General features: G+C 65.9%; 50 protein-coding genes and 1 tRNA gene (2 of these 51 cut by a window edge). 17 read left to right on the top strand and 34 right to left on the bottom strand.

Features of this window, described 5'->3' with window-relative positions; genetic code table 11:
• Positions 1-213, top strand: partial view of a bifunctional 4-hydroxy-2-oxoglutarate aldolase/2-dehydro-3-deoxy-phosphogluconate aldolase gene (eda, locus tag NUW51_RS00165; RefSeq protein WP_265561670.1) — the end only. It extends 402 nt beyond the left edge of the window; only the last 213 of its 615 coding nucleotides appear in the window; the start codon falls outside the window, past its left edge; its stop codon occupies positions 211-213.
• An 11-nt stretch (positions 214-224) separates the two neighbouring features.
• Positions 225-1,649 carry an alpha-amylase family glycosyl hydrolase gene (locus NUW51_RS00170; protein WP_265561671.1) on the top strand — a complete coding sequence of 475 codons (1,425 nt, stop codon included), beginning with the start codon at positions 225-227 and terminating at the stop codon, positions 1,647-1,649.
• Positions 1,650-1,707: 58 nt separating this feature from the next.
• Here NUW51_RS00170 and NUW51_RS00175 read toward each other — a convergent pair whose 3' ends face one another.
• From NUW51_RS00175 to NUW51_RS00215, 9 genes are all read right to left on the bottom strand, one after another.
• Positions 1,708-3,297 (bottom strand): MFS transporter, encoded by a 1,590-nt coding sequence (locus NUW51_RS00175; protein WP_265561672.1) that lies wholly within the window; start codon positions 3,295-3,297, stop codon positions 1,708-1,710.
• 34 nt (positions 3,298-3,331) lie between these two features.
• Positions 3,332-3,853: a DUF3833 family protein gene (locus NUW51_RS00180; protein ID WP_265561673.1), complete on the bottom strand. Its 522-nt coding sequence runs from the start codon at positions 3,851-3,853 to the stop codon at positions 3,332-3,334.
• On the bottom strand, positions 3,850-4,692 hold the full coding sequence (locus NUW51_RS00185) for an HpcH/HpaI aldolase/citrate lyase family protein (RefSeq protein WP_265561674.1): 843 nt from the start codon (positions 4,690-4,692) through the stop codon (positions 3,850-3,852). Before NUW51_RS00185 ends, NUW51_RS00180 begins: the two co-directional genes overlap by 4 nt.
• Complete coding sequence (locus NUW51_RS00190) at positions 4,693-5,142, bottom strand: MaoC family dehydratase (RefSeq protein WP_265561675.1); 450 nt, start codon at positions 5,140-5,142, stop codon at positions 4,693-4,695.
• Positions 5,143-5,160: 18 nt separating this feature from the next.
• Positions 5,161-5,466: a hypothetical protein gene (locus NUW51_RS00195; RefSeq protein ID WP_265561676.1), complete on the bottom strand. Its 306-nt coding sequence runs from the start codon at positions 5,464-5,466 to the stop codon at positions 5,161-5,163.
• A 31-nt stretch (positions 5,467-5,497) separates the two neighbouring features.
• A complete protein-coding gene (locus tag NUW51_RS00200; protein ID WP_265561677.1) occupies positions 5,498-7,807 on the bottom strand; it encodes a transketolase in 2,310 nt (769 codons plus the stop codon).
• A gap of 10 nt (positions 7,808-7,817) precedes the next feature.
• Positions 7,818-8,783: a calcium/sodium antiporter gene (locus NUW51_RS00205; RefSeq protein ID WP_265561678.1), complete on the bottom strand. Its 966-nt coding sequence runs from the start codon at positions 8,781-8,783 to the stop codon at positions 7,818-7,820.
• 74 nt (positions 8,784-8,857) lie between these two features.
• On the bottom strand, positions 8,858-10,006 hold the full coding sequence (locus NUW51_RS00210; RefSeq protein ID WP_265561679.1) for a GGDEF domain-containing protein: 1,149 nt from the start codon (positions 10,004-10,006) through the stop codon (positions 8,858-8,860).
• A 76-nt stretch (positions 10,007-10,082) separates the two neighbouring features.
• Positions 10,083-10,487 (bottom strand): winged helix-turn-helix transcriptional regulator, encoded by a 405-nt coding sequence (locus NUW51_RS00215; protein ID WP_265561680.1) that lies wholly within the window; start codon positions 10,485-10,487, stop codon positions 10,083-10,085.
• Positions 10,488-10,583: 96 nt separating this feature from the next.
• Between NUW51_RS00215 and NUW51_RS00220 the strand changes: the two genes are divergently transcribed.
• Together NUW51_RS00220 and NUW51_RS00225 are read left to right on the top strand one after the other, a co-directional pair.
• On the top strand, positions 10,584-11,126 hold the full coding sequence (locus tag NUW51_RS00220) for an FMN-dependent NADH-azoreductase (protein WP_265561681.1): 543 nt from the start codon (positions 10,584-10,586) through the stop codon (positions 11,124-11,126).
• 56 nt (positions 11,127-11,182) lie between these two features.
• Entirely contained in the window at positions 11,183-11,866 is a 684-nt protein-coding gene (locus NUW51_RS00225) for a hypothetical protein (RefSeq protein ID WP_265561682.1), read from the top strand.
• On the opposite strand, the gene NUW51_RS00230 is transcribed toward NUW51_RS00225, so the two are convergent.
• From NUW51_RS00230 to NUW51_RS00250, 5 genes are all read right to left on the bottom strand, one after another.
• The gene (locus NUW51_RS00230) at positions 11,863-12,636 is read right to left on the bottom strand and encodes a hypothetical protein (protein WP_265561683.1); all 774 of its coding nucleotides are present in this window, start codon (positions 12,634-12,636) and stop codon (positions 11,863-11,865) included. The genes NUW51_RS00225 and NUW51_RS00230 overlap by 4 nt on opposite strands.
• On the bottom strand, positions 12,636-13,907 hold the full coding sequence (locus NUW51_RS00235; protein ID WP_265561684.1) for a dihydrolipoamide acetyltransferase family protein: 1,272 nt from the start codon (positions 13,905-13,907) through the stop codon (positions 12,636-12,638). Before NUW51_RS00235 ends, NUW51_RS00230 begins: the two co-directional genes overlap by 1 nt.
• Positions 13,907-14,911: an alpha-ketoacid dehydrogenase subunit beta gene (locus NUW51_RS00240; protein ID WP_265587887.1), complete on the bottom strand. Its 1,005-nt coding sequence runs from the start codon at positions 14,909-14,911 to the stop codon at positions 13,907-13,909. Before NUW51_RS00240 ends, NUW51_RS00235 begins: the two co-directional genes overlap by 1 nt.
• 8 nt (positions 14,912-14,919) lie before the next feature.
• Complete coding sequence (locus NUW51_RS00245) at positions 14,920-16,179, bottom strand: 3-methyl-2-oxobutanoate dehydrogenase (2-methylpropanoyl-transferring) subunit alpha (RefSeq protein WP_265561685.1); 1,260 nt, start codon at positions 16,177-16,179, stop codon at positions 14,920-14,922.
• A 106-nt stretch (positions 16,180-16,285) separates the two neighbouring features.
• A complete protein-coding gene (locus NUW51_RS00250) occupies positions 16,286-19,594 on the bottom strand; it encodes an amidohydrolase family protein (protein WP_265561686.1) in 3,309 nt (1,102 codons plus the stop codon).
• A gap of 137 nt (positions 19,595-19,731) precedes the next feature.
• On the opposite strand from NUW51_RS00250, the gene NUW51_RS00255 reads away from it, so the two are divergent.
• A complete protein-coding gene (locus tag NUW51_RS00255; protein ID WP_265561687.1) occupies positions 19,732-20,004 on the top strand; it encodes a DUF3297 family protein in 273 nt (90 codons plus the stop codon).
• A 36-nt stretch (positions 20,005-20,040) separates the two neighbouring features.
• Here NUW51_RS00255 and NUW51_RS00260 read toward each other — a convergent pair whose 3' ends face one another.
• Positions 20,041-21,639, bottom strand: coding sequence for a methyl-accepting chemotaxis protein (locus NUW51_RS00260; protein WP_265561688.1), 1,599 nt, complete (start codon positions 21,637-21,639; stop codon positions 20,041-20,043).
• A gap of 83 nt (positions 21,640-21,722) precedes the next feature.
• Complete coding sequence (locus NUW51_RS00265) at positions 21,723-21,971, bottom strand: hypothetical protein (RefSeq protein WP_265561689.1); 249 nt, start codon at positions 21,969-21,971, stop codon at positions 21,723-21,725.
• 261 nt (positions 21,972-22,232) lie between these two features.
• On the opposite strand from NUW51_RS00265, the gene NUW51_RS00270 reads away from it, so the two are divergent.
• The 5 genes from NUW51_RS00270 to NUW51_RS00290 all read left to right on the top strand — a co-directional run bounded on the left by NUW51_RS00270 (position 22,233) and on the right by NUW51_RS00290 (position 26,097).
• A complete protein-coding gene (locus tag NUW51_RS00270; RefSeq protein WP_265561690.1) occupies positions 22,233-22,373 on the top strand; it encodes a hypothetical protein in 141 nt (46 codons plus the stop codon).
• A complete protein-coding gene (locus tag NUW51_RS00275; protein ID WP_265561691.1) occupies positions 22,366-23,184 on the top strand; it encodes a PspA/IM30 family protein in 819 nt (272 codons plus the stop codon). The genes NUW51_RS00270 and NUW51_RS00275 overlap by 8 nt, the downstream gene beginning before the upstream one ends.
• Positions 23,181-23,624: a PspC domain-containing protein gene (locus tag NUW51_RS00280; RefSeq protein ID WP_265561692.1), complete on the top strand. Its 444-nt coding sequence runs from the start codon at positions 23,181-23,183 to the stop codon at positions 23,622-23,624. The genes NUW51_RS00275 and NUW51_RS00280 overlap by 4 nt, the downstream gene beginning before the upstream one ends.
• Positions 23,624-23,854 (top strand): hypothetical protein, encoded by a 231-nt coding sequence (locus NUW51_RS00285; protein ID WP_265561693.1) that lies wholly within the window; start codon positions 23,624-23,626, stop codon positions 23,852-23,854. The genes NUW51_RS00280 and NUW51_RS00285 overlap by 1 nt, the downstream gene beginning before the upstream one ends.
• Before the next feature lie 158 nt (positions 23,855-24,012).
• Positions 24,013-26,097, top strand: coding sequence for a TonB-dependent receptor (locus tag NUW51_RS00290; protein WP_265561694.1), 2,085 nt, complete (start codon positions 24,013-24,015; stop codon positions 26,095-26,097).
• 181 nt (positions 26,098-26,278) lie between these two features.
• Here NUW51_RS00290 and NUW51_RS00295 read toward each other — a convergent pair whose 3' ends face one another.
• The 4 genes from NUW51_RS00295 to NUW51_RS00310 all read right to left on the bottom strand — a co-directional run bounded on the left by NUW51_RS00295 (position 26,279) and on the right by NUW51_RS00310 (position 33,269).
• The gene (locus tag NUW51_RS00295; protein WP_265561695.1) at positions 26,279-30,529 is read right to left on the bottom strand and encodes a beta strand repeat-containing protein; all 4,251 of its coding nucleotides are present in this window, start codon (positions 30,527-30,529) and stop codon (positions 26,279-26,281) included.
• A 478-nt stretch (positions 30,530-31,007) separates the two neighbouring features.
• A tRNA-Thr gene (locus tag NUW51_RS00300) sits at positions 31,008-31,080 on the bottom strand.
• Positions 31,081-31,104: 24 nt separating this feature from the next.
• Complete coding sequence (locus tag NUW51_RS00305; protein ID WP_407696347.1) at positions 31,105-31,953, bottom strand: hypothetical protein; 849 nt, start codon at positions 31,951-31,953, stop codon at positions 31,105-31,107.
• Between the two features lie 5 nt (positions 31,954-31,958).
• Positions 31,959-33,269: a mechanosensitive ion channel gene (locus NUW51_RS00310; protein WP_265561697.1), complete on the bottom strand. Its 1,311-nt coding sequence runs from the start codon at positions 33,267-33,269 to the stop codon at positions 31,959-31,961.
• Between the two features lie 138 nt (positions 33,270-33,407).
• Between NUW51_RS00310 and NUW51_RS00315 the strand changes: the two genes are divergently transcribed.
• The gene (locus NUW51_RS00315; protein ID WP_265561698.1) at positions 33,408-35,684 is read left to right on the top strand and encodes a DUF5060 domain-containing protein; all 2,277 of its coding nucleotides are present in this window, start codon (positions 33,408-33,410) and stop codon (positions 35,682-35,684) included.
• On the opposite strand, the gene NUW51_RS00320 is transcribed toward NUW51_RS00315, so the two are convergent.
• Both NUW51_RS00320 and NUW51_RS00325 read right to left on the bottom strand, forming a co-directional pair.
• A complete protein-coding gene (locus NUW51_RS00320) occupies positions 35,681-37,003 on the bottom strand; it encodes a replication-associated recombination protein A (protein ID WP_265561699.1) in 1,323 nt (440 codons plus the stop codon). The genes NUW51_RS00315 and NUW51_RS00320 overlap by 4 nt on opposite strands.
• A complete protein-coding gene (locus NUW51_RS00325; protein WP_265561700.1) occupies positions 36,996-38,147 on the bottom strand; it encodes a glycosyltransferase family 4 protein in 1,152 nt (383 codons plus the stop codon). Before NUW51_RS00325 ends, NUW51_RS00320 begins: the two co-directional genes overlap by 8 nt.
• Before the next feature lie 80 nt (positions 38,148-38,227).
• Between NUW51_RS00325 and NUW51_RS00330 the strand changes: the two genes are divergently transcribed.
• A complete protein-coding gene (locus NUW51_RS00330; RefSeq protein WP_265561701.1) occupies positions 38,228-38,572 on the top strand; it encodes a hypothetical protein in 345 nt (114 codons plus the stop codon).
• Here the strand turns inward: NUW51_RS00330 and NUW51_RS00335 are convergent.
• The 4 genes from NUW51_RS00335 to NUW51_RS00350 form a co-directional block, all read right to left on the bottom strand.
• Positions 38,569-39,498 (bottom strand): phytoene/squalene synthase family protein, encoded by a 930-nt coding sequence (locus tag NUW51_RS00335; RefSeq protein WP_265561702.1) that lies wholly within the window; start codon positions 39,496-39,498, stop codon positions 38,569-38,571. The genes NUW51_RS00330 and NUW51_RS00335 overlap by 4 nt on opposite strands.
• Positions 39,495-40,958 carry a phytoene desaturase gene (locus tag NUW51_RS00340; protein ID WP_265561703.1) on the bottom strand — a complete coding sequence of 488 codons (1,464 nt, stop codon included), beginning with the start codon at positions 40,956-40,958 and terminating at the stop codon, positions 39,495-39,497. The genes NUW51_RS00335 and NUW51_RS00340 overlap by 4 nt, the downstream gene beginning before the upstream one ends.
• Complete coding sequence (gene crtY, locus NUW51_RS00345) at positions 40,955-42,106, bottom strand: lycopene beta-cyclase CrtY (RefSeq protein WP_265561704.1); 1,152 nt, start codon at positions 42,104-42,106, stop codon at positions 40,955-40,957. Before crtY ends, NUW51_RS00340 begins: the two co-directional genes overlap by 4 nt.
• Positions 42,107-42,170: 64 nt before the next feature.
• Positions 42,171-43,226, bottom strand: a complete 1,056-nt coding sequence (locus NUW51_RS00350; RefSeq protein WP_265561705.1) for a S1C family serine protease — start codon at positions 43,224-43,226, stop codon at positions 42,171-42,173.
• Positions 43,227-43,407: 181 nt separating this feature from the next.
• On the opposite strand from NUW51_RS00350, the gene NUW51_RS00355 reads away from it, so the two are divergent.
• Together NUW51_RS00355 and NUW51_RS00360 are read left to right on the top strand one after the other, a co-directional pair.
• The gene (locus NUW51_RS00355) at positions 43,408-44,214 is read left to right on the top strand and encodes a sterol desaturase family protein (RefSeq protein WP_265587888.1); all 807 of its coding nucleotides are present in this window, start codon (positions 43,408-43,410) and stop codon (positions 44,212-44,214) included.
• A gap of 1 nt (position 44,215) precedes the next feature.
• Positions 44,216-44,581, top strand: coding sequence for a DUF2141 domain-containing protein (locus NUW51_RS00360; RefSeq protein ID WP_265587889.1), 366 nt, complete (start codon positions 44,216-44,218; stop codon positions 44,579-44,581).
• Here NUW51_RS00360 and NUW51_RS00365 read toward each other — a convergent pair.
• Positions 44,578-45,072: an MgtC/SapB family protein gene (locus tag NUW51_RS00365; protein ID WP_265587890.1), complete on the bottom strand. Its 495-nt coding sequence runs from the start codon at positions 45,070-45,072 to the stop codon at positions 44,578-44,580. The two genes, NUW51_RS00360 and NUW51_RS00365, sit on opposite strands and share 4 nt — an antisense overlap.
• 67 nt (positions 45,073-45,139) lie before the next feature.
• On the opposite strand from NUW51_RS00365, the gene NUW51_RS00370 reads away from it, so the two are divergent.
• Positions 45,140-46,063, top strand: coding sequence for a mechanosensitive ion channel family protein (locus NUW51_RS00370; RefSeq protein WP_322597067.1), 924 nt, complete (start codon positions 45,140-45,142; stop codon positions 46,061-46,063).
• Here NUW51_RS00370 and wecB read toward each other — a convergent pair.
• The 3 genes from wecB to hrpB all read right to left on the bottom strand — a co-directional run bounded on the left by wecB (position 46,011) and on the right by hrpB (position 49,990).
• Positions 46,011-47,147 carry a non-hydrolyzing UDP-N-acetylglucosamine 2-epimerase gene (gene wecB, locus NUW51_RS00375; RefSeq protein WP_322597097.1) on the bottom strand — a complete coding sequence of 379 codons (1,137 nt, stop codon included), beginning with the start codon at positions 47,145-47,147 and terminating at the stop codon, positions 46,011-46,013. The two genes, NUW51_RS00370 and wecB, sit on opposite strands and share 53 nt — an antisense overlap.
• 81 nt (positions 47,148-47,228) lie before the next feature.
• On the bottom strand, positions 47,229-47,510 hold the full coding sequence (locus NUW51_RS00380) for an NADH dehydrogenase ubiquinone Fe-S protein 4 (RefSeq protein WP_265561706.1): 282 nt from the start codon (positions 47,508-47,510) through the stop codon (positions 47,229-47,231).
• Positions 47,511-47,542: 32 nt separating this feature from the next.
• Positions 47,543-49,990, bottom strand: a complete 2,448-nt coding sequence (hrpB, locus tag NUW51_RS00385; RefSeq protein ID WP_265561707.1) for an ATP-dependent helicase HrpB — start codon at positions 49,988-49,990, stop codon at positions 47,543-47,545.
• A 185-nt stretch (positions 49,991-50,175) separates the two neighbouring features.
• Between hrpB and NUW51_RS00390 the strand changes: the two genes are divergently transcribed.
• The gene (locus NUW51_RS00390) at positions 50,176-50,997 is read left to right on the top strand and encodes a hypothetical protein (protein WP_265561708.1); all 822 of its coding nucleotides are present in this window, start codon (positions 50,176-50,178) and stop codon (positions 50,995-50,997) included.
• Between the two features lie 91 nt (positions 50,998-51,088).
• Here the strand turns inward: NUW51_RS00390 and NUW51_RS00395 are convergent, their stop codons facing one another.
• The 4 genes from NUW51_RS00395 to NUW51_RS00410 all read right to left on the bottom strand — a co-directional run bounded on the left by NUW51_RS00395 (position 51,089) and on the right by NUW51_RS00410 (position 54,616).
• A complete protein-coding gene (locus tag NUW51_RS00395) occupies positions 51,089-52,102 on the bottom strand; it encodes a polyprenyl synthetase family protein (protein WP_265561709.1) in 1,014 nt (337 codons plus the stop codon).
• Positions 52,103-52,112: 10 nt separating this feature from the next.
• A complete protein-coding gene (locus NUW51_RS00400) occupies positions 52,113-53,432 on the bottom strand; it encodes a sensor histidine kinase (RefSeq protein ID WP_265587892.1) in 1,320 nt (439 codons plus the stop codon).
• A gap of 64 nt (positions 53,433-53,496) precedes the next feature.
• Positions 53,497-54,174 carry a response regulator transcription factor gene (locus NUW51_RS00405; RefSeq protein ID WP_265561710.1) on the bottom strand — a complete coding sequence of 226 codons (678 nt, stop codon included), beginning with the start codon at positions 54,172-54,174 and terminating at the stop codon, positions 53,497-53,499.
• Positions 54,175-54,292: 118 nt separating this feature from the next.
• On the bottom strand, positions 54,293-54,616 hold the full coding sequence (locus NUW51_RS00410) for a PepSY domain-containing protein (protein ID WP_265561711.1): 324 nt from the start codon (positions 54,614-54,616) through the stop codon (positions 54,293-54,295).
• A 124-nt stretch (positions 54,617-54,740) separates the two neighbouring features.
• On the opposite strand from NUW51_RS00410, the gene NUW51_RS00415 reads away from it, so the two are divergent.
• A protein-coding gene (locus NUW51_RS00415) for an ABC-F family ATP-binding cassette domain-containing protein (RefSeq protein ID WP_265561712.1) crosses the window boundary here: on the top strand, positions 54,741-56,222 show its 5' portion. It continues 303 nt past the right edge of the window; 1,482 of the gene's 1,785 nt are visible here — the first part of the coding sequence; its start codon is at positions 54,741-54,743; the stop codon falls past the right edge of the window.

Consider the following 56,222-nt stretch of genomic DNA (forward strand, 5'->3'; position numbering starts at 1 on the left):
AATGGCGGGCTGCCAGCGCTGAAGGCGATCTCGGCGCCGCTGCAAATGGCCAAATTCTGCCCCACCGGCGGCATTCGCGAGAACACGGCGGCCGCTTGGCTGGCACATGACGCGGTGATGTGCGTGGGGGGTAGCTGGATCCTGCCTAAGGGCGAGACCGACCTCGCGAAGGTCGCCGAGAAAGCCAAGGCCGCGGCCGCCCTCAGAGCATAGGAGCGTTCATCATGCGTCACCGTCTTTCCTCTCTGGTCGCGGCGGCGCTGATGATGCCCGCCGCCGCGCTCGCGCATCCTGCCGACACCGGCACCGCGCCCGCTTATATGGGGCGCGAGCATGTCGACTGGTCGCGCGATGCGGTCATCTACCAGATCAACACGCGCCAGTTCACGCCCAAGGGGACGCTGCGTGCGGCGATGGGCGAGCTCGACCGGCTCGATGCGCTGGGGGTCGATATCCTGTGGTTGATGCCCGTGCAGCCCATCGGCGAGGTCAATCGCAAGGGCACGCTCGGCAGTCCCTATTCGATCACCGATTATACCGCGGTGCGCGAGGAGTTGGGGTCGATGGAGGACTTCAAGGCCTTCGTCGATGCCGCCCATGCGCGGGGGATGAAGGTCATCCTCGACTGGGTCGGCAATCATACGGCGTGGGACCATCCGTGGGCCAGCGAGCATCCCGACTGGTACGAGACGAATTGGAAGGGCGAGTTCGTGTCGACGCCCTATTGGGATTGGACCGACATCATCGACCTCGATTATTCGAACATGGCGATGCGCCGCGCGATGACCGATGCGATGAAATATTGGGTGCGCGAGACCGACATCGATGGTTTCCGCGCTGATGTGGCGGGCTATATGCCGCCCGATTTCTGGGAAGCAACCCGAACCGAGCTGGAGGCGATCAAGCCGATGTGGATGCTCGGCGAATTCGGCCAGCGCGACCTGCACGATTATAGCTTCGATGCGAGCTATGCCTGGGATTGGGCCAAGGCGCTCGAGAAGATCGGGCATGGCGAGGCCGATGCGACGGGGCTCTATGGCTTCTATTCGGAGCATGCCTCGCTTTGGCCCAAGGGCGCGCAGCGGATGATCTTCACTTCCAACCATGACGAAAATGCATGGGCGGGGACGGCCTATGAGCGCATGGGCCCGGCGCTCCCCAATGCCTTCGTGCTGATGTTCACCTCGGAAGGCATCCCCCTTATCTACAACGGGCAGGAAGCGGGGCTGAACAAGCGGCTCGAGTTTTTCGAGAAGGATCCGATCGACTGGCGCGCGCACCCCAATGCCGATCTGTTTGCCAGCTGGATCGCCTTTCGCGACGAGAACCCCGCGCTGCACAATGCGCCGTGGGGCGGCGAGATGGTGCATGTGAAGAATTCGGACGAGGCGAAGGTCTTCAGCTTCGTGCGCGAGCAGGACGGAAACGCCGTGTTCGTGGCGCAGAATTACAGTGCCGAGCCGGTCGAGATCACGCTTGGCGACGTGCCGGGCGAAGGCGTCTGGTTCCAGCGACCGATGGAAGATCCGGCACTGTTGGCCTATGGGCCCGCCGCATCGCCCGTGATCGTGCGCGGTCCGCTTGCCAAGGGCACGGTACTATCCATCCCGGCATGGTCGAGCAGCATCTGGGTGCGCAACGAGCGCTGAGCGCGCTGCGCACCCGATACGGCCTTAGTGGAGCAAGGCACGGCGCTCTTGGCCTCTCCTAGTGGAGAGGCTGGCCGTGCCTTTCCTTCCAGAACAATAGCGCGCAGATGACGCTGAGCCCAATGAAGAAGAGCGGGTACCAGAGGCCAGCGTAGATGTTGCCCGTGGCCGCGACGATGGCGAAGGCGGTGACGGGCAGGAAGCCGCCGACCCAGCCGGTGCCGATATGATAGGGCAGGCTCATCGCGGTGTAGCGCGTGCGCGTCGGGAACATCTCGACCAGCGCGGCGGCCTGCGGGCCGTAGAGCGCGGTGGCGGCGACGGTGAAGACGATCAGCCAGAAGTAGAGCGTCGGCTGGTCGATCTCGTCGGGGTCGGCGCTCAAGGGATAGCCGGCGGCCTCGAGCGCGGGGGCGATAGCATCGCCAGTGTCGGTGACCGCGACGCGATTGTCGCCGAGGCGAACGGCAGTACTGCCGTCCTCGCTCGCAACCTTGCTATAGCCGATGCCCTTGGCCGACAGCGTCTTGGCGGCGATGTCGCAGGGGCTGGTGAATTCGGCCTTGCCGATGAGATCGAACTGGACCGAGCAGGTGGCAAGGTCGGTCTCGATCACGGCAGGGGTCGCTTCCTGCGCGGCGGCGAGGCGGGGATTCACCGCCTCGGTAATGGCGTGGAAGCCGGGCCAGAAGGCGATCAGGCCGAGCAGCATGCCGCCGACCATGACGGGCTTGCGCCCCACCTTGTCCGACAACCAGCCGAAGAAGACATAGAGCGGCGCGGAGACGAGCGTGACGATGAGGATGATCCAGTTCACTTCCGCGCCCGGCAGGCCGAGATTTCGTTCGAGGAAGACCTGGACGTAGAAGAAGGCGCAATACCAAAGCGCGCCCTGTGCGGCCATGAAGGCGAAGAAGGCCGTGAGTACCTGCTTGAGCGACTCCTTCTCGGCGAAGGCTTCGCGCAGCGGGGTCTTGGTGACTTCGCCCGCTTCCTGGAGCTTCTTAAAGGCGGGGCTTTCGGAGAGCTTGAGACGCATCCACACGCTGATGAGCAGCAGGAGGACCGACACGAGGAAGGGCACGCGCCAGCCCCATTCGAGGAAGGCTTCTTCGCCCACCGTGGTGCGGGTGAAATAGATGACGAGCAGCGCGGCGACGAGGCCGAAGGCGGCGGACGACTGAATCCAGCCTGTCGCGGCGCCGCGCTTGTTGTCATCGGCATGTTCGGCGACATAGATGGCCGCGCCGCCATATTCGCCGCCCAAGGCGGTGCCCTGGCAGATGCGCAGGATGATGAGGAGGATGGGGGCGATGATGCCCGCGGTCGCATAGGTCGGCAGGAGGCCGATGGCGAAGGTCGCGCCGCCCATCAGGCTGACGGTAGTGAGGAAGGTCGCCTTGCGCCCCACGCGGTCGCCCATCGCGCCGAAGATGATCGCGCCCAGCGGACGGAAGGCGAAGCCGGCGGCGAACAGGCCGAGCGCAGCGATGACGCCTGCCGTTTCCCCAAGACCGGCGAAGAAGACCTGCCCGATGGTGCTGGCGAGCGCGCCGAAGATGAAGAAATCGTACCATTCGAAGGCGGTGCCCGCCGACGATGCGGTGACGACCTTGGCCATCGACCAAGGCTTGGTCTCGCTGCTCATGTGAAAATCCTCCCCCGGGCCCGGAAAGCAGGCCTCAATCGGGGTGTATTCTTTCGTCCAAGCGCGCGACATTCAAGCCCCATTTATAGACGTCGAGGCGATTGCGGACGGTGCCGTCGGGGGCCAGCGCCAGCTCCTGTTCGATACGCACGTCGCCGCGCGCGTCATAGGCGATGGTCATGCGATTGCCCGCGACCCGTGCGGTCACGGGGCCGGTAGCATCGGTCAGCGAGCCGCCAAAACGACCATCGCCCAGCGGACGCAGGATCCACAGCCGCTTGCGTGGGGCTTTGCCTTCCTCGAAGATGCGCTGCTCGAGCCAGAGCGCGCCGTCGTCCTGAGGCAGCCCCATGCTTTCGACGCGAAGCGCGCGGGTCTGGCCCGTGACGAGAGAGATCGTGCCTGTCCCCCGACTGCCGCCCTCGAAAAAGGCGATCGGGTCGAACGCGCTCTTGGTTTCGGGCAGCGGAACGGCGGGCAGTCGTGCGATCTGGACCGCGAGGACCGCAGCGAGGATCAGCGCAAGGCCGACGACGATCGACGCGGCGCGCTTCACCGCTTGGCGCGGGCGATAAGCGACTTGGCTTGGAGTAGGTGTGGGCGGTCTACCATGCGCCCGCCGACATCGAGCACCCCGGCATCCGGGTTGGCCGCAAAGGCGTCGATGATGGCCTTGGCGCGCGCGACCTCGGTATCGGACGGCGTGAAGGCGGCATTGATGATCGGCACCTGTGCGGGGTGGATGGCGAGCTTGCCGGTGAAGCCCTCGGACGCGGCGGCGCGCGCTTCTTCCTTGAGGCCGTCATCGTTGCGGAAATCGGTATAGACGCCGTCGACCGGCTGCGCACCGGCGGCGACCGCGCCTGCAAGGCAGAGCGAGCGGGCGAGCTGGTAGGTGAAGGCGAGCTTGCCGTCGCGGTCATATTTGGAGCGCGCGCCGAGCGCGGCGGACAAGTCCTCGGCGCCCCAGCTCATCGCGGCGAGCGGGGCTTGCGTGCCCTTGTAGCTGCCCAGCGCGAACAGGCTGGCGGGCGTCTCGGTGACGATGGCGTGGATGGGAATCGAGCCGGTCGAATGGGCGAGATGCGTAAGGTCATCCTCGCTCTCGGCCTTGGGCAGGACGATGCCTTCGAACGCGGCCTTGGAGAAGAGCTTGAGGTCTTCGCGATGTTCGGGCGCGAACATCGGGTTGATGCGGACCCACCAGCGCGGGCCGCCATCGCGGGGGCCGAGTTCCTTCAACAGGTCGCGGGCGTAGCTCTTGGCGGCAGGGGCGACGCTGTCCTCAAGATCGAAGATGATCGCGTCGGCTTCGCTGTCGAGCGCCTTGGCGACCTTCTTTTCGCTGTCGGCAGGAACGAACAGCCAGCTGCGCGGCGGGGGGAGATCGGTCATTTACGCGAACTTCTTGAGGAGCGCGGAACGCTTGAAGGACAAGACGAGCTCATCGCGCTGGTTGAAGGCGCGATGTTCCCAGGTGACGATGCCCGCACCGGGGCGCGACTTTGATTCGCGCAGGGCAAGGCATTCGCTTTCGATGCGCAGCGTGTCGCCGACGAAGACGGGTTTGGGGAATTTCAGTTCGTCATAGCCGAGATTGGCGACGAGCGTGCTTAAGGTGGTCTCTCCCACCGAAATGCCGACCGCGAGGCTGAAGGTGAAGCAGCTGTTGACGAGCGGTTTGCCGAATTCGGTGTCGGCGGCGGCCTCGTGATCGAGGTGCAGCGGCTGCGGATTGTGGGTGAGGGTGGTGATGAGGAGATTGTCGGTCTCGGTCACCGTGCGCGTGATGGGATGCGCGACGACGTCGCCCACCGACCATTGATCGAAAAATCGTCCTGCCATGGAAGAAGGGCCTAGGGGCTAGGCAGCCTTCTCGCAAGCGGCTGCGGCGCGGCGCTCGGAATCGAGGGCGGCGGGCAGGAGCTTCATCTTGAGATCGTGCATACCGATGCCATCGACGGTGCCCTTGCGGTCGGTCGAGCGCACGACATTGGCGATATGGCCGAGAATCTGCATCACGATGTCGATCGTCTGCAGGCTCGTGCAATGCTTTGTAATGACGTCGAGATCGGCGGCGAGGTCATCGCCCATGATCTCGAGAAGCTTGCGCGCTTCCTCGATTTCGTGGGCAAGGCTCTGGTCGAGCATGTCGGGCGTACGGTTCATGAGAATCGCGATTAAGCCGAGAGGGTTAAGATCAAGTGAGGAGAATCTCGGCCATCGCCTCGGTGATCGCTTTTCCGTCGAGCCGGTAGGTAGCGTAGAGATCGGCGAGGTTGCCGGTCTGGCCAAAACGCTCGACGCCCAGCGGGGCGACACGCTGGCCGAGGACGCCGCCGAGCCAGGACAGCGAAGCGGGCGCGGCATCGCACAGGGTGACAAGGCCGGCACGCTGGTCGAGGCGCGACAGAAGCGTCTCGATGTGGCTCGGGGTGCGGGAGCCCTGCCAGCGGGCGGCCTGCGCCGCTGTCCAGCCGCGGTGGAGGAGGTCGGGCGAGGTGACGGCGAGGAGGCCGAGGCCGGGGATGTCGGCGGACAGTTCCTCATGAGCGGCGAGCGCTTCGGGCATCAGCGCGCCCATGGCGATGATGGCGGCCTCGGCGCCGTCCGCGGGCTCGCGCAGCCAATAGGCGCCTTGGAGCGCACCGTCTTTCCAGTCGTCATCGGCGCGCGCGACCTGTTCGACCGGGCGGGTGGAGAGGCGGAGATAGGTGCTTTCGCCATCGGGGTCGTCGATGAGGCGGAAGGCGTGCTCCATCATCGCGGCAAGTTCGTCGGCGAAGGCGGGTTCGTAATGACGGAGGCCGGGCTGGCCCATGGCGATCAGCGGCGGGTTGATCGACTGGTGCGCGCCGCCCTCGGGGCCCAGCGTCAGGCCCGACGGCGTGGCGACGAGCAGGAAGCGGGCGTCCTGATAGCAGCCGTAGTTGAGGCTATCGAGGCCGCGCGCGATGAAAGGGTCGTAGAGCGTGCCGATGGGGAACAGGCGCTCGTGCCAATGATCGCCGGTGAGACCGGCGGCGGCGAGCATGAGGAAGAGGTTGGATTCGGCGATGCCGAGCTCGATATGCTGCCCCTGGTCGGTGGCACCCCATTTCTGCGCGCTGGGGATCTTGGCCTTGGCGAAAACGTCTTCCATCTCGCGGCGCTTGAACAGGCCGCGGCTGTTCACCCAGGCCCCGAGGTTGGTCGAGACGGTGACGTCGGGCGAGGTGGTGACGATCCGGTCGGCGAGCTCCCCGCCTGCCTTAGACAGGTCCATGAGGATGCGGCCAAAGGCGGCCTGCGTCGATTGCTCCTCGCCCTCGGGGGCGGGAAGGGTGGGGATGGGGACCGAGCCGAAACTACGCGGGCGCTTGTCGCGCTTGATGCGGGCGGCCTCGAGCAGTGCTTCGACCTTGGGGGCCATATTGTCGGACAGGCCTGCAAGCGGGGCCCATTCCTCACCTTCGGCGATGCCGAGATCATCGCGCCACGCCTGGATCTGCGTCGGGTTCATCAGCCCAGCGTGATTGTCCTTGTGCCCTGCGAAAGGCAGGCCGAAGCCTTTCACGGTCCAGGCGATGAAGAAGGTCGGCACGTCGTCCTTCTTAGCCTCGGCAAAGGCATGAGTGAGCGTTTCCATGCAATGGCCGCCGAGGTCGGTCATCAATTCGCCGAGCTGCTCGTCGTCCTCGTGCGCGGCGAGGAAGGCCGTGGCTTTCTTGCCAAGATCATCGGACAGGCGCTGGCGCCACGCCGCGCCGCCCTGATAATGGAGCGCGGCGAAGTCGGCGTTGGGGAGCGCTTCGAGCCAGTCGCGCACCGCCTTGCCGCCCTTGGCACCGAGCGCCTCGGTCAGCTTCTTGCCGAAACGCAATTCGACGGTGCGCCAGCCGCAGGCGGAAAAAATGTCGTCGAACCGCTCGAACATCCTGTCTGCGCTGGTCGCATCGAGGCTCTGGCGGTTGTAATCGACGATCCACCACAGGTTGCGGACGTCATGCTTGGCGCCCTCGATGATGGCCTCGTAGATATTGCCCTCGTCGAGTTCGGCATCGCCGATCAGCGCGATGAAGCGGCCCTTGTCGGCCTCGGCAAGGCGGCCATGGGCGACGAGATAATCCTGCATCAGGCTGGAGAAGAGGGTGATCGCGACGCCGAGGCCCACGCTGCCCGTCGAAAAGTCGACGGGGATGACGTCTTTGGTGCGGCTGGGATAGCTTTGCGCGCCGCCGAGGCCACGGAAATTCTCGAGTTTCTCGCGGCTCTGCGAGCCCAAGAGATAGTGGATGGCGTGGAGGATGGGGCCGGCGTGCGGCTTGACCGCGATCCGGTCGTTCTCGTCCATGGCGTCGAAATAGAGCGCGGCCATGATGGCGCTGATCGAGGCCGAGCTGGCCTGGTGCCCGCCGACCTTCACCCCGTCCGCCTTGGGGCGGATGTGATTGGCGTGGTGAATGGTCCAGCTGGCAAGCCAGCGCAGGCGCTCGTCGAGCGCGGCCAAGGCGGCGGTGTCGATGCTCATGGTAAGCGGCTTAGCCGCCAGCAGCGCCCATGGCCAGCCAGCCGACATAGGCGGCATAAGCGGCGAGGAAGGCGGCGCCTTCCCAGCGTTTGATGGTCCAGCCGGTGCGCAGGAAGAGCATGAGCAAGCCGGTGGTGCCGAGCAACATCCAGATGTCGAAGGCGGCGATCTGCGGCGGCACGGCGAGGGGCTGGATGACGGCGGTGATGCCGAGAATGCCGAAGACGTTGTAAATGCAGCTGCCGACGATATTGCCGAGCGCGACGTCGGGCTCCTTCTTCATGGCGGCGGCAGCGCAGGCGACCAGTTCGGGCAGGCTCGTGCCGGCGGCGACGATGGTGAGGCCGATGACGGCCTCCGATACGCCCCAGCCGCGGGCGATGGCGGTAGCTCCGTCGATCAGGAATTGGGCGCCGAACACGACGCCGGCGATGCCGCCTGCCGCCATGACAAGAAGGAGGAACGTGCCCGAGCGGGCCTGGGGTTTCTGGCCCTCGGCCTTTTCATGGCGCGCGCTTTCCTCATCCGCGACGCGGCGGTCGGTGAGATAGGCGGTGAGGATATAGGCGATCAGCAGCGCGACGAGGAGCAGGCCGAAACCACGCCCGAAGCCGCCGATGAAGGCGCCGACGACGATCATGATCGCGGCAAGGCTCATCGCCGCCCCGTCGCGATAGAAGGCGCGCGGCAGGATCGGGATGTGGGTGATGATCGCGGACAGGCCGAGGATCAGGAGGATGTTGGCGATGTTCGAGCCGATGACATTGCCGACCGCCATGTCTGGGACGCCCGACAAGGCGGCCTGGATGCTGGTCATCAATTCGGGCGCCGACGTGCCGAAGCCGACGATGGTGAGACCCGCGAGCAGCGGCGAGATACCGAGCTTGCGCGCAAGGCCGACAGTACCGCGAACGAGGAATTCGCCGCCGGCGGCGAGGAGGAGAAGACCAAGGAGGATGGCGAGCCAGCTGGGCATGATGCGGGGCTAGCGGGGTGGCCGTGCTTTACAAGTCTTTTCGAACGGCGCGCGCAAGAAGGCAGGCAGCCGGCTCAGGCGGTCTTCTGGGCGGCGCCGCGCTCGAATTCGTTGGTGCCGAAGATGCACACCGCGTTGCGGCCCATGTTCTTGGCGCGGTAGAGCGCGCGGTCGGCCTCGGCATAGCTGGTGTCGAGCGGGCGCCGGCGGAAATAGGGGGCCACGCCGAAACTGGCGCTGAGCCGCTGGTCGGGCGCGAAGCTGCTATGGCGGACCGCGGCGAAGGCGGCGCGCAGGGATTCGGCGACCTCGGCCGCGCGAGCCAGCGAATAGCCGGGCAGGGCGATGGCGAACTCCTCGCCGCCGAACCGTCCGGCGACGGGGGCCGCGGCGTTCAGGAGCTCGGCAAAAAGGCGGATGACATCGTCGCCGACACCATGGCCGTGGCGATCGTTGACAGCCTTGAAGAAGTCGATGTCGGTGAGGACGATGGCGCCGAAGCCGGGTTGGTGGTCGCGCACATTGTCGGAAAAAGCGCGGCGGGTGAGGAGGCCAGTCAGTTCGTCATGTTGCGACTGGTGGCGGTAGATGCCGAGTTGGCGCTGGATGACCGCGGCGATGATGAAGCCGGTGACGGCCGGCACCGCGAAGCTGGTGGTGACGAGGAGGAAGCCTTGCAACCAGTCGGCGTCGAACAGCGGATAGGCGCGGCCGGCGTCGAGCAGGGTCGGGAAAAAGGGCAGGCGGACGAGCGCGGTCAGCGTCATCACGCCCATGGAGACGAGCAGCCCGGTGCGGATGCGCCCCGGCTTGGCGCGGCAAAGAAAACGGATGCCGTCGAGATAGACGATAACCTGCGCGGTGATGGCGGGGAGATATTCGACGCGGATCGACGCGCCGAGGAGGAGGAGGCCGAGCGAGGCGGCGATGGCGGCGAAGAGCAGGCGCAGCATCCACGGCGGCGAGTGCTCACCGCCGAGCGCGAGGCGGATCGCCTGCACCACCCCCCAGATGACCAGCGGGTCGATGATGTAGAGGGCCGCGCGCGTCCACGGCCCGTCGCCGCCGGCATCGAACAACCAAGTCGCGACACCGCCGAACAAGAGGGCGCTCGCCAGATAGCTGGTCGCGGCATGGCGCTCGGCGCCGATGCGCACGAACATCACGATCGCGGCGAGACCCGCGACGAGAAACAGCATGAGGGTGTAAAGACTGACTTGCACCGGAACGGCTTAACGACGGCTTTAACGTTCGAAAAGTCGAAAAAATCACCATTCTTGGTTAATATCGCGGTGGCGATCAGCGGTCCTCGGCGGCGTCGTAGCGCTCCTGTGCGGCGCGAATGCATCCGATATGGTCGATCGCCCAATCGCCGAGTGCCTTCACGGGGCCGGTGAGCGAGCGGCCGAGTTCGGTGAGATCGTAATCGACCCGGGGCGGAATGGAGGGGGTGACGGCGCGATTGACGAGGCCGTCGCGCTCGAGGCCACGCAGGGACCGGGTCAGCATGCGCTGCGAGATGCCGTCCACCTCGCGCTTCAATTCGTTGAAGCGGCGGCTGCCGGTGGCCAACACCATGACGATCAGCATCGACCATTTGTCGCCGACACGGTTGAGGACGGGGGCGACATTCTTGCAGCCCGCGAGATGGAGATGTTCGAGCTCGGGCTCGTCGGCTTCGACTTGTCGCGTGGTCACATCCATGTGCCTTATCCCCAGAAATGTGCCGTCTTGCGGGCGGAACCCACAGGCACGATATGCGTCTTGGTATCAAACAGGAACCAAGAAAGCGAGTCCCCGATGACCATTCTTCATATCGACAGTTCGACGCAAGGGCAGGCCAGCGTGACGCGTGAGCTCACGGCTTATGCGGTGGGCAAGATGGCGGGCGAGAAGGTGGATCGTCTCGATCTCGTCGCTGATCCCATCCCGCACCTCGTCGGGCGGCCTGAGGCGAATGCGTTCGTCGCGCAGCTCAAGGCCGCAGACACGATCGTCATCGGTGCCCCGACATATAATTTTTCGGTGCCGAGCCAGCTCAAGGCCTGGTTCGACCGGGTCGCGGTGGCGGGCGAGACGTTCCGCTACACCGAGAAGGGGCCCGAAGGGTTGCTGCGCGACAAGCGCGTGATCGTGATGATCGCCTCGGGCGGGGTCTATGAGGAAGGCTCGAGCTTCGAGCATAATCAGAGTTATGTCCGCGCCATCTTCCAGTTCATGGGGCTGGAGCCCGAATTCGTCATCGCCAATGGCGTTGCGATGAGCGAGGAACGCCGCGCCGAAGCGATTGCCGAGGCCAAGGCGAAGATCGACCGGATCGCCGCGAGCCGCGAATTCGCTTGATCGGTCATCCGTCGAAAGCTGTTTGATTGCAGCAACACAGCAGCTAGGGCAGGGCGATGTTCATTCGCCCTGCCCTGTTCGCATCGGCATTGCTGCTTGGCGGCTGCGCCTCGACCCACTCCTCGGTTCCGCATATCGGCGAGCGTCCCGCCACGGCGCGGTTCGTGTCCGAAACCGTCATCTCGCCGCGATACGCCGAAATGGTGATCCGGCTGCCTGCCGGTACTGTGCCAGTCGGGTCGGTGCGTTACGATCTGAAGGCCGTGGCCGATGCGGAAATTCACGTCTTCGTGGAAGCGGGGGCGGACCGTGTCGTAGACCGCGCCTATTGGGTACAATATGAAAGCTATCTGCCGAGCGTGCCGGGGGCGAGGTACGACTTTTCCGACAAGGGATGGCCGTTGGCCACTCTGGGAGATGCCCAACTCTACTATCGGGCGCGTTTCGGGGCGTCGGGCGACGTGCCGCCGCCGGGGTCGGAAGCCGAGAAGGTGCTCGGGCTGATCGAGGCGGCAGGCTTTTCGATGCCTGCCGAAACGATGAGTGCCCAGTTTCACCAGGTGACGAGCGACGATGCGCGCGAGGAAGTCCTGCTGATCGTTATCGCCGACCTCGCCGAGGCGGGACTGACCACCGAGGAGATCTTCGCTGGCGGTCGCGACGGCGAACCGATGCAGCGGTTGCATGACGCAGCGCTAGAAATGGCGCGCGAACGCGTGGAGGTCGTTCGAAGCCGCTAGGCTTTGAATGTTGCCCTGTCTTTGGCCGGAAGCGACAGGAAAAGTCCCAGCAAGGCGCTGGCTGACAGCCCCAGCAAAGGCGTGGGGTAGGGGCCGATGAGAGAAGCAAGCAGCGCGCCGCCCCAGAAAAGCTGAAGGGAGGTCGATGTCGCATGATCCTCGGCCAGAGCCCAAGCCCCAAGAACGAGCGCTGCGCCATAAGCAAGGATCGAACCGAGCGGGAATGTCTGTAAATCGGTCAGCACATTCTCGATGAAACGCACGGTGGTGGCGGTCTCGGTCGAGAGGTGGACGGCAAGCAGCGCCAAGGCCGCCGCGACCATCAGACGGTCCCGAAGGCGTTCGGAAGGCACGAGAATGATCAGTGCGCTGGCCAGGGCGAAGAAGGTGCCCCAGTCGGGCTGGAAGATGAGCGCGATCATCGAGACGAGGACAGCAATGGCCTGAAGCCTCGAGCGCGGCGCGTCGAGGAGCAGCGGAAGCAGGATGAGCGCGGGCTGAAGGCGGACGGGACCGATCGGCAGCCATCGGCTCGCGCCCTCGAACTCGGGCCCGGTCAACATCGGTAAGGCGATGAGCATCGGGACGAGCAGCAGCCACGCGGCGTGGAGCGGCGGCAAGAGCCTGCGGAGCCCGAGCAGCAACCATCCGGCGGCCAGCGCACCGCCATAGACCGCGATGCGGCCCGGCGGCGCACCGGCCAGATAGGCGCCCAGCATGGTGGCGAGGGCTGCGAGCGACAGCAGCGCGGCCGGACGCCAGTTTGTCATCAGGCGCTGAGCAGCCGGATCGGGTTTTCGATGAAGCTGCGAAGATGCTGGAGGAAGCTAGCTGCGTCCCAGCCATCGACGACGCGGTGGTCGCATGACAGCGAGAGGTTCATCTTCTTCTTGGCGACGATCTCGCCATCCTCGATGACGGGCAGTTCCTGCATCTTGTTAACCGCGATGATCGCCACCTGCGGCGGGCTGATCACGGGGGTCGAGACGAGGCCGCCCATCGGGCCGAGCGACGACAGCGAAATGGTCGCGCCCTGGAGGTCGGCGCGGTCGATCTTGCCCGAGCGCGCTTCTTCAGCGAGGCGGTTGATCTCGGATGCGAGCTGCCACACCGACTTGGCTTCGGCGTTCTTGATGACGGGGACCATGAGGCCCGCATCGGTCTGCGCCGCCATGCCGAGATGCATCGCGCCCGATCGGGTGATGATATTCGCCTCGTCGTCATAGGTGGCGTTGAGCATCGGGAAATCGGGCAGTGCCTTGGCCATCGCGGTGATGAGGAAGGGCAGGACGGTCAGCTTGGGCTTCGACCCGCGATCCCTGTTCATCATGGCGCGCGTTTCCTCGAGCGCGGTCATGTCGAATTCGTCGACCAACGTGAAATGCGGGATCTTGCGCTTGGCCGCCTGCATATTCTCGGCGATCTTGCGGCGCATGCCGACGACCTTGATGGTCTCGTCGGCGCGCGGGGCCGAGCCGCCGTGACTGACGCTGCCGCCATTGTAGAGGAGGTAGGCGTCGAGATCGGCGTGACGGACGCGATCTGAGGTGGTCTTGACCTGCGCAAGGTCGATGCCGAGGTCGCGCGCGCGCTGGCGAACGGTCGGCGAGGCGAGGACCTTGTCGCCCTTCGCTTCGACGTGGACTTCGGGTTCGGGCGTGGGGGCAGGGGCTGCCTCAGCCTTGTCGACGACTGGAATTTGCTCTTCCTGCGCCTCGGTCGGCTCTTCGGCGCCGTCACCGAGCGGCATTTCCTCCTCGGCGGCGGGGGCGGGTGCCTCGTCGGCCTTGGGCGCGTCACCCTCGGTTTCGATCTCGACGAGGACCGAGCCGATGGCGATCATGTCGCCGACCTCGCCCGCCAGCTTCACGACCTTGCCGGCGACGGGGCTTTCCATTTCCACCGTGGCCTTGTCGGTCATCATGTCGGCGAGATGGGCGTCTTCCTCGATCATGTCGCCGAGCTTCACGTGCCATTCGACGATCTCGGCCTCGGCGATGCCTTCGCCGATGTCGGGGAGCTTGAAGTTGTAGGTACCCATCAGTCGGCCATCACTTTCTTCAATGCAGTCTTGATGCGGGCGGGGCCCGGGAAATAGGTCCATTCGTAGCTATGCGGGTAGGGGGTGTCCCAACCCGTCACGCGCTCGACCGGCGCTTCGAGATGATAGAAGCAGCGTTCGGTCACCAGCGCTGACAATTCGGCGCCGAAGCCCGAGGTGCGCGGGGCTTCATGGACGATGAGGCAGCGGCCGGTCTTTTTCACCGACGCCTCGATCGTCTCGATGTCGAGCGGCACCAGCGTGCGCAGGTCGACGATCTCGGCATCGACATCGGCTTCTTCCATCGCCGCCGCGGTCACATGGACCATGGTGCCATAGGTGAGGACGGTGAGCGCCTCGCCTTCGCGGACCACGTTCGCCTTGCCGAGCGGCACGGTATAATGGCCCTCGGGCACCTCGCTGTTCTCGGCCTTCGACCAGGGCACGACCGGCTGGTCGTGATGGCCCGAGAAGGGACCGTTGTAGATGCGCTTGGGCTCGAAGAAGATCACGGGGTCGGGATCCTCGACGGCGGCGAGCAGCAGGCCCTTGGCGTCATAGGGGTTGGACGGCACCACGACCTTCAGCCCCGCGATGTGGGTGAACAGACTCTCGGGGCTCTGGCTGTGCGTCTGACCGCCATAGATCCCGCCGCCATAAGGCGAGCGGATCACCATCGGCATCGTCCATTCGCCAGCCGTGCGATAGCGCATCTTGGCGACCTCGCTGACGATCTGGTCGTAGGCGGGGTAGATGTAATCGGCGAACTGGATCTCGATCAGGGGCTTGAGGCCATAAGCGGCCATCCCGACTGCGACGGCGGCGATGCCGTTTTCGCTGATCGGTGCGTCGAAGGCGCGGGTCTTGCCGAATTCCTTCTGGAGGCCCTCGGTGACGCGGAAGACGCCGCCGAAATAGCCCGCATCCTCGCCGAAGACGACGACGTCGTTATCGGCGCGCATGGCGACCTTGTGCGCATCGTTGAGCGCCTGGATCATGTTCATGACGGCCATTATTCGCCCTCCTTCAGCGCGGCATCGCGCTGTTCGGCGATATGCCAAGGCATGTCGGCATAGACGTCCTCGAACATCGTCTCCTTGCCCTCGTCACCCTGTTCGGAAAGGACGCCCAATTTCTCAGCTTCCTTCTGCGCGGCGCGGACGGTGGCGGAGGTTTCCTCCTCGAGCGCCTTGTCCTGAGCGTCATCCCATGCGCCGAGGCCGACGAGGTGCTGCTTGAGGCGCAGGATCGGATCACCGAGCGGCCAGGCCTCGCTCTCTTCCTTGGGGCGGTAGCCGGTGGGATCATCCGAGGTCGAATGGCCCTCGGCGCGGTAGGTGAAGAATTCGATGAAGGTCGGGCCGTTGTTCGAGCGCGCGCGCTCGGCGGCCCAGCGGACGGCGGCATAGACGGCGAGCACGTCATTGCCGTCGACGCGCAGCCCCGCCATGCCATAGCCCACGGCGCGGCTGGCGAATGTGGCCTGTTCGGCGCCCGCGATGCCGCTGAACGAGCTGATCGCCCACTGATTGTTGACGCAGGCGAGGATGACGGGGGCCTGGTAGACCGAGGCGAAGGTCATGGCGGCGTGGAAGTCGCCCTCCGCCGTCGCACCGTCGCCGATCCAGCCCATCGCGATCCGGCTGTCGCCCTTGATCGCGCTGGCCATGGCCCAGCCGACCGCCTGCGGAAATTGCGTGGCGAGATTGCCCGAGATGGAGAAAAAGCCCTTCTCCTTGTCCGAATACATGATCGGCAGCTGGCGGCCCTTCATATGATCGCCCGCGTTCGAATAGATTTGGCACATCATCTTCACGAGCGGATAGCCGCGGCTTACGAGCAGTCCCTGCTGGCGATAGGTCGGGAAGTGGATGTCCTCGGCGTCCATCGCGGCAGCGGCGCTGGTGGCGATCGCCTCCTCGCCGGTACACTTCATGTAGAAGCTGGTCTTGCCCTGTCGCTGGGCGCGATACATACGGTCATCGAAGATGCGGACCGTAACCATGTCGCGGTAGATCTTCTTCAGCACTTCGACATCGAGCTTGGGATCCCACGGGCCGACCGCCTTGCCGTCATCGTCGAGGACGCGGACGAGATGGGTCGTGAGCGGGATCGTGTCCTTGTCGTCGCACGCGCTGTCGGGGCGCGGCGCTTCGCCTGCGGCGGGGACGGTGACGTTCGAATAGTCGGGCGTATCGCCGGGACGATAGGCCGGTTCGGGAACGTGCAATTTCAGCGCAGGCCGATTGGTCCGCGTTTCGCTTGATGACATCTTGGTCCTCTCCTGTCGCCAACGCGTGTGGACGCGCCGACGATCCTCTCGGGCGCGCCCTTAAACGGTAACGGGCGCGGCCTCAAGGGAGGGTGGTTAATCGGGCCTAATGCTGGTGGACGCCTTCGGCCTCGCTGGCGCTCATCGTGTAGGCACTGCCCGCGTCCGATTGGAACCAGAAGGGGTCTAGGCCGCCGGTGCCGCCGGCGATGATCTGGAGATCGGTGTCGTAGAGCTTGCCGTCCTGCATCACCATCGCGACGCTCGTCGAGTTGCGGATATTTTCCAGCGGGTCGGCATCGAGGATGACCATGTCGGCGAGCTTGCCCGGTTCGATCGAGCCGAGGTCCTGCGCGAGGCCGAGGCTCAGCGCCGGATTGATCGTTGCGGTTTTGAGCGCGTCATGATTGCTCATGCCGCCCAGCGCATAGCTCCAGATTTCCCAATGCGCGCCGAGACCCTCGCGCTGGCCGTGGGCGCCGATGTTGGTGAGGACGCCGAGATCGCTCAATTGCGCGGCGGCCTGCGCGACCTTTTCGAGATTATTCTCTTCCTCGGGAAAGAAGGTGCCGCGGCGGGCGGCGGCGTCGAGGGTGGCGCGAGGAACCCATTTGTTGAGGACGGGATCGGCCCAGACAGGGGTGGTCTGGTACCACCACATCTCGCCCCACGGCCCGCCATAAGCGACGTTCAGGGTCGGCGTGTAGGCGGTGGCGGGGCCTTCCTTGCCGCCCCAGAACTGTTTGACGTCGTCATAGATGACCTGCACCGGCAGCGCATGTTCGATGGTCGTGTGCCCATCCGCGACCATGGTCATATTGTGCTGGAATAGGCTGCCGCCCTCAGGGACGACGTCCATGCCGACCTCGCGCGCGGCCTCGAGCACCATCTGGCGCTGGTCGCGGCGGGGCTGGTTGTAGCTCTTTACCGACCAGGCTCCGAGCGACTTGAGGCGGCGCAGGTGGCGAAGGGCATCCTCCTTGCTGTCGATCGAGGCGGTGAAGCCGGTGGTCGCGCCATAAAGGATGGTGCCGGTCGAGGTAATGCGCGGGGCGATGATGCGGCCCGCACGCTGATATTCGCCCGCCGCGAAGACGGTGTAGCTGTTGTTGGAAGGGTCGTGGACGGTGGTCACGCCGTGCGCGAGGCTGGCGGCGTGGCTCCAATTCTGCTGCGGGATGGTGAGGCCCGCGCCCATCGGTCCGTGCCAATGCGCATCGATCATGCCGGGGATGATGGTCTTGCCCGACACATCGATGACGCGGGTGTCGGCGGGCCAGCTCATGGCGGCGAGCGGGCCGACCATGGCGATGCGTCCGTCGGCGACCATGACGGCGCCATCCTCGATAACCTCGTCGCCGCGCATGGTGATGATCCGGGCGCCCGAGAGAACATAGGTGTCGGAAGAGAGGTCGGCATCGACCGTCATGGCGAGATCGGCGATGCGGGTGGGCTCGATCCTATCGGCCTCATCCTCGGGCTCGTCGAGATCGGCGATCTCGGCGAGCGTGCGGCTGAAGAGGGTCGGGCCTTCGGACCAGTAGAGCGTGTCGCCGTCCGAGGACCAATGCACCCAGTCGCCGACATCCTTGGAGATTTTCGCTTGCGGCAGCGCGGTGCCGCCGGGCGAGACGTCGAGGGTGCGCCCCGTGAGCGCGAAGGGCATGACATAGGTCTGGAAGCGCTCGGTCCAGGCAATGAAGGTGCCGTCGGGCGAGAGCTTGAAGTCGCCTGCGAATTCGCTCGAGAGATGATCCTGCGTCTCGCGCGTGTCGAGGCGGACCGAGCGCAGAAGGGTCTTTTCCTCTTCGCTGGCTTGGAAGAAGAGACGATTAGGGTCGCGGCCGAATTGCGGCTTGGTGCCGCTTTTCGAGATGCGTTCGGGGGCGCCGCCCGACAGGCTGGCGAGATAGAGCCCAGTGTCGCGGCTGTAGAGCGGGCTGGTGACATAGCCGCCCGAGGTGCGGCGATAGGCGAGGTGGCGACCATCGGGGCTGAAGGCGGGCTCGACATAATGGCCGGGCGGGAGGTCGAGGGCGCGGGCGCGGCTGCCGTCGGCGCGGGCGACCATGAGCCGCGAGAGTTGCTCGTCGTCCCATTCGACCCAGGCGAGCTGGCGTCCGTCGCGGCTGAATGTCGGGTAGGATTGGAAGGCGTCGGTGGCGGCGGTCAGCGGACGGGTCTGGCCGCTCGAGAGGTCGCGGCGATAAAGGCGGCCGAGCGCCTCGAAGATCACGGCATCGCCGGCGGGGCTCATGGTGGTGAAGCGCAGCGCCCTGGTCTCGAAGCTGGGCTGGCCGATGCGCTTGTCGTGACGCACCGCATCGGCGACCCAGCGCTGGCCGGTGACGCGGAAGGGGATCTCGCTGACGGCGCGGGTGGCGGTGTCGACGCGGTGGATGCCGCCCTTGGCCCAGAAGACGATCGAGCGACTGTCGGGGGTCCAGGCGAGATGCGGATAGACGCCGTGCACCGCCCAGGTTTCCTGCATATCGCGGTCGAGCATGTCGGTCAGCGGGGTGATGCGGCCGCTGGCGAGGTCCATCTGCATGAGCACGGTCTTGGCGCGGATGCGGCGGATGAAGGCGAGGCTCTTGCCGTCGGGCGAGGGAGCGGGGCGGATGGCGCCGCCGGCGCCCGAGACGATGGTCTCGATCTCGCCCGTCTCGCGGTCGAGGCGCTTGATCACGTAGATCTGGCCATTGACGTCCTTGGAATATTGGAACGTGTCGCCCGCCGTCGCGTCGTCCGAAAAATACATATAGCGACCGTCGGGGCTGAAGGCGGGTTCGCCGGTGTCCTTTTCGTCGGTGCGCTTCTTGGTCATCTGCACGCCGCCGCCCACGCCCGAGGCATGGTAGAGCCACATCTCGCCCGCGCCGAGCGAGCGGTCCGAAGTGAAATGCTTGCGCCCGACGATATATTCGCCGTCCGGCGTCCAGGCAGGCTGGTTGAGGAGGCGGAAGCTCTCGTCCGACACCTGACGCGGTTCGGTGCCGTCGCGGTTCATGACCCACAGATTGTCGCCGCCGCCACGATCGGAGGTGAAGGCGATTTCGCTCCCGTCAGGCGAGAAGACGGGCTGCATGTCCCATTGATGGCCGGTGGCGATGGGCACCGCTTCGCCGCCCGTGATGGGGAGCAGGTAGAGGTCGCCGAGCAAGTCGAAGACGATCTCGCGCCCGTCGGGCGAGACGTCGAGGCTGATCCAGGTGCCCTGGGTGGTATCGAGCGCGACCATCTCGCCGGGGCCGCGCATCTGGGTGACGTCCCAGTCGCTGGTCTCGCTCTCCGGCGCTTCGGCCAAGTCCTCGGAGAGCGTGGGGGCGTCATGGCTGTGACCATGCTCGTCCTGCGCACGAGCGGGTGTGACGATGACGGCGGCGCTGGCGAGCAGCAGGAGGAGCGATTTCATAATAGGATCCCCTGATGGTTTTGGCGCCGTTATGAGGGGGGTGGACCGGCTTGGCAATCGGGGCACGGCTTGTGTCGGCGTGGCGAGCAGGCGCGTAGCGATTGACGCCGCGCGCGCGGGGGCGCTAAGCGCGGCGCATGAGCGAGAATGAAAAGACCCAGCTGCCCGATCGGCTGTGCATGGACCCCAAGAGCCCCTATTTCGACGGCGAACTGCTGGCGAAGGGCATCGGCATCCGCTTCAATGGCCAGGAAAAGGTCAACGTCGAGGAATATTGCCTGTCCGAGGGCTGGATCCGCATCGCTGCGGGCAAGAGCCGCGACCGCTTCGGCAATCCGATGACGGTCAAGCTCAAGGGCAAGGTCGAGCCCTATGTCGAGGGCGAAGAGGACGACCAGCCCGAAGGCTGAGCCGTCCCTGGCTCTTCTTTCAAGACAGGTGCCAGCTTAGGCAGCGCGTAGCTGGCCGATGAAGTCGCGCGTGGCGGCCTGTAGCGTCTCGGCGCTGTCGGCAAGCCGCGCGGAGGCCGTGCGCACCTCTTCGGACAGGCGCGAACTCGACTGGGCTTCGTCGGCGAGCGCGGTGCAGAAGCGCGCCATCGAATCGACGGAGAGCGCATTTTCCTCGGCGGTCTGCTGGATGATGTCCGATACAGCGCGTTGCTGTTCGAGCTCGGCCTGCACCTCGGCGACATGCGCGAGCAGGCGATCGACAGTCGAGGCGACCTCGCCAAAGGCATCGTCGGCACCGCGCGCGCCCTCGCCGATGGTCGAGATGAGGGTGGTGACCTCGTCGGTGGCCTTGCCCGCCTGTCCTGCGAGGCTCTTCACCTCTCCGGCGACGACCGCGAAGCCGCGACCGGCCTCGCCCGCTCGCGCCGCCTCGATGGTGGCATTGAGGGCGAGCAGGTTGGTCTTGTGCGCAACGCCGCGGATAAGGTCGATGAAATGCTCGACATTGGCGGTGCGCGCGGTGAGCGTGCGCACGGTGCGCTCGCCCATGTCGGTCGATTGGCGCGCATCTTCGGACAAGGCGGCCTGCTGGCGGCTGGTGTCGGCAATGGTGGCGACCGAGCGCGACAGGTCGACGACGCGCTGGGTGACCTGTTCGGCGCTCTCGGCGGCGAGGCGGGCCTGCGTCATGGCCTCGTTGGCCTGATCGCCGGTCGAGCGCGCAATGCCGTTCATTGCTTCGGCGGAGGCTTCGAGCTGGTTGGCGGCGGCGCCGACGGCGGCGGCGATGCCCGCGATGGATTCCTCGAAACGGTCGGCAAGGTCGTGCACCGCCTCGCGCCGCGCTTCTTCGGCCTCGCGCTCTGCCTCGAGGCGCATGAGGCGTTCCTCGTCGAGGCCGGTTTCGGCACGGGCCTGCGCGGCGAGCGCCTGCTCTGCGGCCTGGCGCGCCTGTTCGGCCTCTTCGAAAGCGAGCCGCTGCGCTTCGGCATCCTCGCCCTGGCGGTTGAGGAGGCGGCTGGCGGTGATCGAGACGTTGGCGGTGAGACCGGCGAGGATGACGACCGCGACGGCATGGACGATGACGCGTAGCAGGCTCCAGCCGCCCATGAACACCCAATCGGGCAGGAAATAGCCGAGCAGCAGGTGGTGGACGGCGACGATGCCCGCGCCGAGCAGGATCGGACGCCAGTCGATCAGCAGCACGAGCGCGGCGAGGGCGGGGAAGAAGTAGAGATGGCCCTCCATCTGCCACATCGACCCTTGGAAGGTATAGACGAGCAACGAGGGCTGGATCGCGGTCATGAGCGCGGCGGGCAGGAAGGTGGCGAAGCGATAGGTCTTGGCATGGGCCGCGAGCGAGCAGGCGAGGCTCAGGAGCGCGCTGATGCCGATGACGGGCAGCGGGTCGACCGTGTCGGTAAGCAGCGCGAGGACGAGCAGGCCGATGGTGCATCCCCAGCCGAACCGCGCGACGCCGCGAAGACCCGAAACGCGAAAGGCGTTCAGCTCGGGCGTGGCCGCGGCGCTGTCGCGCAGGAAGCGGGTGAAGACGGACGCGCGGGATTCGCGGAAATACTGATTCTCAACCATGATCGAGGCATTGCCCCGATCAGGGTTAAGACATCGTAAGCCGACTTAGCCTTTGTTTCCTAACGCTTTAATCTGGATCAATTTCAGGCGGGCGGGGCCGTCACCGGGACGGCACCGTCGGGATATCCCTGCGCGCGGAGGCGACGGTTGCGGCGCCATTCGAGCCCCTTCTTCACGGCCCAGCCGGCAGTGAGCGCGGCGCCGAGCGGGCCGAGGCCGCGCTTGGCAATGAAGGGAAGCGCGGCCGCCGCGGCAGTGCCGAGCGCGCCGCCGCCCAGCGTCTTGGCGACCTGACGACCGGCAAGGCCGGTGGCGATATTACGAAACAGCATGAAGAATTCTCCGACAGGATGAAAATGGTTCGAGCAATGAACGCACCAACCGCGTGCGGGGGTCCGAGCGAGGCGAGGCTTCGACACGCGCGGCGGGCGGTTGGGACCGCATCCCAACCCATGGTGGCGAATCCCACCAAACCGACAAAGGCGGGCGAAAAAACCTGGGTTTTTCGACAAAAAACAAATTGGCACGCCCCGTGCATATCATGGTCCATGCGGCCCGACGCGATGGGTCGCCCGATAATAAAGGGGAGTTTGATGATCATGTTCGGCAACAATTTCCAACGCCACCTGGTGGCTGCCTTCGCCTCCATCCTGATGAGCTCGATCGCCATCGGCGCCGCCGTGGCCCCGAGCGACCTGTCCGCCAGCGCGATCGTGATGCCCGCCCATGCCTGACCTGACCCCGATCCATGCACAGCCAAAGAAGCGCGTGCGCAACCTCGAGCCGCTGGGGCGGACCGAGAGCGCGGGGGCCGGTAACGGCGGGCGTCTCGCCCCGCTGGGCGCGATGCTGTCGGGACCGATCTTTACCCGGGCCCGCGACATCATCGCGGCCAATGTCAACGAGTTGATCGAGAAGAGCCAGGACCCGGCCAAGATGATCCGCATGATCATCATGGAAATGGAAGACGTGCTCGCCGAGACCCGCGCCACAGCGGCCCGGGCGATCGCCGACCTGACGGAAATGCGCGCCGCGCATGGCCGTCTCGAGCAGCTCAGCCTCGACTGGCAGGGCCGCGCCGAATTGGCGCTCGAGAAAGGCCGCGAAGACCTCGCCAAGCAGGCGCTGATCGAGCGCAGCAAGGTGAGCGACATGCTCGGCAGCCTGGCGAGCGAGATGAGCGGCATCGAGGAGGTGCTGAAGGGTTATGAGGCCGACATCCAGCGGCTCCAGTCCAAGCTGCACGAGGCGCGCAGCCGGCAGGCCTCGATCGCCAGCCGCATCGAGAGCGCGATGAGCCGTGCCCGCGCCCGCGAATTGCTTTATGGTGAGCGCACCGAGGACGCATTCGCGCGGTTCGAACAGCTCGAACGCCGCGCCGACATGGCCGAGGGTCATGCCGATGCGATGGGGCTGGGCGCGAAGAGCCTCGAAGAGGAATTCGCCGAATTGAAGGCCGAGGAACGGGCGCTGGAAGCGCTCGAGGAAATGAAGAAAGCCCGCGCGACGATGCAAGAGGCGGGCGACAAAGGGGACCGTCAATGAGCAAGCAGTATCGCTACAGCCTCGCCAGGGAAGACAAGAAGGTCGCGGGAGTGTGCGCCGCGGCGGGCAAGCGCTTCGGGGTCGATCCGACCTTCCTGCGCATCGCCTTCATCTTCACCTTCCTCGTCATCGAATGGGAGCTGGCGGTCGGCGCTTATATCGCCGCCGGGCTCGCGCTCACCTTCATGCGCGCCAAGGAATTGGGTGCCGGGAACACGACGGCGCGCAGCATCGAGCATAAGGCGCCGCGCGGGTCGGTCCACGACCTTCGCACCAAGCTCGACGATCGCGACCGTCGCATGATGGCGATCGACCATCACCTGTCGAGCCATGACAGCGACAAGCTGGCCCGCGAGATCGAGGAGCTGCGCGCCAAGGTCGATGCCAAGAAGGCCGAGGCGGGCAAGGATGCTGCCGCCGCCAGCGAAGGAGATGCCTGATGACCGATCCGCTGAGCATTGCCCTTGTGGGCCTGTCGGTGCTCGCCGTTGCAGCGCTGGCTGCCTTTTCCGGCCTTCGCGCCTTTACCGGATGGCTCGATCTCAAGCGCGCCGAACTCGATGGGCGGATGGATGCCGAGATCGCGCCGGCGGGCGGGATGATCGAGATCGCCGACCTGCGCGAACGGGTTCGCAAGCTCGAGGCCATCGCGGCGGGGATCGACCCCTAGGAGCCGTCACGATGATCGGACACCCTTTGAAGGGCCCTTGCAGCGATGCAGGGGCCCTTTTCGGTTGGTCGCATGTGCCGGGCGCCTCATCGCTAACAAATTGGCCCACAGCCGGCCATTCATTGTCTTGATATAATGTTACGTCTATCTGGCTCGGCATGATCAGCTTGCTTCTCGCATCGACCGCCCTAGCGTCCGTCCAATCCGCTTCCGCCCCGACCGACTCGCCCGCCGAAGAAGACCGTATCGTTATCACCGGCCATGTGATCGAGGGGCTCGACCTTCTTGCCGGCGCCTCGGTTGTCGAGGGCGAGGATCTGGTCCGCAGCATCGAGACGCAGGTCGGCGACGCGCTGACCGGGGTGGCGGGCGTGAGCGCCAGCAGCTTCACTCCCGGTGCCTCGCGCCCGATCCTGCGCGGCTTTTCGGGTGAGCGCGTGCGCGTCCTCAACGACGGCATCGGCTCGATCGACGTGTCCAACACCTCGGCCGACCATGCCGTGACGATCGACCCGCTGACCGCCGAGCGGATCGAGGTGCTGCGCGGGCCCGCCGTGCTGATTTTCGGCGGGCAGGCGATCGGCGGGGCGGTCAACGTGATCGACCGGCGCATCCCGCGCACCGACACCAACGAGGGATATCATGTCGATTTCCTCGGCCAGCTGCGCAGCGCCGACGATGGATCGGCGCTGGGCGCCGCGCTCGACGTGGAACTGGTCGAAGACCTGTATTTCCATGTCGATGGCAGTTGGAACCGCGGCGAGGATCTCGAGGTCGGCGGCTTCGTCCTGTCCGATGCGCTGCGAGCCGAAGCGCTGGAGGAAGCGGCCGAGGAGCGCGAGGAAGGGCATTTCGAGGAAGCCGAGGAACTGGAGGAACTCGCCGATCTGCGCGGCGTGCTTCCCAATAGCGGGTTCGAGCAATGGTCGGCAGCGGCAGGCCTCGGATATGTCGGCGAGCGTTTCGAAGTCGGCGCATCCTACAGCATTTTCGACACCGACTATGGCGTTCCGACCCGTCCCGGCGCGCATCATCATCACGAGGAAGGCGAGGAAGGCGAGGAAGAAGAGGGCGAGGAAATGGTGTCGATCGGCATGCGGCAGGAGCGGCTCGACGCGCGCGCGCGTGTCAATCTCGACGGTTTCTTCGAGCATGCCACGCTGCGTCTTGCCACCGCCGACTATACCCACACCGAATTCGAGGGCGAGGAAGTCGGCACGGTGTTCGATTCCTCGGGCTTCGAAGCGCGGTTTGAGCTCAAGCAGGCCGATCGCGACGGGCTCCATGGCGCTTTCGGCGTGCAATATTATGCGCGCGAGTTTGACGCCGTGGGCGCAGAAGCGTTTCTGCGCGACAATGAGACGACGAGCTTCGGCATCTTCGCGCTCGAGGAATTCCAGCCCGGCGCGCTGGGTATCGAGGCCGCCGCGCGGATCGATTTCACCGAGCACGACAGTGGCTTTTTCGACATCAGCCGCAATTTCACGACGGTCTCGGGGGCGCTCGGCACCAATTACGAGGTCGGGCCCGACGCCACCATTGGCGCCAACCTGTCCTATACCGAGCGTGCGCCGAGCCCTGAGGAGCTGTTCTCCGACGGGCCGCATATCGCCACCTCGGCCTTCGAGGTGGGCGATCCGGACCTTGGCGTCGAAAGCAGCGTGGGCGGCGAATTGTTCGCTCGTTACGAGAGCCGTGCGGTCGCCGCGCGGGCGACGCTATGGGCCAATTGGTTCGACGATTTCGTCTACGAGGCAGATACGGGACTGGAAGAGGACGAATTGCCGCTGTTCGAATATCGCCAGCAGGGCGCCGATTTCTGGGGTGTCGAGCTCGAGGCGTCCGCGCCGCTGTGGCAGGACGGGCGCTGGAGCGTGGAGGGCGACGTCGTCGCCGATTATATCCGCGCCACGCTGGAAGACGGCTCGCCCGTGCCGCGGATCCCGCCGCTGCGGGTCGGTGCCGGGCTGAGCGTGTCACGCGATACGCTGTCGGTGCGCGGCGAGGTGGAGCGGGTTGCGGCGCAGGAGCGCACGGCGGCGTTCGAGACCGACACCGACGGCTTCACCATGGTCAACGGCTCGGTGAGCTGGAAGCCCTTGGGCGAGGATAGCGAGACGGTGCTGATGCTTCAGGCCAACAACATCTTCGACGTTACCGCGCGGCGCCATGCGAGCTTCACCAAGGACTTCGCGCCGCTGGCCGGGCGCGATATCCGGGCGACGGTGCGACTGAGCTTCTAGCACCCGAATTTTCCCGGGTCTGAAACGAAGAAGGGTCGGTCCGAGAGGACCGGCCCTTTTCACTTGCCGTCGTTAGGAAAGCTTGCATCCAGCCTCTTGGGGTCTGCATCCCGTCCAAAAGAAAAGGGCCGGTCCGAAGACCGACCCTTTCCTCTTCTGGCCGTTTTACCGGCCCCGGGCCTTAGCCGCGCTCCGGTTCCGGAGCGGGCGGCGGCGGCGGCGGCGGCGGCGGCGGCGGCGGGCACTGCTCGGTCGCCAGGATCACCGTGCCGTCGGGGCAGGTGATGGTCGCCGGGGGCGGGGGCGGCGGCGGCGTCGGCCGCGACACTACCGGCGGGGGAGCCGGCATGGCCGGCGCCGCGCCACCGAGGGCGAAGCTCAGACGGACAAGGCCCTGATGTGCATTGTAGCCGTCGGCAAAGTCGCCACCGTAAGCGAGCGCCAGACGACCGGCACCGATGTCGAAGCCGGCTTCGGCGTCGAGTTCGAAGTGGTCGTCGACACCAACGCGGCGCTGCACCACGTCGAAGCTACCCAGTTCGGCCGAGGTCAGGCGAACCACGTCTTCATCGTCACCGAAGTTCTCGACGTAGAAACCGCCGACACGGAAGTCGATGCCACCAGCATCATAGATGAGGTTGGCACCGGCCTTGCCTTCGAACCAGTCGTTGCCTTCGCGGTCGATGGCGAAGTCGAAGCCACCGACTTCGGTTTCGTCATAGCCAAAGTCGGCATAGTCGACACCGATGGTCGGGACGATCGACAGCGCCGGGCTCAGCGGGATACCGAAGCCGAGGTTGGCACTGGCGACCAGACCGTCGAGGTCATAGTCGTTGGTGACCAAGCCAAGGTCGGTGTCGCGCAGGGCCGAGCCGTCGGCCCAGACATAACCCAGTTCACCGTTGATGAAGCCATTCGAGCCGAGGTTCGCCAGCGCGTAGATGGCGGCCTTGTAGGCACCGATATCGCGATCGTAGACAAGGTCGTTGTCGCCGAAATCGATATTGGCATAGCCACCGGTGAGACCGATACGGGCACCGCCCAGATCGACGTCGGCACCGATGCTCGCGGTCCAGGTGTCGGCTTCGTAACCGACGTTGGTCACCGAGAAGGCGTCTGCTTCCGCGGCACGGTAGCTACCCTGCACCCAGAGGTTCACGCCCGGGCTGTCGAGATCCGCACGCGGACCGTCGAGATACTGGTTCATCGTCTTGTGCGCTTCGAACAGTTCGCGCGACACGCCGCCATCGAGGATCGGAAGAACTTCGGCGGCAAAGCGGTCGAAGTCTGCCGGATCGAGGGCGTTGATGATGTCCAGGTTGGCCGGATCGATGGTTCCGTCGAGGAAGCCGTCGGTCAGCGCATCGCCCAGCACGACGATGTTCGGATCGAGGCTGTCCACGCCGACATTCACGCCATTGACCGCGACCGAGATGCCGGTGCCGTCCACGGTGGTGACATAGTCGAGGAACAGGTCGTCGTCATTGACGGTGACCGTGCCGCCGGCATCGGTGAAGGTGCCGGTGGTCGTGACGACCGCAATGTCCATGTCGATGAGGTCGGCATCGAGCGGGGTGTCGATCAGGACTTCGCCGGTCGCGGCGAGCGTGCCGTCACCGTCGATCGTCAGGCTGTCTAGCCCCAGGTCGAAGCTGTTCGTGCCGTCGAGGGTGAGGTCGCCCGCGAAGGTGACATCGCCCACCACCATGCTGTCGCTCAGCGTGGCGGTTTCGAAGCCGAGCGGGCCGAGGTCCGCATTGAGCATCGAATTGACGATCTCGAAGCTGTCCGTACCGTCGCCGCCATCAAAGTCGCCCATGAAGGTGGCGAAGTCTTCCACGCCGTCGAAGACGAGCATGTCGTCGCCGCCGCCAAGGTTCACGTCACCATCGGTGCTGGCACCGGTGGTGAAGGTCACCATGTCGTCGCCATCGCCGAGCGCGACGGCGGTGCCGCCGGTGCCGGTGATGTCGCCAGCCGAAGTGATGGTCACCTGGCTGCCGTCGAGCGAGGCGATGCCGATGTCACCCGACACCGAACCGGTGGTGCCGATAGTGATGTCGGTGCCAACGCCGGTGCCGGCATAGATGCCGGCATCGTCGGTGAGGTCGAGATCGCCGCCAACGGTCGCATCGGTCGAGGAGACCATGCCATCGACATTGATGGTCACGCCATCACCGTCGACCAGGATCGCATTCCCATCGTCGACCATGACGCTGCCATCGGTGTCGACATCAAGGGTCGAGCCGGCGGCGAGCGTCACCATTTCGGTGGTGTCGCCGGTCAGCGTGACCGTGGTGTCTTCACCGACGGTGAACATGGTGTCGCCCGCACCCGACAGGACGAAGCCGCCCGTACCGGTCTGCAGGAAGGAGACGTCCTCGAAGTTGAGGAAGTCGCCGGTCGACGAGAAGGCGTCGAGCGTACGGCTGACGTCGGCGTCGGTATCGTTGCCGAAGATCAGCGCGTCGGTGCCGGTGCCGCCATCGACGTCGCCGGTGACGGTCGCCGAGTTCCACTGCTGGAACACGTCGTCGCCGTCGCCGAGATCGGCGGCGAGGCCGTCACGGCCTTCGATCGAGCCGTAGTTGGCAACCGTGGTCGAGGCATTCATGCCGTCGACGGTGGCGATCCCGATGTCTCCCGAGATGGTCCCGGTCGCTTCGTTGGTGATCATCACGCCGTCATTGTCGCCGACATAGATGCCGATGTCGTCGTCGAGCGTGGCATCGGTGCCGTCACCCGAATTGATGAGCCCCGCATTGGAAATCATCACGCCATCGCCATTGACGAGAACGGCATTTCCGTCCGCGACATCGACGCTGCCATCAGCACCGACCGAGAAGTCGCTGCCCGCTTCGAGCGTGACCATTTCGGTGAGGTCGCCGTCGAGCATGGCCATGCTGTCGGCGGCGAGGGTGAGCATCGCGTCCGACGTGCCAGTGAGCGTGACGTTGCCGAGGCCCTGCGTCAGGACCTGGATGTCCTCGACGTTCGTCAGCTGATCGAGCGAGCGGCTGACGTCTTCATCGCTGGCGTTGCCATAGATGACGAGATCCATGTCGTCGCCGAGATCGATGTCGCCGGTGATCGTGGCGCTATCCCAATACTGGACGACATCGTCGCCAGCACCAAGATCGACGGCAGTGTCGCCGTCGGTGGTGATTTCGCCATAAGCGATGAGCGTGTTGGCACCCGCATCGCCCATCACGGCGGCTTCGCCGTCGCTGACGATGATCGAGCCGTCTTCACCAACGGTCAGCGTGGCGCTGTCGCTGATGGTGGCATCGCCGGTGATGTCGCCGTCGAGCGTCGCCATGCTGTCGTCGGTCACGACGAGGTCGGCATCGCTAGAACCGGTGAGCGTGACATCGCCCGCGCCGAGCGTGGTGACGTTGACCGTTTCGAAGCCGGCAAGCTGATCGAGCGAACGCGATACGTCGACCGCGCTGTCGTTGCCATAGGTGATGTTGTCATCGCCAAGGCCGCCGTCGATCATGCCGGTGACGGTTGCCGTATCCCAATATTGGACGCTGTCCGCACCATCGCCGAGGTCGATGGCGGTGGCGCCATTGGTCGACACATCGCCGTAAAGGACGAGGCTGTTATCGCCATCCGAACCGACGATCGCAGCTTCATTGTCGGTGACGACGACCGAACCCGTGTCGGCCACGGTGAGCATCGCATCGTCGCCGATGGTAATGTCATCCGTATTGTCGCCCGACAGGGTGACCATGCTGCCGTCGGCAATGGTGAGCGCCGTGGAACCCAAGCCGGTGAGGTTGGTCGTGCTGCCGGCGCCCGAGGTGAGGATCACATAATCCTCGAACCCGGTGAAGTTCGCGGCATCGTTCACGCCCGTGAGCGACAGGTCCGAATTGGCGCCAGTGTCATTGCCGAAGACGATCGTGTCTTCGCCCGTGCCGCCGAGGACCGTGCCGCTGGTGGTCGAGCCGGCCCAGCTCTGGAAGTAGTCGTCGCCGCCGCCAAGGTCGACGGCCGTGCCGCCGGAGCCGGTGAGCGAGCCACGGTTGATCACGGCCTGGCAGGTATCGCCAGCGGTGCTGGCATCGACACCCACGGTGCCGGTGATCGTACCGGTGGAATCGTTTTGGACAACGGTGTTGCCGCCGGTGATCGTCACGGCCGTACCCGGCGTCGTATTCACGATCGAGCCTTGGTTGGTCAGATAGTTATCGGTTCCGATGGTGAAGGAATTGCGCTCACCCGTCTCCGTCAGGAGATAGGTGACGCTAGAACCGTTGGTGACGTCGGTACCAGGCGCCGCGTCTGAACTGGTGAAATCGTAGGTGGTCGGCTCCGAGACGCCGCACGAAAGATGACCCGCCTGTGCCGGCGTGGCAAAAAGCGATGCGGTGGCGATGGCCGCCACCGCGGTGCCCGTGAGGGCCCGTGTACGTTGAATTGTCATGATATTCCCCTCTTACTCCCTTGAACACAGGCACAGGCCGGGAGGGCCGACGTGTGCCAACACGATGAGGCTCAAGCGCCGCATGCAGATCGAAGTTCCATCGCGTCGGGCGCCGAATGTCTCGGGCGCAGGCCGATATGCGATGAAGCGATGCAATGGATCGACGAAGGGCGGTCGAATTTTACCGGCCCCAAAGGCCACCCCCTCTGGCGTTGATCAAAGTTGTTGCAAAATTACAACGGTTTGGCCGCAATTAGCGTGCTCAGGGTAATATTGCGACGCTTTGGCTTCGTCGGGGACTTCCAGAGGGCGTCCTGGCGACGTCCGGTTCGAGATTCCGATGCCTGCGTATCGTTGTCGGGCTTGCGCGCTTCGAGGCCACTTCATCGCGCGTCCTCGAACTCACTCGACGGCCGCACGCCCTCTTTGGGGCGGCGATGCCGTCGGCCATCCCCCGGATAGCCATTAGCCATCGCGGTGCCGGTTGCAGGAGTCGAACCCGCGACCTTCGGTTTACAAAACCGCTGCTCTACCAGCTGAGCTAAACCGGCTTCCCGCGAAATGCGCCCTTAAACTCAAACCACGCCGAAGGTCCAGCCTTCGGTGCGCGCGATCTTGGGCGTCATTGCGGCGGGCGTGAAGGGAGCGGGTTCGGTCGCGAGGACGTGCATCATCCCCGCGGCGGTCACTAGCGCATCACTCTCATGATCGCTCGGGTCATGGTCGAGGCGCGCGGCCGGGCTGCCGAGCGCGACGAGGGCGGTGTCGAGGCCATCGGCGGTGCGCAGCTTGGTGCCGCGCCCGCCCGCGCGGCGGAGGTAGAGGCGGCCGTAGATTTCAACTACTGCGCTGCCGTCTTGTGGAAGCGGATCGAAGGGCCAGACCGGAAGCTGACCGTCGAGGCGGTGGAGGAGGCGCATGCCCGCGAAACTGGCCTTGGCGACCTGCGCCGCGCCGATCGCGTCATAGACCGTCGCTGCCTTGCCGCCACCCATGGCATTGAGCTGCTTCTCCACCGTACGAAACCACATGAAGCGCGCTTTCTCGCCATCGGCCTTGCCGAAATAGAAGTGGCGGCGGTGCTTGTGCTCGAGGAAGCTCGCCGCGCCGAGGTCCTCGTCGTCGCTCAAGCGGTCGACATAGGACCAGAAGGCCTTGGCGGTCTGCGGCACGTTTTCGCCCGGCAGGTAACTACCGCGTTCGATAAGCGGCGGGGCGAAGGAGAAGTCGAAGCCGAAGAGGGTGGGGGCGCGGCTCGCTTCGCCGCGCATCCAATCGAGGACCTCGGCGCGTGACCATATGTGTCCGGGACGCACGAGCGCAGGCGCACGGCCGCGCTCCATCCGTGCGACCGCAATGCCCTTGTGCCGCGCCCCCTTCGCGCCGGACCAGTCGATGGCGACGGTCCGGGCGAAGCGCCTGATGAGGCTCACACCAGCGGCGGCTGGCTGTCGTCCTCAGGCGGCGGCGACTTGGGCAATTTCTTGGGACGCGGGGCGCGAGGCGCACTGGTCGCGTCAGCCTGCGCATCCCAACGTTCCAGCGTGCGCGCGGCGAAGTCGCGTCCGCCGAGCCCGAAGGCCAGTGCGGTGGCGATGGCGGCAGAGCCAAGGATGAGGCCGAATGCGAGGATCACGATCTCGTTGGCCAGCCCCATGAAGGTGAGGCCGATGGCGGTGAACAGCGCGATGATGGCATATTTGACGATTGTCTCGGCGTAATTGCCCTCGCCCGTGCCGGCGCCGACGAGGCGTGAAAGGAGGCGCGAGAGGAACAGGCCGGCGACGATGATGATCGTGCCGAAGATGACCTTGCCGCCGAGCGCGGTGACTTGGAACAGCAGCGCGGCGACGCTGTCCCCGCCAATCGAATGCATCGCCTCGATGGCGGCGGTCAGCATGACGGCGACGAAGGCGATGGCGCCGACGATCTTGGACGGCTGGGCCCCCTCGCTCATGACGCCGACCGAGCGGATCGCATTGTCGAAGCCGAGGCTCGGCAGGATGGTCTCGATCAGCGATTTGACCCAGCGGCCGATAACAAAGGCGATGGCGAGCCAGAGGAGCGCGGCGATGACCTTGGGGATGGCGAGCGCGATGACCTCGAGCATATCGGTCGCGGGGCCCGAAATGGCTTCGATCTGGAGCGCCTGGAGCGCGGCGATGGAGGCCGAGACGATGATGATCGCGCTGACCGTCATGCCGGCGGCCTTGGCGATCGAGTGGCGCACCGGGGCGGCGCCCTCGCTGGCCTCGCCCTCGGCCGAGACGGCAACGGGCTTGTCGCCCATCGGCAGGCCCGCGCGCGCGGCCCAATCCTCGATGTTGAGCGCGCGCAGCGCGGCCTCGACGATATGGCGCGCGACCTTGGCGACGATGAGTCCGACGACGAAGATGACGACCGCGCCGATAAGATTGGGCAGATAGCTGAACACCTCGTTGGTCATGCGGGTGACCGGGGTGAGGACGTTCGACAGGCCGAGCGGCTCCAAGGCGGCGACGAGGCCGACGAGCCAGACCAGCCAGTAGCCGAGGCGACCGAGTTCCGCACCGATGGACGAGCCGTCCATGTCGGGGTCCTTCTGGAGCGCGGGCACCTTCTCGACGAGGCGCTTGATCGCCCATTGCACGGCCTTGGCGATGAAATGGGTGGCGATGAGGATGAGGAGCGCGAAGAGGACGCGCGGGCCCCATTCGGCGAGCTGACCCTGCCAGTAGGCAGGCATGTCGGATTGGTACATGGGTGGTCCCCCTGTTGGACGTTACGGGCTCGATGCTACGCCGAAACGATCGTCGTGGCAAAGCGATACGACGTATCGGCTCGCGGAACCCGCGAGCGTCACGATGCGTGAAAGTGGCGAAGCGAAGGAGCAATGCCGATGACGCCCCACTTGATCCTTGCCGCAATGCTTGCGCCTGCCGAGCCGGCGCACGGCGTCGTCGATGGCGTGGCAGTCATCGAGGCCGAGGACGTGGTGCTGCGCGGCGATTGGCGGCGGGTCGCGGACGAAGACGCATCGCGAGGTGCGGCGATCCACTATGGCGGGCCCAATCGCTATGCGCTCGATGGCAGCGAGGTGGGGGCGAGCCTGCGCTATTGCGTGATGGTGGAGGAGCCGGGCGACTATGCGCTTCGCCTCAGGATGAAGCGCTCGCGCGCGGGCGAGCCCGACATCCGCGAGGACGAGCGCAACGATTATTGGCTCAGGCTGTCGGGCGGGCAGTGGATGAAGCTGTTCGCCAATACGCCATGGGAGGAATATGGTTGGGACGGCGGTTTGGATTTCCATCACCTGACCGGAAGGCGGCCCGAGGCGGCGCTGACCTTCGAGGCGGCGGGGCTCAATTGTTTCGAGATTGCCGGGCGGTCGGAGGCGGTGCGGCTCGACGCGATCATGCTCTCGCTGGGCGATCCGGATGTGAAAACGGCGCGGGCGAGCACGCTCCTTGCCGCTGGACCCCATGTCGGATCGGTGCATCATCCGGTGACGATCGACGTGGAAGGCCCCGAGGCCAATGAGGGCGGACGGCTCAATCCCTTCACCGAGCGGCGGCTGGCGCTGACGGTGACCGCGCCCGATGGCGAGCAGATCGTCCTGCGCGGCTTCTTCGCGGGCGATGGCGATGCGGGGACGAGCGGCGCAGCGGGCGGTACGGTATGGCGCGCGCTGTTCACCCCCGACGCGCCGGGCCTGTGGCGCTGGGAGGCGCGGCTGGCGGGGGGCGAGGATATTGCCGTGTCGCGCGATTGGGCGGCGGGCGAAACGCTGGCGGAAAGCGAGGGCGAGGTGACGGTATTGCCGTCGCTGGCGCAGGGGACCGACTGGCGCGCCCAGGAGATGGGGCGACTGACCGTCGAGGACGGCGAGTATCGGCTTGGCGGATCGGGCCGCATCTGGCTCAAGTCCGGCACCAACAGCCCCGAAAACCTGCTCGGTTTTCACGAGTTTGACGACACCTATCGCATGGCGAGCAATGCGCGCGAGGGGGAGGCTGCGGCCTCGCTCGACCTGCATCGCTTCGCCGCGCATGAGAAGGATTGGCGCGAGGGCGATCCGACATGGGGCGATGACGGGCGCGGCAAGGCGCTCATCGGGGCGGTCAATTATCTTGCCGACCAGGGAGTGAATTCGGCCTATTTCCTGCTGTGGAACGTGGGCGGGGACGGCAAGGACGTGTGGCCCTTCGTCGATCCCGACGACATGACGCGGTTCGACATCTCCAAGCTCGATCAATGGCAGACGCTGTTCGCGCATCTGCAGGCGCGGGGCATCGCGCTGCATCTAGTGCTGCAGGAAACCGAGAATGAGCTGGTCATGGATGGCGGCGACACGGGCACCATCCGCAAGCTCTATTTCGCCGAGATGGCGGCGCGGTTCGGGCACCATAATGCGCTGATCTGGAACCTCGGCGAGGAGAATGGACCGGTGCATTGGCGCCCCGAGGGGCAATCGACCGCGCAGCGCGAGGCGATGATCGACTGGCTGTCGGCGGTCGATCCCTACGATCATCCGATCCTGCTCCACACCCTCCCCAATCCCGAGGACAAGGACGACATCCTGCCGCCATTGCTCGGCTACGAGGGCCTCGACGGGCTCAGCTTCCAGGTGTCCGACCCGGCGGCAGTCAAGGCCGAGACGCTGCGCTGGGCGCGGGCGAGCCGAGCGGCGGGGCAGCCATGGGCGCTGAGCATGGACGAAATCGGGCCGTGGATGCATGGCGCGGTGCCCGATGCGGATAGCGAGGATGGGCATCGCGCGCTCGCCCGCGAGGCGCTGTGGGGGCATCTGCTGGCCGGTGGCAGCGGGGTCGAATGGTATTTCGGCGCGCAGCACGATCATAACGATCTTACCGCCGAGGACTTTCGCTCGCGCGACAAATTGTGGCGCATTTCGAGCGCGGCGCGGCGGTTGGTCGAGGATACCTTCGATCTCGCAACGCGCCGACCCTGCGACGGGCGGTTCGAGGACTATAAGTGCTTGCAGGGCATCACGCCCGATGGCCTCAAGGCGATAATGCTTTACCTCGAGGCGGGGGAGGCAGTGCCGGCCGAACTCCTGACTGGCATCTCGATCGAATTTCGCGATCCGCTGGCAGCTGGCTCGCCGATCGAGGGCGGTCCGGCACACGACCGGATCGTGATCGCGAAGGACTAGTCGCCGCGGATCTCGGCGCGGCGCGCGTCCCACCAGTCGAGGCGTTCCTTGAGACGCTTCTCGAAGCCGCGTTCGACGGGGTCGTAGAAGCGCTGCGGGGGCAAGTCGTCGGGCCAGTAATTGTCGCCCGAAAAACCGTCCTCGGCGTCATGGTCGTAGGTATAACCCTTGCCGTAGCCAACCTCCTTCATGAGCTTGGTCGGCGCGTTGAGGATGTTCTGGGGCGGCATCAGGCTGCCGGTTTCCTTGGCGGTGCGGAAAGCGGCTTTCTGCGCCTTATAGGCGGCGTTCGATTTGGGGGCGCTGGCAAGGTAGAGGACGGCCTGGACGAGCGCGAGTTCGCCCTCGGGGCTGCCTAGGAAATCATAGGCGTCCTTGGCAGCGAGGCATTGGACGAGCGCATTGGGATCGGCGAGGCCGATGTCTTCCGACGCCATGCGCACGAGGCGGCGGCAAAGGTAGAGCGGATCCTCGCCCGCCGTCAGCATGCGTGCGAGATAATAGAGCGCGGCCTGCGGGTCGCTGCCGCGGACCGATTTGTGGAGCGCGCTGATGAGGTTGTAATGCCCCTCGCGATCCTTGTCATAGACCGCGACGCGGCGCTGGAGCAGGTCGGCGAGCCCCTTGGGGTCCAGCGGTTCGGTGAGGCCCAGGTCGAACAGCGTTTCGGCCTGGTTGAGGAGAAAGCGCCCATCGCCGTCGGCGGAGGCGACCAGCGCGGCGCGGGCATTGTCGTCGAGCGGGAGGGGGGCGCCGACGAGCGCCTCGGCCTTGTCGAGCAGCTTCGATAGCGCGGTCTCGTCGAGGCGGTGGAGGATGAGGACCTGCGCACGCGACAGGAGCGCGGCGTTCAATTCGAAGCTGGGGTTTTCGGTGGTGGCGCCGACGAGCGTGACGGTGCCGTCCTCGACGAAGGGAAGGAAGCCGTCCTGCTGGGCGCGATTGAAGCGGTGGATTTCATCGACGAAGAGCAGGGTGCGCTGGCCCGCGCTCGCCATCTTCTTCGCCTCGGCAAAGGCCCTCTTGAGATCGGCGACGCCCGAGAAAACCGCGCTCAGCATGACGAAGCGCAGGCCCACGGCGTCGGCGAGGAGCCTGGCGATGCTCGTCTTGCCCGTGCCGGGAGGACCCCACAGGATCATCGAGGAGAGTTTGCCCGCCGCGACCATGCGTCCGATGGCACCCTCGGGGCCGGTGAGATACTCTTGGCCCACGACCTCGTCCAGCGCGCGCGGGCGCAGGCGGTCGGCGAGCGGAGCGCCCTCGGCGGGGCCGCTGTCGGCGGACGGCTCGGGATCGCTCCCGAACAGGTCAGCCATGATGCTCGGCGATGACGCGCTTGTAGGTGTCGACGACGATGCTGTTGATCGAATCCCAGTCCATCGTCTTGGCCTTGGCGAGACCGGCCTCGCCATGGGCGGCGCGCAGTGCCGGATCGGCCTGGTAGCTGGCGAGATGCGCGGCCAACCCGTCGATGTCGCCGGGCGGGGCGACGAGGCCGGTCACGCCGGGGGTGACGAGGCTGTTGGTGCCGGTCGCGGCGATGGCGACGACAGGAAGCTGACAGGCCATGGCCTCGAGCGTGACGTTGCCGAAGGTCTCGGTGATCGACGGATTGAGGAAGACGTCGGCAGAAGCGAGGGCGCGGGCGAGGTCGGGGCCTTCCTGATGGCCGACGAAGACGGCGTCGTCGGGAAGATGTTCCTCGAACCAGCTGCGCGCGGGACCATCGCCGATGACGAGCACGCGGTGCGGCAGCCCCTTCTTCTCGAGCTTCTCGATCGTCTCCGCAAAGACGTCGAGGCCCTTTTCCATGACGATGCGGCCGAGGAAGGCGATGGCCATTTCCTCATCGCCGATGCCGAGGCCGCGGCGCCAGTCCATGTCGCGGCGCTGAGGGTTGAACTGGTCGCGGTCGACCCCGCGCGCCCAGATGGTGATTGCCTCGTTCATGCGCTGCTCGCGCAGCACGTCGGCGGTCGAGGGGGCGGGGACGAGCAGCGCGTCGCATTTGCCATAGAGCTTGCGAAGCCAGCCCTGAAGCACGGGTTCGAGCCAGTCGAGGTGGTAATATTGGAGATAGGTCTCGAAGCGGGTGTGAACCGAGGCGACGGCGGGAATGCCGCGTTCATTGGCCCAATTGACCGCCTTTACCGCGACGAAATCGGGCGAGGAGATGTGGACGACATTCGGCTTGAAGGCGGCCAGATCCTCGCGCACGCCCTTCGACAGGTTGAAGGCGAAGCGATATTCGGCGCGGCCCGGAATGGGGAAGCTCGGCACCGAGACGAGGTCGCCGGTGGGCTCGAAGGCGGGTTCCTCGACGGTGGGCGAATAGACGCGCAGCTTCACGCCCTGCCGCAGGAGATATTCGGCAAGGCGGTTGAGCGCCTGGTTGGCGCCGTCGCGAACGTAATTATAGTTGCCCGAGAAGAGGGCAACGCGAAGTTCCTGCGCTTCCATGGGGGATGGGCATAGCGGGGCTTTGCCAGCGCGCCAAGTTGGGGTTTGCTTTTGCCGTGGCGGAGCGCATGGTGGGGGGCATGAGCGAGAATGAACTGGGCGGGCCCGCGCCGGAGCGCGACGACGATGGCGACGGCGACGGTGAGAGCGAAAGCAAGGACCAGCGGCTGAGCATGGTCGACGAGGCGCTGGTTGCTTCCTCGATCGCGGCGACCAACGGCTTGCTCGTGATCCTCGCGCGGCTGGTGGCCCGCGGAGTGTTCGACCAGGAGGATTTGCAGGCGTTCAGCGAAAGCTATTCCAAGCCGCTCGATCACGAGGGCATGCGAGAGAATGAGCTGATCAGCCAGATGCAGGACCAGATGGAAAATACGCTGGCGCAATTGAACGCCTATCTCGGCAACCAGCAGGGCGGCGAGGACTAGGACAGCCGCGGGCGGGTCCACAGGTTGCGACGGTCCATTTCGGGTGCCCGGCCGACACTGTCGAGCAGTGCCTGTCCGACCAACAGCAATTTTTCGCCTTTGGGCACGGTGATGCGCTGATCCCAGGCGGCGGCACCGAAATCGCGGGCTTTTTCGGCGATGCGACCATAGATGCGCGCGGCCGAAAGCACCGCCCAGCGGCTGCGCGGCGGCAGCTGCGCGGCGCCGACGCGGGCACTCAGCCGATAGAGATCGGCATGGGTGGCGAGGCGGCGGGCGAGGCGGCCGAGCTTTTCGCGCTGCGTTGGATCGTCGGGGTCGATCGCCGAGATACTTTCCTCGGCAAGCCAGTCGGTGGGCAGGTAGCAGCGCCCGACGCGGGCATCCTCGACCACGTCGCGCGCGATGTTGGCGAGCTGGAAGGCGAGGCCGAGATCGCTGGCGCGGTCGAGCGTGTCGGTATCGGATGCGGGCACGCCCATGACCTGCGCCATCATCACGCCGACCGCGCCCGCGACCTGATAGCAATAGCTCAGCAGGTCTTCCTCGGTCATCGGCTGCCATCCGGCCGCATCGCGCGCGAAGCCGGCGAGATGGTGCGCGGGAAGGTCGGGATGGATGGCGCATTCGGCGGCAACAAGCCCCAAGGCATCGAAAGGGACGAGGCCGGTCTTTTTCCCGGCGAGCGCGGTCGCGGTCTTCTCGCGCACGAAGTCGAGACGCTCTTCGGGATTGGTCGGCGTGGTAGCGTCATGGCCGAGCGTCTGGCCGTCGGTGATATCATCGCAGGCGCGGCACCAGCTGTAGAGCAGCCACGAGCGCTCGCGCGTCTCCTCGTCGAACAGCTGGCTGGCAAAGCGGAAGCTCTTCGAACCCTTGGCGATGCTGTCGCCAGCCGCCGCCACGAGATCGGCGCGGCTGGTCATCCGATCATCAGCTCCGCGGTCGCCTGCGCCGAGCCGACGACGCCCGGAATACCCGCGCCCGGATGGGTGCCCGCGCCGACGAAATAGAGGTTCGACAATTTGTCGTCGCGATTGTGGACGCGCATCCATGCCGACTGGGTGAGGATGGGTTCGAGGCTGAAGGCCGAGCCGAGATGGGCGAACAGGTCGGTCTCGAAATCGGCAGGCGAATAGCAAAAGCGGGTGCGGATGCGCTTGCGGATGTCGGGGATCAGCCGTTCTTCCAAGGTATCGAGGATGACCTCGGCATAATGGTTGGCGTTTTCCTGCCAGTCGATCGGTGCCTTGCCCATGTGCGGCACGGGCGCGAGGGCGTAGAAGGTCGAGCAGCCCTCGGGCGCCATCGTGGGATCGGTCTTGGTCGGGTGGTGCAGGTAGAGCGACGGATCGCTCGCCAGCGTGCCGCGCTTGTAGATGTCGCCGAGGAGCCCTTCGTAGCGCGGCCCGAACAGGATCATGTGGTGCGGGATGTCGGGGAAGGTGCCTTCGAGGCCGAAGTGGAGGACGAACAGCGACGGGCTGTAGCGTTTGCGCTTCAAGGCCTTGTGCTGCTTCTTCCCGCGCTTGTGATCGAGCAGGCCGTAGGTGGCGACGACATCGCCATTGGAGGCGACGGCGTCGGCATTGGCATGCCAGCCGCTCTTGGTGGTGACGCCGGTGACCTTGTCGCCGGACGCATGAATCTGCGTCACGGGATCGCCGAGACGGATCGTGCCGCCGATGCGCTCGAACAGCGCGACCATGCCCGCGATGAGCCTGTTGGTCCCGCCCATCGCGAACCAGACGCCGCCGTCGCGCTCCAATTTGTGGATGAGCGCGTAGATGGACGAGCAGGTCATCGGATTGCCGCCGACGAGCAGGGTGTGGAAGCTCAAGGCCTGCCGGAGATGCTCTTCCTCGACATATTCGGAGACGATCGAATAGACGCTGCGCCACGCTTGGTACTTCGCCAGCGCGGGCGCGGCCTTCAGCATGTCGGAGAATTTGAGGAAGGCCTTGGTCCCGAGTTTCTCATAGCCTTCGTGGAACACGCCTTCGGAATATTGGAGGAAGCGCTTGTAGCCCTCGACGTCGGCGGGGTTCAGCTTCTCGATCTCGGCGAAGAGCTTTTCGTCGTCATTGGTATAGTCGAAGCGCGTCCCGTCGGGCCAGTCGAGCGCGTAGAAGGGCGTGACGGGGACGAGGTCGACATCCTGCGCGATGTCCTGTCCCGACAGTTCCCATAGCGACTTGAGGCAATCGGGATCGGTGATGACGGTCGGGCCGCCGTCGAAGACATGGCCGTCGCGTTCCCAATAATAGGCTCGACCACCAGGCTTGTCGCGCGCCTCGACAATGGTGGTCTGGATGCCGGCGGACTGGAGCCGGATGGCGAGCGCGAGCCCGCCGAAGCCCGAACCGATGACGATGGCTGACTTCACTCGTGCACTCCGATCAGGGCTTTCAATGCGCGGGAAATGCGCACGGGGGGTTTGCCGGCGAGGATACGCGCCTTGTCGGCAGTCGTGGTGTTGCCCGCGTAGAAGCGCTCGATCAACCCGGCGGGAAGGCGGTAGAAGCGCTCGAGGATGCGGTAGCGTTCCGCCGGGTCCGCCGCATGAAAGAGCATGCGTGCGAGGAGCCGGTCGAAGGACTGGCGCTGCCAATGGGCGGTGGCGCGCTTTCTGGTGGCGCGGGCTAGCGCGTCGCCGTTCATCGGCAAGGCATGGGAGAGCCAGCTGGCGAAGCGGACCGCGTCGGGCAGCGAATAGCTGGTGAGGTGGTGGAACAGGCCGGCGCGCACGCCTGCGCGAGGGATGGGGTCGTTCTTGGGCCAGAGCGCGTCCCAGTCGCCGCCGGTGACGACGGGGAGGACGCCCTGTTCTTCGTGGAGGACCGTCGCATCCTGCCAGCCCTGCGCCTCGGCATAGGCCAAGATGCGGTTGGCGAGGAGATCGCGGTCAAGCTTGGATTCGAGCTGGTAATAGGTGTCCTCGACGAAGACTTGGGTAGCGCTAAAGGGGAGGCAGTAGACGAAGCGATAGCCGTCGGACTGGTCGACCGTCGCATCCATGATGATCGGACGCGTCAGGCCGTGGCCGCCGGGCACGTCGAGCATCTGGCCGACGAATTTCTGATAGCCGCAGTCGAGCGCCTGCGGGCGGCAGCCGAAACCGCGGGCATCGAGCGTGGCGCGCGCCTCGATCCGCTGGCCATTGTCGATGCGAACATGGGTCGGCCCGATCTCGGTGATCTCGCCGTGGAGGACGGCATGGTCGAGGCGTTGGCGAAGAACGCTGTCGAGCCGGTCCGACGTGATGCTGTTGTAGCGCTGGTCGAGCTCGCGCCGATGGGCCGGGAAGCGCACCTCATTGTCGTCCCAACTCTTGGCGAGCAGCGGATCGACGAGGTCGCGGTCGGCCGGGGCCACGTCGCTGTCGAAAAAGGACCAGACGTGGTTGCCGCCTAGCGCGTCGTCGCGTTCGACGAGCAATAGCTTGAGCTCGGGACGGCGGATCGAGAGCGCGAGTGCGCACAGCCCGCCTGCCAGCCCGCCGCCGGCGATGATGAGATCTGGCCGCTCTTCCATACAGGCCGACTATCGGGGCTGGCGCGGGCCAGCACAAGCCGATTTCGGGCGTCAAGGCGTGGCGCTAGTCGTCCGCGCCCAATCGCAGGCGCACATTGCGGCGCTGGCCGTCGCGCACGATCGTCAGCGCGACCTCCTCGCCGACCTCATAATCGTCGAGGCGGGCGAGCAGTTCGCCGAGGCGGGTGACGGGCTGGCCATCGATGGCGGTGACGACATCGCCGGGATCGACGCCGCGGCGGGTGCGGCGCGCGGGCTCGAGGCCGGCGCGGGCGGCGGGGGAGCCGGGCTCGACCTCGAGGACGAAGACACCCTCGATGCCGCTCGCGCGCTTCAGGCGATTGTTGAAATTCTCGTCGCTGCCGATGCCGAGGCTGGGGCGGGTGTATCGCCCCTCGGCGATGAGCTGGGGGACGACACGCATGACGGTATCGGCGGGGACTGCGAAACCGATGCCGGCGGACGCGCCCGAGGGCGAATAGATGGCGGTGTTGATGCCGATGAGGCGCCCCGCGCTGTCGAGCAGGGGCCCGCCCGAATTGCCTGGGTTGATCGCGGCGTCGGTCTGGATGAGGTCCTGGATGTCGGCACCATCCTCGCGCGGGAGCGAGCGATCGAGCGCCGAGACGATGCCGGTGGTCAGCGTCCAGTCGAGACCGAAGGGGTTGCCGATGGCGAACACTTTTTGCCCCACGCGCAGGTCGCCCGACGTACCGATGGGGATGCGCGCGGGAGGGGCGAAGCCGGCGCCGCCGATGCGCAGGACGGCAAGGTCGTGCGCGGGGCTGGCACCGACGAGGGTGGCGGACAGTTCGCGACCGTCGGCGAGCTGGACCTGCGCACCCGAGGCACCCTGGACGACATGCCAGTTGGTGACGACATGGCCCGCCTCGTCCCAGATCATCCCCGAGCCCGAACCGCGCGGCACGCTGTAGACGTTGCGGCTGTAGAAATCGCGCACCCGCTGGCTGGTCGAGATGGCGACGACCGAATCGCGCGCGCCTTCGAACAGGTCGATGGTGGCCTGTTCGTCGGCAGCGAGGTCGGCGCGCGGCGTGACGGTGCGGGGTTCGGCCACGGGCTGACCGAGATAGAGGGCTGCGACAGCGACAAGAAGCATGACATTCACCACAACAAGAAGAACCAGAAAGGCAGGCGGATGCTTTACGGGCGATGAAGGACTTTTGTTCATGGCATCGACCTAGGCACACGTGCCGCGCTTTCAATGGCGGCAAAAAGTCGGGCGCTCGCTCATCATCTCTTCATTGTCAGCCTGTAGGGAGGCTGGCATGACCCAGGGCATGGACGCCGCCACCGCCATCATCATCAGCGCCATCGCGATGACCGCGATCGTGGCGGTGCGCTATGTCGCGACCAGCGGTTTCTTTGCGGCGTGGACGGCGCGGCGCTTTCCCGGACGGCTGGCGGGACAGGGCAAGCAGGTGCGGATGGAGATTTTCTATTCGCTCGCCTCGGCCGCCATCTATGGCGTGCCCGCGGGCGTGATCGCCTGGGGCTGGGACCAGCATGGCTGGACGCGTATCTATATGGAGGCGGACGCCTATCCCTTGTGGTGGATGCCGGTCAGCCTGTTCCTCTACCTCTTCCTGCACGACACCTGGTTCTATTGGACCCACCGCGCAATGCATTGGCCGCCCTTGTTTCGGAAGGTGCATGCCGTGCACCATGCGAGCCGCCCGCCGACCGCTTGGGCGGCGATGAGTTTCCATCCCTGGGAGGCGCTGTCGGGCGCGGTGGTGATCCCGGCGCTGGTGTTTCTCGTGCCCATCCATGTCGGCGTGTTGGGGCTGGTACTCTTCATCATGACGCTGATGGGGGTGACCAATCACATGGGCTGGGAGCTGTTTCCCCGGTGGCTGGTTCAGGGGCGGTTAGGCCGCCACCTGATAACTGCCAGCCATCACGAACTTCATCATCAAAAGTATCGGTGCAATTATGGTCTCTATTTTCGCTTCTGGGATCGCCTCTGCGCGACCGACAAGGGGCTGGGCGAATTCGGCGTGCCGCGCCAGCCTCGGGCTGCTCGCGCTGGCAAGCCTGAGCGGGGCAGCCAGCCCGACCACGAGCCCGTCGCCGCGCCCCGCTGAGCTGACGGTCGATCTCGAGAATGTCCGCAATGCCAAGGGTGAAATTCGCATCTGCATGACGCAGGATGTCGCGGGTTTCCTCAAATGCCGCGAGGATCCCAAGGCGGTGAAGGTCAAGGTGCCCGCCGTCGAGGGAATGAGCGAAGTGGCCGTTCGGGGGCTGCGCGAGGGACGCTGGATGCTGCTCGTGCTGCATGACGAAAATGGCAATGGGAAGATGTCGAAATCTCTCGGCATTCCCAAGGAGGGATTCGGCTTTTCGGGTAATCCGGCGATCCGCATGGGGCCGCCGCGCGCCGAGGACGTGGTATTCGACCTGCCGGCCGGGCAAAGCCGCCAGCGCGTCAAGGTGAAGTATATCCTCTAATCGTCGTCGCTCTTGTCGGTGACGTCGGGCTCATGCTCGGCGTCCCACTTGGCCGTGAAGGGCGCGGAAAGAACGAGCAGGAGCAGGACGATCGCGGTGACGATGGCCGCGAGCCAGACCTCTCCCATACCGCAAATCAGTCCGATGGCGCCCGCGCACCAGATGGCGGAGGCCGAGCCGGCGCCCTGAATGAAATTGCCCTGTCGGAACATCGCGCCCGCGCCGAGGAAACCGATCCCGGTAATGACCCCCTCGATGACGCGTGTCGGATCGATCCGCGATTGGCTGTCGGTCGTGCTGTGCAACAGCTCGGTCGTGCCGATGACAAGGCCCGCCGCACCGACAGAGATGATGACGAAGGGACGAAAGTCGATCGGCTTGCTTCGCATGTAGCGCTCGATACCGATCAGCAGGGGAAGGATGACGGCGGCGCTCATGCGGATCGCGACATCGGCGAGCGACATGGTGTCGGGAAGGAAAGCGTGGTTCATCAAGGGGGAATGAAGCAGCCTGTCTAAAGGTTCGACTTTCGACGAAAATGTCGCTTAACTGCCCGATATGGCACAGGCACAAGCAGAAGAAATTGCAGAGGGCGCGGTCGACACGACGGTCCGTCTGTTCGAGGATCTGGACAAGATCGCGCTGGCGGTCGGCGACTATCGCGTCAGCCTGTTGCAGGTGCTGACCGTGTTGGTGACGGTTGTCCTCCTGTTCATCGTGACGAAGTTCGTGATGTGGGGCGTCAAGCGCATCATCAAGCGAACCAGCCGGTTCGATCCGGCACAAGGCCTGCTCGCCGAGAAGCTGGCGACGATCGTCATCTTCGCGCTCGCCTTCCTCATCGGGATCGACGTGCTCGGGTTCGATCTCAGCGCGCTGGCGGTCTTCTCGGGCGCGGTCGGCCTCGCGGTCGGTTTCGGGCTGCAGAAGACCTTCGGCAATCTCATCGCCGGCATCATCCTCCTGATGGACCGTTCGGTGAAGCCGGGCGACGTCATCGTCGTCGGCGACACGTTCGGCGCGATCAGCAAGATCGGGACGCGCGCGGTCAGCGTGATCACGCGTGATGGCAAGGAGCATCTGATCCCGAACGAGCTGCTCATGACCGAGCCGGTGGAGAATTGGTCCTATTCCTCGCGCAACGTGCGGGTGCAGATTCCGGTGGGGGTGAGCTATGCCTCCGATCTCAAGCTCGTCGAGGATATCTTGATCGAATGCACGACGGCCTGCGAACGGGTCTTGAAGGCGCCCAAGCCCAATGTCTGGCTCAAGGAATTTGGCGACAATAGCGTCAATTTCGAAATCCAGGCGTGGATCATGGATCCCGAGGCCGGGGTCGGCAATGTGCGCTCGGCGGTGCTGAAGGCGATCTGGTGGCGCTTCAAGGAAGAAGGGATCGAGATCCCCTTCCCGCAGCGCGATATCTATATCAAAGCGATGCCGCAGGGCGCTCCTGACGCGGGCGAGCCGGCAGCGAACTGAGCGCCAGTCGCTCGGCAATGATCGCGGCGATGCGCGGCCCGGTGCGGCCGTCGCCATAGGGTTCGGCACCATTGATCATGGCGCGCCGGACGCGCGGGCTGGCGAAGAAATGTTCGACCTCCTCGACGATGCGCTGTCGTTCGATGCCGATGAGCTTCAACTGGCCGCTGGCAATGCCCTCGGGGCGTTCGGTGCGGCGGCGCAGGATGAAGAGCGGGGTGCCGACGTAGGGCGCCTCCTCCTGCATCCCGCCCGAATCGGACAGGATAAGATCGGCGCTGCGCATGGCGAGCAGCATCTGGCGGTGGGTCAGTGGCGCGAGCAGGCGGACGGGGCTGGTGCGTTCCAATGCGCGGCGCCAGGCCTGACCGATGGCCGGATTGGGGTGCAGCGCGACGTCGATGTGGAGCCGGGGGTGGCGCTCGGCCAAATCGATCGTGGCGGCGATGAGATCGGCGAGCGGCTCGCCCCAATGCTCGCGGCGGTGGCAAGTAATGAGCAGGCGCCGCTCGTCACCGCGCGGACCGGTGCGGGGCGGCAGGGTGGCGAGCAAGGCCTTGAGCGCATCGACGCCGCTATTGCCGACGACGTGGACGCTGTCGTCGCAACCTTCTTCGCGCAGGTGCCGCGCGGCCAGTTCGGTGGGGGCGAAGTGCAGCGCGGCGAGGCGATCGATGGCGATGCGGAAATCCTCCTCGGGCCAGGGGTTGGCGCGGTCGTGGCTGCGCAGGCCCGCCTCGACATGGGCAAGCGGCAGGTCGAGGTCGGCGGCCGCCAACGCACCGCCATAGGCGCTCGCCGTATCGCCTTGCACGATGATCATGGCGGGGCGGGGGAGGTTCCCGGCGGCATAGGCGCTGGCACAGCTGTGCGCGTAGGTGAAGGGATCGGCCATGGGTGAAACGTCGAGATGGCGGGTTTCGTAGGGGCCGAGATCGACGGCGGCGCGGGCGAGGTCGCGATGCTGACCGGTTGCGACGAGGCGAACGGCCATGCCCTGCGCGTGAAGCGCGGCGGCGACGGGGGCGAGCTTGATCGCTTCCGGGCGAGTGCCGAAGACGATATCGATCCGACGATGAAGCAGCTGTCCCCCTAGCTCGGCAAGGACAGGGCTAACTTATGTTAGATGGTTGCGCAACCGATACGAGCGCCGGTGCGCCGCGCCTTATTTGAAATTGTCGGCGTAGGCCTGGATCTTGAGCTTGTGCGGGGGTGCCTTGACGACATGGGTGGCGATGCCGCGTTCCTCGCAATAGCGCTGCGCTTCCTCGAGGGTGGGAAAGGTGAGGCGAATCTGCGTCTCGGTGTCGCCCGAGCCGGCCCAACCGGTGAGCGGGTCGGGAGTCATCTTTTCCTCGCGCTCGAACATCAGGGTCCAGCGGCCGGCCTGTGCCTTGCCCGACTGGGTGGTCTTGCGAACGTTCTCGATGATGCGCGCGGTGCTCATGCACCGCGATGTGGCGTTTGACGCGCGCGGGGTCAAGATTTTTGCGGGCCGCCACGCGCCTGCGCGCGCTTGGTCTTGAGGCTGGCGACCGCGGCGGTGGGGTCGTCGGGCCAATGATGCTTGGGATAGCGCCCGCGCATTTCCTTGGCGACATCGGCCCAGCTGCCGGACCAGAAGGCGGGGAGGTCGGTGGTGGTCTGGATGGGGCGCCCGGCGGGGCTGGTGAGGCTGAGGACGAGCGGGGTGGTGCCGACCATCGGATGGTTGGACAGGCCATAGAGCGCCTGCGCGCGCACGGTGACCGTCGGCCCGGCGGGGGCGTCATAATCGATGTCGTGGCTGGTACCGGCGGGGCTGGTGAAACGCGGCGGCGCGATGCGGTCGATCGCCTGCATCGCGGCATAATCGATTCGCACGGCAAGCGCGTTGTGCAGGTCGCCGGGGTCGAGCCGGTCGAGGCGGCGCTGGCCATGGAGGATCGGCAAAAGCCAGTCGTCGAGGCTGGCGAGCAGGGCGTCGTCCGACAGATCGGGAAGCGAGGCATCGCGCTGGCGCGCATAAGCGGCGCGGCGGCGCAGGAGGCTGGCGGCCTTGCCCCAGGCGAGAAGGTCGAGGCCCTCGCGGGCGACGGCGTCGCGCAGGGCAAGTGCGACCGCCTCGGGATCGGGATTGGCCGCCTGTCCGCGCTTGAGGACGAGCTGGCCGAGCCGCTCTCCTTCGCTTGCCTCGACGGCCTTTCGTGCCGGGTCGTAGCGCACCTCCTGGAAGGGGGTGATGGCATCGGCGAAGAGGGCCCGGACGGTGCCTTCCTCGATCCGCGCGGCGGCGAGGATGCGCGCGCCCGCTGCCGCGCCCGCGACCTCGGCGACGGCGAGCCATTCGGCGCTGGCGAGCGGACTGGCCTCGTCGAGCGAGAAGCCGCGTCCACCAACCGAGGCCCAGCGCGTGCCCGCGCCATCGCGGCGGCGTGACAGGCGGTCGGGAAAGGCCAGCGCGAGGGCATCGGCGGCGCGATCAGGCGTGATGGGTTCGGACGCGCCGACGCGGCGAGCCCAGTTGGCGGCGAGCTTGGCAGCGGTCCGGGCGCGCGGGCTGCGGTCGGTGACAAAGCGCCTGAGCCGCGCCTCCATGTCTTCGCCGCGCCCGCCGAGCCCGCGTTCGGACAGGAGCAGCGCGACCGCCGCGCCGGTGCTGCCGAAACCGCGCTTGGCGGCGAGGATCAGCATATGCGCGAGGCGGGGCTCGAGCGGCAAGGCGGCGACCTTGCGACCATGGTCGGTGAGGCCGCCGGTCGCGTCGATCGCGCCGATGCGTTCGAGCAGGCGGCGCGCCTCGGCGAGACCCGGTGCGGGCGGCGGGGTCGCGAGTGGCAGCGACGTGGGATCGCGGCTGCCCCACAGGAGACTGGCGAGGAGTAGGGGGGCAAGATCGGCCTCGGCGATCTCTGGTGCATCATGCGCGGGAAGTGCGGCGTTGGCGGCCTCTTCCCACAGGCGGATGGCAATACCCGGTCCCTGCCGCGCGGCGCGGCCCGCGCGCTGGGTCACGGCGGCGCGGCTGGCGCGCTCGGTCACGAGGCGGGTGAGCCCCGCACCGACATCGAAGCGCGGGCGGCGCGCGAGGCCGCTGTCGACCACGATGCGGACATCGTCGACGGTGACGCTGGTCTCGGCGATGGCGGAGGCGAGGACGAGCTTGCGCGTGCCGGGCGCTGGGCGGCGCAGCGCGGCGCGCTGGGCGGCGGGGTCGACTTGGCCATGGAGGCGGTGAAGGACGACGTCGCCGGGCAGGGTGCCGAGCGCCTCTGCGGTGCGCTCGATCTCGCGCACGCCGGGGAGGAAGGCGAGAAGCGAGGCACTCGTATCGGCGAGCGCGGTGCGAATGGCGCTGGCCATCTCGGCTTCGATCCGCGCGGCGGGGTTGCGGCCGACATGGCGCAGTTCGAGCGGGTGGCTGCGGCCCTCGCTCTCGATCAGCGGCGCGTCGCCGAGGAGGGGACGGAAAGCCGCGACATCGAGCGTGGCGGACATGAGGAGGAGGCGCAAATCCTCGCGCAGGCCAGCCTGTGCCTCGAGTGCGAAGGCGAGGGCGAGGTCGTTGTCGAGGCTGCGTTCGTGAACCTCGTCGAACAGCACGGCGCTGACGCCCGCCAGTTCGGGATCGGCCTGGATTCGGGCGAGGAAGACACCGTGGGTCATCAGCGTGACGCGGCTGCCGGGCTTGCTATCGAGCCGGGTCGCATAGCCGAAGCGCTGACCGACCTTCTCGCCCGCTTCCTCGGCGATCCGCTCGGCGGCGGCGCGCGCGGCGAGGCGGCGGGGGACGAGCAGGAGGATCTCGCCTTCGCACCAGTCGGTATCGAGCAAAGCGGGGGCGACCTGCGTGGTCTTGCCCGCCCCGGGCGGCGCGATCAGCAGCGCTCGCGAGCTGGCGGCGAGTGCGGCGAGGAGGTCGGGAAGGGCAGTGTGGATGGGCAGCATCGCTCCTGCTCATCGGCGATTGAACCAGCTCGCGCAACCGCCGTTGATTTGTTGATCCATGTTGTGTTTTTCGACCATTCATGCTCTTTTGCGATGATCGAACCGCCCAGATGACCACGGGCGAGTCGAGGCGAAGGCGCGCCGCCTGTGGCCCGACCCTTCGCATTGGGACGAAGGGGATCATCATGAAAAGACTGACCGGCATGACTGCCGTCATTGCGTTGTCGATCGGGGCTGCCGCCTGCGATGCGGGCGGCGAAGTCGAGACCGACACCACCGCGACGACAGCGAGCGCGGAGGGCTTCAGCGGCGACTGGATGATCGACATCGAGAGCGCACAGTTCGAGGCGAGCGACGATGAATGGGTCCTCGCCGACGGCACCTATGAATGCATGACCTGCGATCCGCCCTATTCGGTGCCCGCCGATGGTGAATGGCATGCCGTCGACATGCCCGCGACCGACGAGGTGAAGGTCGTCGAGGTCGATGACCGCACGATACAATTCAGCGGGCGTCACGAAGGCAAGGTCGTCTACGAAAGTTCGCTCACGCTGTCCGAGGATGGTCAGGGGGCGAATGGGTCCTTCAAGAACATGCGCGGTGCCGAGGTGGTCGAGGGCGCAAATAGCTGGACCCGCGTGGCGGCGGGGCCCGATGGCGCCCACGGCTTGTCGGGCAAGTGGAAATATGAAGATGTCCAGAGCGTCAGCGAGGCCGGGCTGCGCACGACCTTCGCGGTCGAAGGCGACCAGTTCAGCATGTCGGGCAATGGCCAAAGCTATCGCGCGACGATCGGCGGCGATCCCGTCGCGATCGAGGGCGACGATGCCGGCACCATGATCAAGGTCGAGCGGCTGGGCGAGAACAGCTATCGCGAGACCTTCATGCTCGACGGCGAGGAGCAGGGCTCGACCGAATGGACGCTCGGCGAGGATGGGCGCCTCAACGGCGTCTATCGCGACGCCAAGAATGGCGACGTCACGCGGTTCAGCGCGAACCGCGTCTGAAACACCGGTCCCGGCAAAGCGGGGGCGCTTTGCCGGGCCATCCTTGCGGCTCGGTCCCACCCGCTCGCGGGGCCGGGCCGCATTTTTATGATCAATAGGCGCGGGCGACCGCGAAGTCGGCGGCCTCGACCATCGCGCGGCGAGCGTGATTGTCGGGGAAGATGCTCAAGGCGTCGACGGCGCGCCGGGCGTAGCGACGCGCGGCCTCGAGCGTGTCGTCGAGCGCCCCGGTGGCCCGCATGAGGGCGACGGCGTGGGCGAGGTCCGCATCGCTGGTGCGGCTGCCCTGCATGGCGTCCTTCCAAAAGGCGCGGTCGTCGGTCGAACCGCGGGCGTGCGCGAGGATAACGGGCAGCGTCATCTTGCCGTCGCGGAAATCATCGCCGAGGCCCTTGCCCATGGTGGCTTCATCCGAAGTGTAGTCGATCGCATCGTCGATCAGCTGGAAGGCGATCCCGAGGTTGCGGCCATAGGCTTCCAATGCGGCTTCTGCGTCATCGCCCGCCTCGGCGACCACTGGCGCGACCTGGCAGGCGGCGGCGAACAGCGCGGCAGTCTTGGCGCCGATGATGTGGAGATATTCCTCCTCGCTGGTCTCGATGCGGCGCTGCGCGGTGAGCTGGTCCACCTCGCCCTCGGCGATGACCGCGCTGGCGTGGCTCAGGATCTTCAGCACCTTGAGGCTGCCGTCCTCCACCATCAGTTCGAAGGCGCGGCTGAACAGGAAGTCGCCGACCAGCACGGTGGCGGGATTGCCCCAGATGAGGTTGGCGGCGCGCTTGCCCCGGCGCATCTCCGAGCCGTCGACGACATCGTCGTGGAGGAGCGTCGCCGTATGGATGAACTCGACCGCGGCGGCGAGCTTGTGATGACGCGTGCCGGGGTAGTCGAGCAGCCGCGCGGCGGCGAGCGTCAGCATGGGCCGGAGGCGCTTGCCGCCGCCCGCGATGAGATGGCCCGCCAGTTCGGGAATCAGCGCGACCTTGGACTGCATGCGATCGAGGATGGTCGCGTTGACCGCGTTCATGTCCTCGGCGACCAGCGCGATCATCGGGTCGAGCGATGGCGTTGCGTGGGAGCGGATGGGGGTGACGTTGCCGGTCATGAGCAGCCCCCTAGCCGACCTCGAGGGCGGCGGGAAGGGACAGGCGCGCGAGGAGGCCGCCCAAGTCCTCGCTTTCATCGAGCGCGACGCTGCCGCCATAGATTTGCGCGACGTCGCGGACGATGGCGAGGCCGAGGCCCGAGCCTTGCTTGCCGGTGGTGTCGAGCCGGGCACCGCGCGCGAAGATGGCGTCGCGCTGTTCCTTGGGGATGCCGGGTCCGTCATCCTCGACGAGGATGTCGACCACCGGCGCGGAGGCCTCGATGGTCACGAAGACGCGGCCCCCGCCATATTTGGCAGCGTTCTCGACGAGGTTGCCGAGCATCTCGTCGAGATCCTGCTTCTCCACCCGGACACAGGCGTCGCGGTCGCCCGCGACATCGACGGTGACGCCTTCGTAGAGGCGGGTCACGGCGCGTTCGATGGGATCGAGGCTTTCGGCGACATTGGCGCGGGCTTGAGCCGAGGCGCGGCGACCGATGGCGCGGGCGCGAGCGAGGTGGTGGTCGACCTGGCGGCGCATCACGGTCGCCTCGCGGCAGACGATATCGTCGAGATCGCTCTCGCGCGCAGTGGCGGCATTGGTGATGACGGTGAGCGGGGTCTTCAGCGCGTGGGCAAGGTTGCCGGCATGGCGGCGCGCTTCCTCGGCCTGTGCCTCGTTATGCGCGAGCAGTTCGTTGATCTCGTCCACGAGCGGAGTGATCTCACGCGGGAAATGCTCGTCGATGCGCTTCTTTTCGGCGGTGCGGATCGAGACGACGGCGCGGCGCACGCGGCGCAGCGGCCACAGGCCGTAGACGGTCTGGATCGCGGCCATGAGGAGGAGGCCGAGGCCGAGGACGGCGAAAGAGCGGATGAGGGTGGTGCGCAATTCCTCGATCTGGGTGTCGAGATCCTCGCGGCTCTCGGCCACCTGGAAACGCCAGCGCGTGTCGCTGTCGGGCAGGATGATGTCTCGCTCGACGATGCGCAGCGGCTCGCCCTCGAATTCGCTGCTGTCGCGGAAATGCACGTCGAGATCGTCATGCTGGACATCGGGCCGGAGGCGGCGATCCCACAGCGAGCGCGAAGCGAAGGTGTCGGCGCCGTCGCCCGATATCTGGAAATAGCGGCCCGAATAGATTTCGAGAAAGCGCTGGTCTGCGAGCGGGCGGTTGAAGCGGACTTCGCCATCGGGGCCGATTTCGGAGGCGGCCACCATGGCGTTGAGGATATATTCGAGCTGGCTGTCGAAATTGTCGACGATCGAGCGCGACAAGAGGCGATCGAGCGCGAACCCGCCCGCGAGCAGCAGCAGCGCGATCCACAGCGCCGCGATGCCGATCATGCGCCGGGTCAGCGATTCGCGGCGCTCGCGGGGGCGGGGAGGGCCGAGGGCTTCAGCCGCGGGGTCAGCCGTCGACACGATCCTCGGGATCCTCGAGGCTGTATCCGAGACCACGAATGGTGGTGATCGTCTCCGACCCCAGCTTCTTACGGATGCGCGTGACGAACACCTCTATGGTGTTGGAATCGCGATCGAAGTCCTGGTCGTAGATATGCTCGATCAGCTCGGTCCGGCTGACCACCTTGCCCTTGTGGTGCATGAGGTAGCTGAGGAGCTTATATTCCTGCGCGGTGAGCTTGACCGGTTCGGCATCCTTGGTGACCTTGCCCGAACGGGTGTCGAGGCGGATGTCGCCCGCCTCGAGAACCGAGGAGGCGTGCCCCGCCGAGCGGCGGATAAGCGCGCGCAGACGGGCGATCAGTTCCTCGGTCTGGAAGGGCTTGGCGAGATAGTCGTCGGCGCCGGCATCGAGCCCGGCGACCTTGTCCGACCAGCTGTCACGCGCGGTGAGGACGAGGACCGGCATCGACCGGTCGGCCTTGCGCCACTTACTGAGGACCGTGAGGCCGTCCATTTCGGGCAGGCCGAGGTCGAGGACGACCGCGTCATAGCTTTCGGTGTCGCCGAGGAAATGCCCGTCCACCCCGTCGGTGGCGAGATCGACCGCGTAGCCGGCCCCTTCGAGGGTGGAGCGCAGCTGGCGCCCGAGATTGGGTTCATCTTCGACGATCAAAATGCGCATGACTGTCCCGTTTTTGCCTGTTCCACCTTGCTCAACCCCTCATGGCATGAACGGTTGCTTGGCGCCACCGTAACGATTGCGGGGCGAGCGGGCACTGCGGTTACAGTAAATTGGGAGGCTAGCGGCCCGAGGTGCCGACGACGCGGCCGGTGCGCGGGTCGACGTCGACCCAGACGAGACGGCCGTCGCGCACGAACTTGAAGCGATAGGTGTTGCCGCGCAGTTCGGGCCCCAGATACTGATAGCCGCTCATGCGCGGCACGATGCGGCGTTCGAGCCGGGGAAGCGACATGGCATCGCCCGAGCGCGCCTTGTCATAGGCGCGGTCCTGGTCGCGCTGGCTGAACGGCTGCTCGGGCTGGAACGCGCCAAAGGCTGCCGCGGGGCTCGCGAGCAAGGTGGCCGCGCCGATGGCGGCAAGAAGGGAAGTCGATACACGCATCACTGTTTGTCCTCGGCTTCCCGTCTAGCGCTGGAGCATTGAATGATCGGTGAATGGCATGCTTTCGCGCCATTCAGGAACAAAGATGACGCGCGCGCCAGATAAGGCTAGGCGCTGTGGCATTATGGCACCACCGATTCTCAGTCTCGAAGACGTCAAGCTGCACCATGGCGACGGGATCCTGTTCGAGGATCTTACCCTGCATGTCGGGCCCAAGGATCGGCTCGCGCTGATCGGGCGCAACGGCGCGGGCAAGACGACGCTTTTCCGCACGATCATGGGCGATGTCGAACTGGATGCCGGCAGCCGCACGGTGATGCCCGGCGTGAACATCGTCTGGCTCCAGCAGGACCCCGACATGAGCGGTCACGAGCGGCTGATCGACTGGGCGACGAGCGGCGAGCGGGCGCCGCCCGCCCATGCCATCGAGGCGATCGCGCAGCAGATGGGCGCCGATCTCGACCGCGAGGCGAAGACTGCGAGCGGGGGCGAACGTCGCCGTGCCGCGCTGGCACGTGCGCTGGCGAGCGAGCCCGACCTTTTGCTGCTCGACGAGCCGACCAACCATCTCGACCTTGGTGCCATCGAATGGCTCGAGGAATGGCTCGGGCGCTTCAATGGTGCCTTCATCGTCATCAGCCACGACCGCTCCTTTTTGAAGCGGCTGACGACGAGCTGCATCTGGCTCGATCGACGCACGCTGCGGCGCGCCGAGATCGGCTATGGCGGGTTCGACAAATGGACGGAGGAAGTACTCGAGGAGGATCGCCGCCGCCTCGAAAAGCTCGACGAGAAATTGCGGCAGGAGACCGAGTGGCTGCACAAGGGCGTGACAGCACGCCGCAAGCGCAACCAGGGACGGCTGCGGCAGTTGTTCGAATTGCGTGCTCAGCGCGCCGCGATGATCGGCATGCAGGGCACCTCGGCTCTCGGGCTCGTCAAGGACGAGGTGAAAACGAAGACGGTCATCGATGCTGAAAACGTCACCAAGCGGTTCGGCGAGCGCGTGATCATCGACGATTTCAGCCTGCGCGTTCAGCGCGGCGACCGTATCGGCATCGTCGGCGCCAATGGCGCGGGCAAGACGACGCTGCTGCGGATGCTGACGGGCGAGCTTGAACCCGACGAGGGCAAGGTCAACCTTGCCAAGACGCTGTCTGGCATCGTCGTCGACCAGCAACGCAAGCTGCTCGATCCCAAGAAAAAGGTGCGCGATATCCTGGCAGAGGGCGGCGACTGGATCGAAGTGCGCGGGACGAAGAAGCACATCAAGGGCTATCTGAAGGAATTTCTGTTCGATCCCGGTCTGTCGGAAGCACTGGTCGGCACGCTTTCGGGGGGCGAGCGGCACCGGCTCTTGCTAGCGCGCGAATTCGCCCGCGAGAGCAATCTCCTCGTGCTCGACGAGCCGACCAACGATCTCGACATGGAGACGCTCGACCTGTTGCAGGAAGTGATCGCCGATTATCAGGGCACCGTGCTGCTGGTCAGCCACGATCGCGACTTCCTCGACCGGACCGTGACCATCACCTTGGGGCTTGATGGGTCGGGCAAGGTCGATGTCGTGGCGGGAGGCTACGAGGACTGGGCCAAGCGGCGCAAGGAA

The organism is Sphingomicrobium arenosum (genome assembly GCF_026157085.1).
Classification (GTDB): domain Bacteria; phylum Pseudomonadota; class Alphaproteobacteria; order Sphingomonadales; family Sphingomonadaceae; genus Sphingomicrobium; species Sphingomicrobium arenosum.

Excerpts from the sequence above, each read along its gene's own strand:
- NUW51_RS00170 (WP_265561671.1), top strand. The coding sequence starts at position 225 with ATGCGTCACCGTCTTTCCTCTCTGGTCGCGGCGGCGCTGATGATGCCC.
- NUW51_RS00175 (WP_265561672.1), bottom strand. The coding sequence starts at position 3,297 with ATGAGCAGCGAGACCAAGCCTTGGTCGATGGCCAAGGTCGTCACCGCA.
- NUW51_RS00185 (WP_265561674.1), bottom strand. The coding sequence starts at position 4,692 with ATGACCGATCTCCCCCCGCCGCGCAGCTGGCTGTTCGTTCCTGCCGAC.
- NUW51_RS00190 (WP_265561675.1), bottom strand. The coding sequence starts at position 5,142 with ATGGCAGGACGATTTTTCGATCAATGGTCGGTGGGCGACGTCGTCGCG.
- NUW51_RS00195 (WP_265561676.1), bottom strand. The coding sequence starts at position 5,466 with ATGAACCGTACGCCCGACATGCTCGACCAGAGCCTTGCCCACGAAATC.
- NUW51_RS00200 (WP_265561677.1), bottom strand. The coding sequence starts at position 7,807 with ATGAGCATCGACACCGCCGCCTTGGCCGCGCTCGACGAGCGCCTGCGC.
- NUW51_RS00205 (WP_265561678.1), bottom strand. The coding sequence starts at position 8,783 with ATGCCCAGCTGGCTCGCCATCCTCCTTGGTCTTCTCCTCCTCGCCGCC.
- NUW51_RS00215 (WP_265561680.1), bottom strand. The coding sequence starts at position 10,487 with ATGGATGTGACCACGCGACAAGTCGAAGCCGACGAGCCCGAGCTCGAA.
- NUW51_RS00220 (WP_265561681.1), top strand. The coding sequence starts at position 10,584 with ATGACCATTCTTCATATCGACAGTTCGACGCAAGGGCAGGCCAGCGTG.
- NUW51_RS00225 (WP_265561682.1), top strand. The coding sequence starts at position 11,183 with ATGTTCATTCGCCCTGCCCTGTTCGCATCGGCATTGCTGCTTGGCGGC.
- NUW51_RS00230 (WP_265561683.1), bottom strand. The coding sequence starts at position 12,636 with ATGACAAACTGGCGTCCGGCCGCGCTGCTGTCGCTCGCAGCCCTCGCC.
- NUW51_RS00235 (WP_265561684.1), bottom strand. The coding sequence starts at position 13,907 with ATGGGTACCTACAACTTCAAGCTCCCCGACATCGGCGAAGGCATCGCC.
- NUW51_RS00240 (WP_265587887.1), bottom strand. The coding sequence starts at position 14,911 with ATGAACATGATCCAGGCGCTCAACGATGCGCACAAGGTCGCCATGCGC.
- NUW51_RS00245 (WP_265561685.1), bottom strand. The coding sequence starts at position 16,179 with ATGTCATCAAGCGAAACGCGGACCAATCGGCCTGCGCTGAAATTGCAC.
- NUW51_RS00250 (WP_265561686.1), bottom strand. The coding sequence starts at position 19,594 with ATGAAATCGCTCCTCCTGCTGCTCGCCAGCGCCGCCGTCATCGTCACA.
- NUW51_RS00255 (WP_265561687.1), top strand. The coding sequence starts at position 19,732 with ATGAGCGAGAATGAAAAGACCCAGCTGCCCGATCGGCTGTGCATGGAC.
- NUW51_RS00260 (WP_265561688.1), bottom strand. The coding sequence starts at position 21,639 with ATGGTTGAGAATCAGTATTTCCGCGAATCCCGCGCGTCCGTCTTCACC.
- NUW51_RS00265 (WP_265561689.1), bottom strand. The coding sequence starts at position 21,971 with ATGCTGTTTCGTAATATCGCCACCGGCCTTGCCGGTCGTCAGGTCGCC.
- NUW51_RS00270 (WP_265561690.1), top strand. The coding sequence starts at position 22,233 with ATGATCATGTTCGGCAACAATTTCCAACGCCACCTGGTGGCTGCCTTC.
- NUW51_RS00275 (WP_265561691.1), top strand. The coding sequence starts at position 22,366 with ATGCCTGACCTGACCCCGATCCATGCACAGCCAAAGAAGCGCGTGCGC.
- NUW51_RS00280 (WP_265561692.1), top strand. The coding sequence starts at position 23,181 with ATGAGCAAGCAGTATCGCTACAGCCTCGCCAGGGAAGACAAGAAGGTC.
- NUW51_RS00285 (WP_265561693.1), top strand. The coding sequence starts at position 23,624 with ATGACCGATCCGCTGAGCATTGCCCTTGTGGGCCTGTCGGTGCTCGCC.
- NUW51_RS00290 (WP_265561694.1), top strand. The coding sequence starts at position 24,013 with ATGATCAGCTTGCTTCTCGCATCGACCGCCCTAGCGTCCGTCCAATCC.
- NUW51_RS00295 (WP_265561695.1), bottom strand. The coding sequence starts at position 30,529 with ATGACAATTCAACGTACACGGGCCCTCACGGGCACCGCGGTGGCGGCC.
- NUW51_RS00310 (WP_265561697.1), bottom strand. The coding sequence starts at position 33,269 with ATGTACCAATCCGACATGCCTGCCTACTGGCAGGGTCAGCTCGCCGAA.
- NUW51_RS00315 (WP_265561698.1), top strand. The coding sequence starts at position 33,408 with ATGACGCCCCACTTGATCCTTGCCGCAATGCTTGCGCCTGCCGAGCCG.
- NUW51_RS00320 (WP_265561699.1), bottom strand. The coding sequence starts at position 37,003 with ATGGCTGACCTGTTCGGGAGCGATCCCGAGCCGTCCGCCGACAGCGGC.
- NUW51_RS00325 (WP_265561700.1), bottom strand. The coding sequence starts at position 38,147 with ATGGAAGCGCAGGAACTTCGCGTTGCCCTCTTCTCGGGCAACTATAAT.
- NUW51_RS00330 (WP_265561701.1), top strand. The coding sequence starts at position 38,228 with ATGAGCGAGAATGAACTGGGCGGGCCCGCGCCGGAGCGCGACGACGAT.
- NUW51_RS00335 (WP_265561702.1), bottom strand. The coding sequence starts at position 39,498 with ATGACCAGCCGCGCCGATCTCGTGGCGGCGGCTGGCGACAGCATCGCC.
- crtY (WP_265561704.1), bottom strand. The coding sequence starts at position 42,106 with ATGGAAGAGCGGCCAGATCTCATCATCGCCGGCGGCGGGCTGGCAGGC.
- NUW51_RS00350 (WP_265561705.1), bottom strand. The coding sequence starts at position 43,226 with ATGCTTCTTGTCGCTGTCGCAGCCCTCTATCTCGGTCAGCCCGTGGCC.
- NUW51_RS00355 (WP_265587888.1), top strand. The coding sequence starts at position 43,408 with ATGGACGCCGCCACCGCCATCATCATCAGCGCCATCGCGATGACCGCG.
- NUW51_RS00365 (WP_265587890.1), bottom strand. The coding sequence starts at position 45,072 with ATGAACCACGCTTTCCTTCCCGACACCATGTCGCTCGCCGATGTCGCG.
- NUW51_RS00370 (WP_322597067.1), top strand. The coding sequence starts at position 45,140 with ATGGCACAGGCACAAGCAGAAGAAATTGCAGAGGGCGCGGTCGACACG.
- NUW51_RS00380 (WP_265561706.1), bottom strand. The coding sequence starts at position 47,510 with ATGAGCACCGCGCGCATCATCGAGAACGTTCGCAAGACCACCCAGTCG.
- hrpB (WP_265561707.1), bottom strand. The coding sequence starts at position 49,990 with ATGCTGCCCATCCACACTGCCCTTCCCGACCTCCTCGCCGCACTCGCC.
- NUW51_RS00390 (WP_265561708.1), top strand. The coding sequence starts at position 50,176 with ATGAAAAGACTGACCGGCATGACTGCCGTCATTGCGTTGTCGATCGGG.
- NUW51_RS00395 (WP_265561709.1), bottom strand. The coding sequence starts at position 52,102 with ATGACCGGCAACGTCACCCCCATCCGCTCCCACGCAACGCCATCGCTC.
- NUW51_RS00400 (WP_265587892.1), bottom strand. The coding sequence starts at position 53,432 with ATGATCGGCATCGCGGCGCTGTGGATCGCGCTGCTGCTGCTCGCGGGC.
- NUW51_RS00405 (WP_265561710.1), bottom strand. The coding sequence starts at position 54,174 with ATGCGCATTTTGATCGTCGAAGATGAACCCAATCTCGGGCGCCAGCTG.
- NUW51_RS00410 (WP_265561711.1), bottom strand. The coding sequence starts at position 54,616 with ATGCGTGTATCGACTTCCCTTCTTGCCGCCATCGGCGCGGCCACCTTG.